Source organism: Candidatus Bartonella washoeensis Sb944nv (genome assembly GCF_000278135.1).
Taxonomy (GTDB): Bacteria; Pseudomonadota; Alphaproteobacteria; order Rhizobiales; family Rhizobiaceae; genus Bartonella; species Bartonella washoeensis.
This window is the reverse complement of record NZ_JH725025.1, coordinates 77,349-135,019: the sequence shown is the minus strand read 5'-3', so window position 1 is coordinate 135,019 and position 57,671 is coordinate 77,349. Positions and strand designations below refer to the sequence as shown.

At 36.6% G+C, this 57,671-nt stretch carries 54 protein-coding genes, 1 tRNA gene and 1 pseudogene; 28 read left to right on the top strand and 28 right to left on the bottom strand.

All coding sequences use genetic code 11. The features are described 5' to 3' along the window. The first annotated feature begins 57 nt into the window (after positions 1-57). The 3 genes from MCQ_RS07205 (at position 58) to prfB (ending at position 5,209) form a co-directional block, all read left to right on the top strand. Complete coding sequence (locus MCQ_RS07205; protein WP_006924484.1) at positions 58-1,275, top strand: N-acetylmuramoyl-L-alanine amidase; 1,218 nt, start codon at positions 58-60, stop codon at positions 1,273-1,275. 162 nt (positions 1,276-1,437) lie between these two features. Continuing rightward, entirely contained in the window at positions 1,438-3,903 is a 2,466-nt protein-coding gene (locus MCQ_RS07200; protein WP_006924483.1) for a penicillin-binding protein 1A, read from the top strand. Positions 3,904-4,080: 177 nt separating this feature from the next. Next, positions 4,081-5,209, top strand: a protein-coding gene (prfB, locus tag MCQ_RS07195; protein WP_108702507.1) for a peptide chain release factor 2 whose coding sequence is annotated in 2 segments (ribosomal slippage) — positions 4,081-4,149 and positions 4,151-5,209 — 1,128 coding nt in all. Because the reading frame shifts where the segments join, the coding sequence is not laid out codon by codon here. A 146-nt stretch (positions 5,210-5,355) separates the two neighbouring features. Here prfB and MCQ_RS07190 read toward each other — a convergent pair. The 3 genes from MCQ_RS07190 to MCQ_RS07180 form a co-directional block, all read right to left on the bottom strand. Next, complete coding sequence (locus MCQ_RS07190) at positions 5,356-5,838, bottom strand: peroxiredoxin (RefSeq protein WP_199805785.1); 483 nt, start codon at positions 5,836-5,838, stop codon at positions 5,356-5,358. A 240-nt stretch (positions 5,839-6,078) separates the two neighbouring features. Then, positions 6,079-7,332 carry a tyrosine--tRNA ligase gene (tyrS, locus tag MCQ_RS07185; protein WP_006924480.1) on the bottom strand — a complete coding sequence of 418 codons (1,254 nt, stop codon included), beginning with the start codon at positions 7,330-7,332 and terminating at the stop codon, positions 6,079-6,081. 290 nt (positions 7,333-7,622) lie between these two features. Then, complete coding sequence (locus MCQ_RS07180; protein WP_006924479.1) at positions 7,623-8,303, bottom strand: alpha/beta hydrolase; 681 nt, start codon at positions 8,301-8,303, stop codon at positions 7,623-7,625. Positions 8,304-8,483: 180 nt separating this feature from the next. Between MCQ_RS07180 and MCQ_RS07175 the strand changes: the two genes are divergently transcribed. The 7 genes from MCQ_RS07175 (at position 8,484) to MCQ_RS07145 (ending at position 16,256) form a co-directional block, all read left to right on the top strand. After that, positions 8,484-9,641 (top strand): cysteine desulfurase family protein, encoded by a 1,158-nt coding sequence (locus MCQ_RS07175; RefSeq protein ID WP_006924478.1) that lies wholly within the window; start codon positions 8,484-8,486, stop codon positions 9,639-9,641. Between the two features lie 157 nt (positions 9,642-9,798). After that, positions 9,799-11,310, top strand: coding sequence for a Fe-S cluster assembly protein SufB (gene sufB / locus MCQ_RS07170; RefSeq protein ID WP_006924477.1), 1,512 nt, complete (start codon positions 9,799-9,801; stop codon positions 11,308-11,310). A gap of 53 nt (positions 11,311-11,363) precedes the next feature. Beyond that, positions 11,364-12,119 (top strand): Fe-S cluster assembly ATPase SufC, encoded by a 756-nt coding sequence (sufC, locus tag MCQ_RS07165; RefSeq protein ID WP_006924476.1) that lies wholly within the window; start codon positions 11,364-11,366, stop codon positions 12,117-12,119. Positions 12,120-12,130: 11 nt separating this feature from the next. Beyond that, a complete protein-coding gene (gene sufD / locus MCQ_RS07160; protein WP_006924475.1) occupies positions 12,131-13,402 on the top strand; it encodes a Fe-S cluster assembly protein SufD in 1,272 nt (423 codons plus the stop codon). Positions 13,403-13,410: 8 nt separating this feature from the next. Beyond that, on the top strand, positions 13,411-14,655 hold the full coding sequence (locus MCQ_RS07155) for a cysteine desulfurase (protein WP_006924474.1): 1,245 nt from the start codon (positions 13,411-13,413) through the stop codon (positions 14,653-14,655). Beyond that, the gene (locus tag MCQ_RS07150; protein WP_006924472.1) at positions 14,648-15,049 is read left to right on the top strand and encodes an SUF system Fe-S cluster assembly protein; all 402 of its coding nucleotides are present in this window, start codon (positions 14,648-14,650) and stop codon (positions 15,047-15,049) included. Before MCQ_RS07155 ends, MCQ_RS07150 begins: the two co-directional genes overlap by 8 nt. A 259-nt stretch (positions 15,050-15,308) precedes the next feature. Continuing rightward, positions 15,309-16,256 (top strand): COG2958 family protein, encoded by a 948-nt coding sequence (locus MCQ_RS07145; protein WP_006924470.1) that lies wholly within the window; start codon positions 15,309-15,311, stop codon positions 16,254-16,256. Positions 16,257-16,758: 502 nt separating this feature from the next. On the opposite strand, the gene MCQ_RS07140 is transcribed toward MCQ_RS07145, so the two are convergent. The 4 genes from MCQ_RS07140 to MCQ_RS07120 all read right to left on the bottom strand — a co-directional run bounded on the left by MCQ_RS07140 (position 16,759) and on the right by MCQ_RS07120 (position 20,250). Next, positions 16,759-17,292, bottom strand: a complete 534-nt coding sequence (locus MCQ_RS07140) for a superoxide dismutase family protein (RefSeq protein WP_006924469.1) — start codon at positions 17,290-17,292, stop codon at positions 16,759-16,761. A 412-nt stretch (positions 17,293-17,704) separates the two neighbouring features. Beyond that, on the bottom strand, positions 17,705-18,031 hold the full coding sequence (locus MCQ_RS07135) for a hypothetical protein (RefSeq protein WP_006924468.1): 327 nt from the start codon (positions 18,029-18,031) through the stop codon (positions 17,705-17,707). Further along, on the bottom strand, positions 18,003-18,353 hold the full coding sequence (locus tag MCQ_RS09725) for a hypothetical protein (protein ID WP_006924466.1): 351 nt from the start codon (positions 18,351-18,353) through the stop codon (positions 18,003-18,005). Before MCQ_RS09725 ends, MCQ_RS07135 begins: the two co-directional genes overlap by 29 nt. Positions 18,354-19,032: 679 nt before the next feature. Beyond that, on the bottom strand, positions 19,033-20,250 hold the full coding sequence (locus MCQ_RS07120; protein WP_006924465.1) for a UbiH/UbiF family hydroxylase: 1,218 nt from the start codon (positions 20,248-20,250) through the stop codon (positions 19,033-19,035). A 178-nt stretch (positions 20,251-20,428) separates the two neighbouring features. Between MCQ_RS07120 and pcsA the strand changes: the two genes are divergently transcribed. Genes pcsA through MCQ_RS07105 form a run of 3 tightly spaced genes read left to right on the top strand, consistent with a single transcriptional unit; the run spans position 20,429 to position 22,698 of the window. Further along, on the top strand, positions 20,429-21,238 hold the full coding sequence (gene pcsA, locus MCQ_RS07115) for a phosphatidylcholine synthase (RefSeq protein WP_006924464.1): 810 nt from the start codon (positions 20,429-20,431) through the stop codon (positions 21,236-21,238). Positions 21,239-21,256: 18 nt separating this feature from the next. Further along, on the top strand, positions 21,257-22,303 hold the full coding sequence (locus tag MCQ_RS07110) for an enoyl-CoA hydratase/isomerase family protein (RefSeq protein ID WP_006924463.1): 1,047 nt from the start codon (positions 21,257-21,259) through the stop codon (positions 22,301-22,303). Beyond that, the gene (locus MCQ_RS07105; RefSeq protein WP_006924461.1) at positions 22,300-22,698 is read left to right on the top strand and encodes a DUF6163 family protein; all 399 of its coding nucleotides are present in this window, start codon (positions 22,300-22,302) and stop codon (positions 22,696-22,698) included. The genes MCQ_RS07110 and MCQ_RS07105 overlap by 4 nt, the downstream gene beginning before the upstream one ends. A 471-nt stretch (positions 22,699-23,169) precedes the next feature. Here MCQ_RS07105 and MCQ_RS09720 read toward each other — a convergent pair. From MCQ_RS09720 to MCQ_RS07060, 9 genes and pseudogenes are all read right to left on the bottom strand, one after another. Continuing rightward, a pseudogene (locus MCQ_RS09720) lies at positions 23,170-23,434 on the bottom strand (hypothetical protein); the annotation flags it as partial. 77 nt (positions 23,435-23,511) lie between these two features. Further along, positions 23,512-24,327, bottom strand: a complete 816-nt coding sequence (locus tag MCQ_RS07095; protein WP_006924458.1) for an MBL fold metallo-hydrolase — start codon at positions 24,325-24,327, stop codon at positions 23,512-23,514. A 10-nt stretch (positions 24,328-24,337) separates the two neighbouring features. After that, positions 24,338-25,111: a TatD family hydrolase gene (locus MCQ_RS07090; RefSeq protein WP_006924457.1), complete on the bottom strand. Its 774-nt coding sequence runs from the start codon at positions 25,109-25,111 to the stop codon at positions 24,338-24,340. Beyond that, positions 25,101-26,660 (bottom strand): methionine--tRNA ligase, encoded by a 1,560-nt coding sequence (metG, locus tag MCQ_RS07085; protein WP_006924456.1) that lies wholly within the window; start codon positions 26,658-26,660, stop codon positions 25,101-25,103. The genes MCQ_RS07090 and metG overlap by 11 nt, the downstream gene beginning before the upstream one ends. A gap of 60 nt (positions 26,661-26,720) precedes the next feature. Beyond that, positions 26,721-27,776 carry a DNA polymerase III subunit delta' gene (locus tag MCQ_RS07080; RefSeq protein ID WP_006924455.1) on the bottom strand — a complete coding sequence of 352 codons (1,056 nt, stop codon included), beginning with the start codon at positions 27,774-27,776 and terminating at the stop codon, positions 26,721-26,723. A gap of 5 nt (positions 27,777-27,781) precedes the next feature. Beyond that, positions 27,782-28,417 carry a dTMP kinase gene (gene tmk, locus MCQ_RS07075; protein ID WP_006924454.1) on the bottom strand — a complete coding sequence of 212 codons (636 nt, stop codon included), beginning with the start codon at positions 28,415-28,417 and terminating at the stop codon, positions 27,782-27,784. 29 nt (positions 28,418-28,446) lie between these two features. Further along, a complete protein-coding gene (locus tag MCQ_RS07070; protein ID WP_006924453.1) occupies positions 28,447-29,610 on the bottom strand; it encodes a D-alanyl-D-alanine carboxypeptidase family protein in 1,164 nt (387 codons plus the stop codon). Between the two features lie 343 nt (positions 29,611-29,953). Continuing rightward, the gene (locus MCQ_RS07065) at positions 29,954-30,823 is read right to left on the bottom strand and encodes a septal ring lytic transglycosylase RlpA family protein (RefSeq protein ID WP_006924452.1); all 870 of its coding nucleotides are present in this window, start codon (positions 30,821-30,823) and stop codon (positions 29,954-29,956) included. A gap of 599 nt (positions 30,824-31,422) precedes the next feature. Then, positions 31,423-31,498 (bottom strand) — tRNA-Lys (locus MCQ_RS07060). 1,015 nt (positions 31,499-32,513) lie between these two features. Here MCQ_RS07060 and lexA point away from each other — a divergent pair. Further along, entirely contained in the window at positions 32,514-33,227 is a 714-nt protein-coding gene (gene lexA / locus MCQ_RS07055) for a transcriptional repressor LexA (protein WP_006924451.1), read from the top strand. 221 nt (positions 33,228-33,448) lie between these two features. Further along, on the top strand, positions 33,449-34,762 hold the full coding sequence (gene rimO, locus MCQ_RS07050) for a 30S ribosomal protein S12 methylthiotransferase RimO (RefSeq protein WP_006924448.1): 1,314 nt from the start codon (positions 33,449-33,451) through the stop codon (positions 34,760-34,762). Positions 34,763-34,792: 30 nt separating this feature from the next. Here rimO and ttcA read toward each other — a convergent pair whose 3' ends face one another. The 4 genes from ttcA to MCQ_RS07030 form a co-directional block, all read right to left on the bottom strand. After that, entirely contained in the window at positions 34,793-35,674 is an 882-nt protein-coding gene (ttcA, locus tag MCQ_RS07045) for a tRNA 2-thiocytidine(32) synthetase TtcA (RefSeq protein ID WP_035008168.1), read from the bottom strand. Between the two features lie 274 nt (positions 35,675-35,948). Beyond that, entirely contained in the window at positions 35,949-36,566 is a 618-nt protein-coding gene (gene rpsD, locus MCQ_RS07040; RefSeq protein ID WP_006924446.1) for a 30S ribosomal protein S4, read from the bottom strand. 185 nt (positions 36,567-36,751) lie between these two features. Beyond that, positions 36,752-37,564 (bottom strand): glutamate racemase, encoded by an 813-nt coding sequence (gene murI / locus MCQ_RS07035; RefSeq protein WP_006924445.1) that lies wholly within the window; start codon positions 37,562-37,564, stop codon positions 36,752-36,754. Continuing rightward, positions 37,557-38,393, bottom strand: a complete 837-nt coding sequence (locus MCQ_RS07030) for an RNA methyltransferase (RefSeq protein WP_006924444.1) — start codon at positions 38,391-38,393, stop codon at positions 37,557-37,559. The genes murI and MCQ_RS07030 overlap by 8 nt, the downstream gene beginning before the upstream one ends. Before the next feature lie 294 nt (positions 38,394-38,687). On the opposite strand from MCQ_RS07030, the gene sfsA reads away from it, so the two are divergent. Genes sfsA through radC form a run of 3 tightly spaced genes read left to right on the top strand, consistent with a single transcriptional unit; the run spans position 38,688 to position 41,030 of the window. Continuing rightward, complete coding sequence (gene sfsA, locus MCQ_RS07025) at positions 38,688-39,395, top strand: DNA/RNA nuclease SfsA (protein WP_006924443.1); 708 nt, start codon at positions 38,688-38,690, stop codon at positions 39,393-39,395. Beyond that, on the top strand, positions 39,388-40,218 hold the full coding sequence (gene map, locus MCQ_RS07020; protein WP_006924442.1) for a type I methionyl aminopeptidase: 831 nt from the start codon (positions 39,388-39,390) through the stop codon (positions 40,216-40,218). The genes sfsA and map overlap by 8 nt, the downstream gene beginning before the upstream one ends. Positions 40,219-40,235: 17 nt before the next feature. Next, positions 40,236-41,030, top strand: a complete 795-nt coding sequence (gene radC, locus MCQ_RS07015) for a RadC family protein (RefSeq protein WP_006924440.1) — start codon at positions 40,236-40,238, stop codon at positions 41,028-41,030. A gap of 45 nt (positions 41,031-41,075) precedes the next feature. Here radC and MCQ_RS07010 read toward each other — a convergent pair whose 3' ends face one another. From MCQ_RS07010 to MCQ_RS06990, 4 genes are all read right to left on the bottom strand, one after another. Then, complete coding sequence (locus tag MCQ_RS07010; RefSeq protein WP_004864024.1) at positions 41,076-41,288, bottom strand: DUF3126 family protein; 213 nt, start codon at positions 41,286-41,288, stop codon at positions 41,076-41,078. A 513-nt stretch (positions 41,289-41,801) separates the two neighbouring features. Then, a complete protein-coding gene (locus MCQ_RS07000) occupies positions 41,802-42,575 on the bottom strand; it encodes an alpha/beta fold hydrolase (protein WP_006924438.1) in 774 nt (257 codons plus the stop codon). After that, positions 42,572-43,090: a DUF192 domain-containing protein gene (locus tag MCQ_RS06995; protein ID WP_035008199.1), complete on the bottom strand. Its 519-nt coding sequence runs from the start codon at positions 43,088-43,090 to the stop codon at positions 42,572-42,574. The genes MCQ_RS07000 and MCQ_RS06995 overlap by 4 nt, the downstream gene beginning before the upstream one ends. A 241-nt stretch (positions 43,091-43,331) precedes the next feature. Further along, positions 43,332-43,907 (bottom strand): cold-shock protein, encoded by a 576-nt coding sequence (locus tag MCQ_RS06990; RefSeq protein WP_006924435.1) that lies wholly within the window; start codon positions 43,905-43,907, stop codon positions 43,332-43,334. Positions 43,908-44,232: 325 nt separating this feature from the next. On the opposite strand from MCQ_RS06990, the gene MCQ_RS06985 reads away from it, so the two are divergent. From MCQ_RS06985 to MCQ_RS06965, 5 genes are all read left to right on the top strand, one after another. Then, the gene (locus MCQ_RS06985; protein WP_006924434.1) at positions 44,233-45,366 is read left to right on the top strand and encodes an ABC transporter substrate-binding protein; all 1,134 of its coding nucleotides are present in this window, start codon (positions 44,233-44,235) and stop codon (positions 45,364-45,366) included. Between the two features lie 114 nt (positions 45,367-45,480). Next, on the top strand, positions 45,481-46,557 hold the full coding sequence (locus tag MCQ_RS06980) for a branched-chain amino acid ABC transporter permease (RefSeq protein WP_006924433.1): 1,077 nt from the start codon (positions 45,481-45,483) through the stop codon (positions 46,555-46,557). Continuing rightward, positions 46,557-47,615, top strand: a complete 1,059-nt coding sequence (locus tag MCQ_RS06975) for a branched-chain amino acid ABC transporter permease (protein ID WP_006924432.1) — start codon at positions 46,557-46,559, stop codon at positions 47,613-47,615. The genes MCQ_RS06980 and MCQ_RS06975 overlap by 1 nt, the downstream gene beginning before the upstream one ends. Next, positions 47,612-48,394: an ABC transporter ATP-binding protein gene (locus MCQ_RS06970; protein WP_006924431.1), complete on the top strand. Its 783-nt coding sequence runs from the start codon at positions 47,612-47,614 to the stop codon at positions 48,392-48,394. Before MCQ_RS06975 ends, MCQ_RS06970 begins: the two co-directional genes overlap by 4 nt. Further along, on the top strand, positions 48,381-49,091 hold the full coding sequence (locus MCQ_RS06965) for an ABC transporter ATP-binding protein (protein ID WP_006924430.1): 711 nt from the start codon (positions 48,381-48,383) through the stop codon (positions 49,089-49,091). Before MCQ_RS06970 ends, MCQ_RS06965 begins: the two co-directional genes overlap by 14 nt. Before the next feature lie 138 nt (positions 49,092-49,229). Here MCQ_RS06965 and gatA read toward each other — a convergent pair whose 3' ends face one another. Together gatA and gatC are read right to left on the bottom strand one after the other, a co-directional pair. Continuing rightward, positions 49,230-50,714, bottom strand: coding sequence for an Asp-tRNA(Asn)/Glu-tRNA(Gln) amidotransferase subunit GatA (gene gatA / locus MCQ_RS06960; protein WP_006924429.1), 1,485 nt, complete (start codon positions 50,712-50,714; stop codon positions 49,230-49,232). A 31-nt stretch (positions 50,715-50,745) separates the two neighbouring features. Continuing rightward, complete coding sequence (gatC, locus tag MCQ_RS06955) at positions 50,746-51,033, bottom strand: Asp-tRNA(Asn)/Glu-tRNA(Gln) amidotransferase subunit GatC (protein ID WP_006924428.1); 288 nt, start codon at positions 51,031-51,033, stop codon at positions 50,746-50,748. Between the two features lie 150 nt (positions 51,034-51,183). On the opposite strand from gatC, the gene ruvX reads away from it, so the two are divergent. Then, positions 51,184-51,663 (top strand): Holliday junction resolvase RuvX, encoded by a 480-nt coding sequence (ruvX, locus tag MCQ_RS06950; RefSeq protein ID WP_006924427.1) that lies wholly within the window; start codon positions 51,184-51,186, stop codon positions 51,661-51,663. Here the strand turns inward: ruvX and MCQ_RS06945 are convergent. Further along, a complete protein-coding gene (locus MCQ_RS06945; protein WP_006924426.1) occupies positions 51,648-53,282 on the bottom strand; it encodes an acyl-CoA dehydrogenase family protein in 1,635 nt (544 codons plus the stop codon). The genes ruvX and MCQ_RS06945 overlap by 16 nt on opposite strands. Before the next feature lie 126 nt (positions 53,283-53,408). Here MCQ_RS06945 and MCQ_RS06940 point away from each other — a divergent pair, with 126 nt between their 5' ends. Genes MCQ_RS06940 through dprA form a run of 4 tightly spaced genes read left to right on the top strand, consistent with a single transcriptional unit; the run spans position 53,409 to position 57,502 of the window. Then, positions 53,409-54,374 (top strand): aspartate carbamoyltransferase catalytic subunit, encoded by a 966-nt coding sequence (locus MCQ_RS06940; protein ID WP_006924425.1) that lies wholly within the window; start codon positions 53,409-53,411, stop codon positions 54,372-54,374. Next, positions 54,371-55,666, top strand: coding sequence for a dihydroorotase (locus MCQ_RS06935; protein ID WP_006924424.1), 1,296 nt, complete (start codon positions 54,371-54,373; stop codon positions 55,664-55,666). The genes MCQ_RS06940 and MCQ_RS06935 overlap by 4 nt, the downstream gene beginning before the upstream one ends. A 17-nt stretch (positions 55,667-55,683) precedes the next feature. Next, on the top strand, positions 55,684-56,319 hold the full coding sequence (gene plsY / locus MCQ_RS06930; protein WP_006924422.1) for a glycerol-3-phosphate 1-O-acyltransferase PlsY: 636 nt from the start codon (positions 55,684-55,686) through the stop codon (positions 56,317-56,319). Further along, complete coding sequence (gene dprA / locus MCQ_RS06925; protein ID WP_006924420.1) at positions 56,294-57,502, top strand: DNA-processing protein DprA; 1,209 nt, start codon at positions 56,294-56,296, stop codon at positions 57,500-57,502. The genes plsY and dprA overlap by 26 nt, the downstream gene beginning before the upstream one ends. Here the strand turns inward: dprA and MCQ_RS09715 are convergent. Beyond that, positions 57,441-57,647 carry a hypothetical protein gene (locus MCQ_RS09715; protein WP_006924418.1) on the bottom strand — a complete coding sequence of 69 codons (207 nt, stop codon included), beginning with the start codon at positions 57,645-57,647 and terminating at the stop codon, positions 57,441-57,443. The two genes, dprA and MCQ_RS09715, sit on opposite strands and share 62 nt — an antisense overlap. Between the last annotated feature and the right edge of the window lie 24 nt (positions 57,648-57,671).

Sequence of the window (57,671 nt, the reverse complement as noted above, 5' to 3'; positions counted from 1 at the left end):
TGCATATTTTTGCGTGAGACGAGTTTTGTCTGAATTTTGGAGTAGAGTATTTTGCTTATGATAAAAGGTTTTTTTACTAAAAAGCCGAAAGCTACCTATTGGGATGCTATTTTGTATCTTACATATTGTTTTTTGTTTTTTTTAGTATTCCAAAACAATATCCAAGCTGCAGATGCCCTGAAACTTATCGATTTGCGGACCATTGGTGATAGTGCGCGCACACGTATTATTGCAGTTTTTAATGCTGAACCAAATGTTCGTTTACAGATTTTGGATAGCCCCGCACGTTTGGTGATTAATTTACCTACAGTTGATTTTTCAGAGCAAAATACGCAAAATACATTATCAAATATGCTCTCAAATGTGCGTTACGGTTTCTCGGATATACGGACTTCACGCATTATTTTGACGAGCAAAACTGCTTTTGTAGTTGAAAAAAGTACAATACAAAAATTAGAAAATGGTTTGTGGCAACTCCTGATTGATATTACTCAAAGCACACAAAAAAAGTTTGAGGAGGTATTGAAAAAACAACAAAGAGCTCTTTCCAATATAAAAACACAGATAAGTCTAACACATAATTTTCGTGTCGTTCTTGATCCTGGGCATGGTGGGATTGATGGTGGTGCGCGCGGGGGGAGTGGAGTTTTAGAAAAAAATGTAACTCTAGCCTTTGCACGTGCACTGCGAGATGAATTAAAAAAAGACTCTCATACCACCGTTCTATTAACGCGCGATACTGATGTCTTTCTAAGATTAAGCGAAAGAATTAAAAAAGCACAGGAATTTGCTGCTGATCTTTTTATCTCCATTCATGCAGACACCATTGATGTACATTCTCTTCGTGGTGCTACAGTATATACAATATCGGACAAGGCATCTGATGCAATTGCAAAATCTTTAGCTGAAAGTGAAAATAAGGTTGATTTGCTTGATGGTTTACCTGCAGAGGAATCGTTTGAAGTGACAGATATTTTGATCGATCTGACCCGACGTGAAACACATACCTTTTCGGTTAATTTTGCTAATAGTATTATTGCAAATTTATCAAAGAATAATATCAATTTGATAAATAACCCTCATCGCTATGCTGATTTTCAGGTTCTAAAAGCTCCAGATATACCCTCTGTCTTGATAGAGATAGGCTATTTATCGAATAAAGAGGATGAAAAATTATTAAATAATCCCGAATGGAGAAAACAAATGGCTGCTTCTATCGCTCATTCTATTCGCCAATTTGCTGATTATAAGCAGAAAATTATGCAGCCTCTTTAAAATTGTGAGGAAATAGAGTATTAATACTAGCTTCTAGTTTTATATATTAAAAGATGGAAAACAATTTTTCTTTGTTTTAATTGAGTGGCGATAATACCCTGTTTCTGGTGAAATAATGTATTTTTCCTTTTACCAATTCTGAAGAAAGCGACAGCCGTTTTGATGATGATTTTTTTTAGATATCTTCTAAGTTTTATTATTGCTATTGGGCTTTGGGGAGCAATATTACAGCGAACAATGGCAAAGGAGCAGGCGAGTGCGCTTCCTGATTATGAGGTCCTTTCACTCTATGAACCACCTGTTATGACTCGCGTCCATGCTTCTGATGGTAGCCTTATGGCAGAATTTGCAACAAAACATCGCCTCTATTTACCAATTCAGTCAATACCAAAGCTTCTTAAAGAAGCTTTTATTTCTGCTGAAGACAAAAATTTTTATCATCATTTTGGTTTAGATCCCGAGGGACTGTCTAGAGCCTTGATTAATAATATCCGTAATATTGGTTCTGGAAAACGTCCTGAAGGGGCATCAACCATTACACAACAAGTCGCTAAAAACTTTCTTTTAAGTTCAGACGTAACATTGGAGCGTAAATTAAAGGAAGCTATTCTAGCGATGCGTATTGAGAAGACCTACTCAAAAGATCATATTCTCGAACTTTATCTTAATGAAATTTATCTTGGTCGTAGTACTTATGGTATCGCAGCAGCATCTTTGACCTATTTCAATAAATCCGTCAATGATCTTACTTTAGAACAATGTGCTTATTTGGCCGCTCTTCCGAAAGGCCCAGCAAATTATGATCCATTCAAAAATACGAAACGCGCTATTAATCGGCGCAATTGGGTTATAGATCGAATGGTTGCAAATGGGTATGTAACGCGTGAACAAGGTGAAAAAGCTAAAGCAAAACCTTTAGGAGCGACAGTGCGTGGTAGCGATAGCTACGTTTTTGCTGCTGACTATTTTACTGAAGAAGTGCGCCGTCGTTTAATGCGTCGCTATGGAGCGAAAACACTCTACGAAGGTGGACTTTCAATTCGTACAACGCTTGATCCGCATTTACAACTTATTGCTCGTCGTGCTTTGCACAGTGGATTAATTAAATTTGATCATTCGCAAGGATGGCGTGGAGCTTATGGACATCTTGATAAAAAAGAGGATTGGGGTATAGAACTTGCAAATATTACAGGGTTGAGTGATGTTCCTGAATGGCGTTTAGCCGTTGTTCTTTCTGCTAATGCCAATAAAATAGAGATTGGGTTACAACCAAAGCGTGAATCTTCGGGTGTATTATCAACAAAACGGGAAATTGCTGTTTTGTCTGAAGCCGATTCAAAATGGGCATTACATATTGTAAAAGAAAATGGCTATAGAAGAACTGTTCAGAATTTATCTCATGTTCTGCAAGTTGGAGATGTCATTTTTGTCGAAAAAATACCAAATACAGACAATGTTTATCGTTTGCAACAAATTCCAAAGATTGAAGGTGCAATTGTTGCCATGGAGCCTCATACAGGCCGTGTTCTTGCAATGGTGGGAGGGTTTTCTTTTGCAGCATCTGAATTTAATCGTGCAACACAAGCCTATCGTCAGCCTGGTTCTGCTTTCAAACCTTTTGTATATGCAGCAGCACTCGATAATGGATATACACCAGCATCGGTTGTTTTAGATGGCCCTATCGAAATTCGCCAATATAACGGTGAGATTTGGCAACCTAAGAATTATGGTGGCACTTTTGCAGGGCCTTCAACGTTGCGTTATGGCATTGAACATTCTCGTAATCTTATGACAATACGACTTGCCAATGATATGGGGATGCCTCTTGTAGCTGAATATGCAGAGCGTTTTGGTGTTGTAGATAAATTGCAACCTTATCTCCCTATGGCCTTAGGAGCTGCCGAAACAACAGTTTTAAGGATGGTTACAGCTTATTCAGTTATTGCCAATGGGGGGCGCTCTATTAATCCTTCTTTGATAGACCGAATTCAAGATCGTTATGGAAAAACAATTTATCGTCATGATGATCGTATCTGTGAAAATTGTAATGCTCAGTCTTGGGATAATCAAAGTGAACCCACCTTGATTGATGAGCGAGATCAAGTTCTTGACCCTATGACAGCTTATCAGATTACATCAATGATGGAGGGGGTTGTTCAGCGTGGTACAGCTGCACGGTTACGTTTCCTCAATCGACATATTGCCGCTAAAACAGGAACAACCAATGATTCTAAAGATGTGTGGTTTATGGGATTTACTCCTGATCTTGTCGTTGGTATTTTCGTTGGTTACGATCAACCAGCTCCGTTAGGATACAACGGAACGGGAAGTTCATTGGCGGCTCCTATTTTTGGTGAATTTATGGCAGCTGCTCTGAAAGGAAAGCCAGATGTACCATTTAAAATGCCCAAAGGTATGATTTTAATGCCGATTAATCGTAAGACAGGTATGCTTGCTGAAGCAGGAGACCATGATGTCATTATAGAAGCATTTAAACCAGGAACTGGACCTGCGGATATATATCAAGTAATTGGTAGCACGGATTCTTTTCAAGAAGGTGTTGCTTTAGGAACGACTTCTCCACAGGTCAACAAGGCTCTTGAAAGTGGTACTGGCGGGTTGTATTAATTGGTAGAATCTCTTTGATATGACTGGTGAAGTGAAAGTGCTATCTGTTTTTTCGCAATACGAATACGGTAAATAGGTAGAAGCTATACCGTCCATTTACTATGCCCCATTGAATTTGTAAAAATGTCAAAAAACATAAAAAAAGAGTGTTAAAAAATAAAAATTACGGTGTAAATTATGCGCGCAGAAATAGAAGCTTTAGTTGATGAAATACAGCAGACAATCAATTTGCTAAGGGGGCATCTTTGACTGGGATCAGTCACTAAAACGTCTTGAATATCTCAATCAAAAAGCAGAAGATCCATCGTTTTGGGATAATGCACAACAAGCGCAAGATATGATGCGTGAACGTCAGCGTCTTGATGATGCAATTGGTGGTATTAAATCATTTACAAAAAAACTTGAAGAGTGCGTTGAGCTAATCGCGATGGGTGAAGAAGAGAGTGACATCGAAATTGTCATTGATGCAGAAAATTCAATACGCGATCTTAAAAATGAGATAGATAAAAGACAAATTGATGTACTTCTTTCAGGAGAAGCAGATCCGAATGATACTTATTTAGAGGTTCATGCTGGCGCAGGTGGTACAGAAAGTCAAGATTGGGCTTCTATGCTTTTACGCATGTATATACGCTGGGCTGAACAGCATAAAATGAAGGTTGAAGTACTAGAAACGCATGATGGAGAAGAAGCAGGAATAAAATCAGCCACTATTCTTATAAAAGGGCATAATGCTTACGGTCTGTTAAAAACAGAATCAGGTGTTCATCGTTTGGTACGCATTTCGCCGTTTGACTCAAATGCAAAACGCCATACCTCTTTTGCAAGCATTTGGGTTTATCCAGTTATTGATGATAATATTGAAGTTGATGTTTCAGAGTCGGATGTTCGTATTGATACATATCGTGCATCGGGAGCAGGGGGTCAACATGTAAATACGACAGATTCCGCAGTTCGTATCACGCATATAAAAACGGGTATTGTTGTCCAATGTCAGAAAGAACGTTCTCAACATAAAAATCGAGCAACTGCTTGGTCTATGTTGCGTGCACGGCTTTATGAAGAAGAATTGAAAAAAAAGGAAGAAGAAACGAATGCTGTTGAATCTTCCAAAACAGAAATTGGGTGGGGACATCAAATTAGATCTTACGTTCTTCAGCCCTATCAGCTTGTCAAAGATTTACGTACAGGCGTTGAAAACACTGATCCGCAATCAGTACTTAATGGTAACTTAGATGCGTTTATAGAAGCAGCACTTGCCCAACGCGTTTATGGAAAAGATCAAGAAATTGAAGATATCGATTGATAACACACAATGTCTCTCAAGTTGTACAACACTTATTTCTTGATTCGTTATTTCTATTTAGCTACACGTAGATTCACAAGTTAGCAAATATAGAGCCAATTGAAGAGGACGGATTCTGCCTTTATAAACTCATTGCGTCAATAAGTTTATGCGCCATTACGATGTAAAAGTGTAGCAGTAGCTAAAACACTTTCAGCGTGTCCAGATACACTAACTTTTCGCCATTCTTCTGCTATTATTCCAGTTGAATCAATCAGAAAAGTGCTTCGTTCAACTCCCATATATTTGCGCCCATACATACTTTTTTCAACCCAAACACCATAAGCTTGAAGAGTCGTTTTTTCTTCATCGGAAACAAGGATAATATCAAGTCCATGTTTCATTTTGAATTTATCATGTTTCTCAACGTTGTCTGGAGATATCCCAATAACAACAACCCCGATCTCTTCAAACTTTTTTTTCAGTCGCGTAAAATCAAGGGCTTCATTCGTGCACCCACTGGTATCATCTTTTGGATAAAAATATAAAACAACCGATTTTCCTTGAAGATCAGAAAGACATAATCTGTCTCCACCATCACGTGGCAAATTAAAATTAGGAGCAGGGGAGCCTTTCATTTGTTTTATCATTTGTTGTATCTTTCTTTTTTGTGTAAGCATTACGTATAAGAGTTAAGAAGAGACATAATTATCGAAAACGATAACAAATCATAAAATAATTCTTCAGCTTTCTAGAATTATAATTATCTCACATTTATCTGTCATACATGGTCCATTGTATCACAAGGATTAAATTGAGAAAGCCAAACTAAGCGTGAAAAACACAAATATTGCATATCAAATTGGAGGTAAAAAAATTATCAATAGATATTATAATGGTTTTATCAAAACATGTTTCTTCTTACCAAAAGAAAGTTTAATCATCCCTGCTGCGTTGACATCTTCCTCAAGAATAAGGCGCGTTTCATTCTTAACAATTTGATCATTGACACGCACCCCACCTCCTTGAACATGTCGACGCGCTTCACTGTTCGATTTGGCTAGTCCTGTTTGTACCAGAAGAGACAGCAATCCAGCGCCCATTTTTAATTCTGTAGTTTTAATTTCAATAGTTGGAAGACCTTCTCCGTGTGCTTTTTCTTCAAAAGTTTTACGAGCGGTTTCTTCTGCTGTATTTGCAAGATCGCGTCCGTGTAACATTGCTGTAATTTCTGTTGCAAGAATTTTCTTCGCTTCATTAATTTCAGTTCCCTGTAATGCAGAAAGTTTAAGAATCTCATCCATTGGCAACGTTGTATAAAGCTTTAAAAATCGTGTAACATCAGCGTCTTCTGTGTTGCGCCAATATTGCCAAAATTGATAAGGTGAAAGCATATCAGCATTAAGCCATACAGCTCCACTCAATGATTTACCCATTTTGGCACCGGAAGATGTTGTAAGCAATGGTGAAGTTAATGCGTACAACTGAGGTGTTCCTAAGCGGTGTCCTAACTCAATTCCATTGATAATATTGCCCCATTGATCAGACCCACCCATTTGCATACGTAGACCATAGCGCTTATACAGTTCAACAAAATCATAAGCTTGCAGGATCATATAATTAAATTCTAGGAATGATAAAGAATGTTCACGTTCAAGTCTGAGCTTAACAGAATCAAACGACAACATACGATTGACGGAAAAATGCTTTCCCACGTCACGCAAAAATTCTAAATAGTTTAACTCGCACAACCATTCGGCATTATTGACGATGCATGCATCGGTTTCTTTATCACCAAATATTAAATAATTAGCAAATACTTTTTTAATACCATCGATATTTGCAGCAATATCATCTTGTGTCAGAAGGCGTCGTGCTTCATCTTTGAAGGAAGGATCACCGATCAATCCTGTCCCTCCACCCATCAAAACAATTGGACGGTGTCCGGTTTTTTGTAACCAATAAAGCATCATAATTTGAAGAAGACTTCCAGCATGCAAACTCGAAGCTGTAGGATCAAATCCAATATAGGCACTTACAACTTCTTTTGAAAAAAGAGCATCTAAGCCTTTTTCATCCGAAATTTGGTGGATAAAACCACGTTCGTTCATAATGTGTAAAAAATCAGATTTAAAGGCAAGCACGGATTTTATTTCCTGATTAATGTTGCATTTTTATATTGGGTGGTTAAAGCGCTCTCTATCATAAATAAAGTATACCTCACAAGTGAATGAAATATATTGGTAGTAAAAGAAACAAAGAGACGGTCTCACTTGTATCCTTCAGAGATAAAGGGGGTTTTATTGATATGAACAGACACATTTTTTATCTTTATACGCAAGTAAGATGAAGAAAACCTAAAGGCGCTGAGAAATAAGCTGCATGTCTGCTATCAAAAGCTCGTTGTTTATTTTTTTATAAATCTTTAGCATTTCTAAGTAAGCGACAATATTTCAGGTGGAGGTGCTAGAAATTCACTTGTAATATGATTGTCCAAATATTGTGCACATCGCTCAATAAGTTCCTGATTACATCCACTGAAAAAATGGTTAGCACCTTCCAGTATTTCTTGTGTAATAGTAATACCTTTTTGCGTTTTTAATTTATCTACGAGTGTTTGAACATCTTTTGGGGGAGCAACCTTATCGATATCACCGTGAATTATAAGTCCAGAAGAAGGGCAGGGAGCAAGAAATGAAAAGTCATAAATATTAGGTTGAGGAGCAACGGATATAAAACTCTCAATTTCCGGTCGGCGCATTAAAAGTTGCATACCAATCCAAGCACCAAATGAATATCCAGCTACCCAGCAATTTTTAGAATCGGGATGCTGTGTTTGTACCCAATCGAGTGCAGCAGCGGCATCTGAAAGTTCTCCTATTCCATAATCAAATTCGCCTTGGCTGCGTCCTATACCACGAAAATTAAAACGCAATGTAGTAAAACCACGCTGTTGAAACATATAGAATAGATCATAAACAATTTTATTGTTCATTGTTCCACCAAACTGGGGGTGAGGATGCAAAATAATCGCAATCGGTGCATTTTTTTGTTGTGAAGGTTGATAACGTCCTTCAAGTCGACCTGCGGGACCGTTAAAAATAATTTCTGGCATTAAATGCTCCTTAAATGCTATAAAGGCTCTCATTGAGCTTGGCTGATTTCTACTATTCGTCTATTTTATATGGTCATCTCATTTTAATGAACTCTTAGATATTCTGTTTTGGGTGCATTTTTCAAGAAAATTGCACTATTTTTTTTAATCAATTTATGGAATTAATGATTGCGATGTAAAATGGTTGTAAAACGGCGATATTTTGATCATAATGCGACAACACCGCTCAAAGAAATGGCGCGGATGGCGTTATTGGAGTCTTTAGAGATATTTGGTAATCCATCATCGGTTCATGCAGAAGGACGTGCTGCTAAAGCTTTATTGCAAAAAGCGCGTCGGCAAATTGCTGAAAGGCTCAATACAAATCCAGATCACGTTGTCTTTACATCTGGTGCGAGTGAAGCAGCAATGACCTTATTAACACCCTTTTATAATATGGGAAGTTCTAAGGTTCGATTTTCTCATCTTTATATTGGTGCTACTGAACATCCATCTGTTGCGGAAGGGGGGCGTTTTTCTAAAGAATGCATCAGCAGAGTTGCTGTTGATCGAGATGGTCTCATTCAAAAAGATAAATTAACATCTCTGTTAACAGCCCATGATAACACAAAAGGCTTACCCCTTGTTGCTATTCAAGCTGCCAATAGTGAAACTGGTGTTATACAACCAATACAAGAAATAGCTGCCATTGTTCATAATGCTGGGGGCGTTTTTATTGTCGATTTGACACAATATGTAGACAAAAATTTTGTTGATGTTAATCAGATGGGTGGAGATTTTTTTATACTGTCTGCGCATAAAATTGGTGGACCTAAAGGGGTTGGTGCTTTTGTTGCAAGTGGTAACCTTCTTATGCCACAGCCTCTTATTTTCGGAGGAGGACAAGAAAAAGGGTTGCGTGGAGGAACAGAAGCGTTACCGCTTATTGCTGCTTTTGGAGCAGCAATGGCTGATTGTTTTACTCAAGAAGAGATAATGCAGTTAATGTGTTTACGTAATAAATTAGAAAATGGACTACAGAAAATAAGTCATGATGTTGAAATTTTTGGCAAGAGAGTTCAACGTTTGCCAAATACCACTTATTTTACTGTACAAAATATAAAAGCTGAAACTATGCAAATTGCTTTTGATTTAGCAGGTTTTTCTGTCTCAGCAGGCTCTGCTTGTTCTTCGGGAAAAGTAAAACAAAGTGGCGTCTTGGAAGCGATGGGGTATCATGTTCCAAATGGTGCAATTCGCATTTCAACAGGACGCTGTACAACTGCTAAAGATATTGATGATTTTTTATTGTTGTTTTCTGAAATTATCAGTAATAAAAAAGCTAAAGTTTATCTTTAAAATTTATGAGAATTAGAATTATTTTAAAAATAAAATAAGCTTGATTGAAATTTTCCCACTTTGCATATAGCCTAGAGAATGAATGGCCTGCTTTAACCTTGTAAAAACAAGGCTTTTAATCACTGGTTCTTGACACCAGAAGGAATGGAGAAAGTTTATGCCGGCAGTACAAGAAACAATACGCCAGGTCCGTGAAATAGATGTTGACCAATATAAATACGGTTTTGAAACCAAAATTAAAACGGATAAAGCTCCAAAAGGTTTAAGTGAAGATATTATCAAATTTATTTCTGCTAAAAAACGTGAACCTGAATGGATGCTAGCATGGCGTTTACAAGCTTTTCGCCGTTGGTTGACAATGCAGGAGCCTAGTTGGGCACGTATTGAATATCCCAAGATTGATTTTCAGGAGCTTTATTATTATGCTGCTCCTAAAAATCATACAGGACCAAAATCTTTGGATGAAGTAGATCCTGAACTGTTAAGAACGTATGAAAAACTTGGCATTCCCCTGAAAGAACAGGAAATTTTAGCAGGGGTGAGAAGACAGTCTGACCCTTCTACTTTTGATGATAGTCTTTATGCATCTGGACAGGTAGCTGTTGACGCGGTTTTTGATTCTGTTTCTGTCGTGACAACATTTAAAAAAGAACTGGCCCGTGCCGGTGTTATTTTCTGTTCTATTTCAGAAGCAATTGTTGAGCATCCAGCTCTTATTAAAGAATATTTAGGAGCAGTTGTGCCAGCAAGTGATAATTATTACGCTGCTTTAAATGCTGCTGTCTTTACAGATGGTTCGTTTGTTTATATTCCCAAAGGGGTTCGTTGTCCTATGGAGCTTTCAACCTATTTTAGAATTAATGAACGCAACACAGGCCAATTTGAGCGAACATTGATTATTGCAGATGAAGATTCTTATGTTTCTTATCTTGAAGGTTGTACTGCGCCGCAACGTGATGAAAACCAACTTCACGCTGCTGTTGTTGAACTTATTGCGCTAAAAAATGCAGAAATTAAATATTCCACAGTACAAAATTGGTATCCTGGTGACAAAGAAGGAAAGGGCGGTATTTATAACTTTGTAACAAAGCGCGGAGATTGCCGAGGCGATAACTCTAAGATTTCATGGACACAAGTGGAAACGGGTTCTGCAATTACTTGGAAATATCCATCTTGCTTATTACGTGGTGATAATTCACGTGGAGAGTTTTATTCCATTGCTGTTGCAAATGGTCATCAACAAATTGATTCCGGTACCAAAATGATTCATTTGGGAAAAAATACATCTAGTCGCATTGTTTCTAAAGGCATTTCCGCTGGTTTTTCAAATAACACTTATCGGGGACAAGTTACAGCACATCGAAAAGCTAAAAATGCCCGTAATTTTACGCAATGTGATAGTTTGTTAATCGGTAATGATTGTGGTGCCCATACAGTACCTTATATTGAAGCGAAAAATGCCACAGCTCAATTTGAACATGAAGCGACAACATCAAAAATTTCTGATGATCAACTTTTTTATGTTATGCAGCGCGGAATTCCTGAAGAAGAAGCTATCGCATTAATTGTAAATGGTTTTGTAAAAGAGGTCATACAAAAGCTTCCAATGGAATTTGCTGTCGAAGCACAGAAGCTGATTGGTATCAGTCTTGAAGGTAGTGTGGGATAACTTTTTTAGTAAAGAGTGCGCTTAACCTAAAATAGCCAGAACAGGATTAAATTATGTTAGAGATAAAAAATTTACGTGCCCGTATTGTTGGGACAGATACAGAAATCATTCGCGGTTTAAATTTGACGGTTCAAGATGGTGAAGTTGCTGCTATTATGGGACAAAATGGCGCTGGAAAATCTACCTTATCTTATTTGCTCGCTGGTCGTGATGATTATGAGGTAATAGAAGGCGATATTCTTTATGATGGGCAGTCACTTTTAGAAATGGATCCTGCAGAGCGTGCCACATGTGGTGTTTTTCTTGCATTTCAATATCCAATGGAAATACCTGGAGTAGCAACCATGGAATTTTTAAAAGTTGCGATGAATTCTCAACGAAAAGCGCGTGGTGATGAGGAACTTAAAATTCCTGAATTTATAAAATATGTTAGAGAAATTTCTTCCAAACTTGAAATAGATATGGACATGCTAAAACGTCCATTAAATGTAGGTTTTTCAGGTGGAGAAAAAAAACGAGCTGAAATTTTGCAAATGGCGCTTCTCGAACCCAAGCTTTGCATTTTAGATGAAACAGACTCTGGTTTAGATATTGATGCGCTCAAAATTGTTGCAGATGGTGTTAATAAACTCCGCAATTTAAAGCGTTCATTTCTTGTTATTACGCATTACCAACGCCTGCTTAACTATATTGTTCCTGATACGGTACATGTTCTTTATAAAGGGCGTATTATTAAAAGCGGAGATAAATCATTAGCGCTTTATTTAGAAAAAAATGGATATGCTGATATTATCCGTGAAGCGGCTTGAGGTCATTGAATATGAATGTGAACGCACAGAAAGAACTGTTAGCGGTTGAAGAGGATATACTCAATAATTTCAATCAATATATGAGCAATTTACCTGGCGATAGCTCCGTACAGGAAATCCGCAAAAAAGCTATTGAATTATTTCAAACTACACGACTTCCTTCGCGTAAAATCGAAAGTTGGCACTATACTAATCTGCGCACATTACTGAAATCTGTTAGTGATTTTTCAGAAGTAGGTGATAAGAAATTAGTTGCCCCATTATTCTCGGAAAGTCAGGTATTTTCCATTGAAAACGGCAAAACGCTTACACAATCGAGAATACCAGGTATTAGGACCAAACGTCTTGCAGATGTACTGGAAAAAAATTGTGCCAAGGTAATCAGCGAAATTACTGCTATTGAAGATTTTATTGGACAATTAAATACAGCTTTTGTTACCGATGGCTGGATTTTTCATATTCCTGAAAATACAAAATTAAATGCGCCTATTGAATTGCAAAATATTCAAATGGGGGGACAATCTCATACTTTTTCAGACATAAAAATTGATAATAATAGTCAAGCTTTATTTGTTGAACATCAGATTGGCAATAATAAAGATACCTTTGTAAGTTCGATATTTTCATTACATATTGCGGCTTATAGTGATGTTACATGGATTCTTATTCGAGATCGTGGTTTTGATTCTAAACAATTTAGTCAGTTTCGTGCTGTTCTTGGCCAAAGTGCTAAATTGTCACTTTATGTGATTAATATAGGCAGTCAACTTAATCGTCAGGAAATTGATGTTGAATTACAGGGCGAAGAGGCTGATTTTCAATTACGGGTCATAAATTTGCTCTCTGGACAAACGCATAGCGATCTTACGATGAGTGTTCATCACGTTGAAGAAAAATCGACCTCAACCGAAATTATACGCAATGTGGTCACAGATAAAGCAGTCGGTGTATTTCAAGGAATAATACGTGTTGCTCAGAAAGCACAAAAAACAGATGCTCGCATGGCCTGTAATAGTCTTATTCTTTCAGATGATGCGGAATTTAATGCAAAACCTGAACTAGAAATTTTTGCTGATGATGTTGCCTGTGGGCATGGTGCGACAGTTGCCAATATTAATCATGACCATCTTTTTTATCTCATGGCGCGTGGTATCCCTTTTAAAACTGCTCGTGCACTTTTGATTAAAGGATTTGTCTTCGAGCTTATTGAAGACATCAAACAAGATAATATTCAAACTGTTTTGAAAAGTATCATTGGCAAATGGTTAGAAAAAAATGTTTAAGGAAAAAAATGGAAAATGACGTATCAACATTAAGTTATAATGTAGAAGAAATTCGCCGTGATTTTCCTATTTTACAATATAATGTTTATGGTAAACGGTTAGCTTATCTTGATAGTAGTGCCTCTGCTCAAAAACCACAATCTGTGCTTGATGCGATGGATAATTTTTATCAGTTTCGTTATGCAAATGTGCATCGAGGAATGCATTTTTTATCGAATGCGGCTACACAATCTTATGAAGATGCTCGCGAAAAAGTTCGTTCTTTTTTAAATGCTCAAACAGCACAGGAAATTGTTTTTACGAAAAGTGCAACAGAAGCTATTAATACCGTTGCTTATGGTTGGGCAATGTCTAAATTGAATAAAGGTGATGAAATTGTTCTCACCATTATGGAGCATCACTCAAATATTATTCCTTGGCATTTTATTCGTGAACAGAAAAACGTTAAACTCGTTTTCGTGCCAGTTGATGAGAATGGTATTTTACATATTGAAGATTTTAAAAAGGCTTTAAATGATAGAACAAAGCTTGTTGCTATGACGCATATGTCTAATGTATTGGGAACTGTACCTCCTATTAAAGAGATTGTTAAATTAGCCCATCAAAATGCTATTCCTGTTCTTGTTGATGGTTCTCAAGGCGCTGTCCATTTAACAGTTGATGTGCAAGACCTTGATTGTGACTGGTATGTATTTACGGGGCATAAGCTTTATGGACCAACAGGTATTGGTGTTCTTTATGGTAAACAATATAGGCTAGAAGAAATGCGTCCTTTTCAAGGGGGAGGAGAAATGATTGAGGATGTAACGATCGATAAAGTTTCTTATAATGCGCCCCCTTATCGCTTTGAAGCAGGAACTCCTCCCATAGTTGAAGCTGTTGGATTGGCGGCTGCTATTGATTATATGCAGAAAAAAGATAGAAATGCTATTCATGCACATGAAAATGCACTTTTAACTTATGCGCATAAAAGGCTTGAAACGGTTAAATCATTGCGTATCTATGGCTGTTCTCCTCATAAAGGTGCTATTATAGCTTTTGAAATGAGAGGCATTCACGCACACGATGTCGCTATGTTTATTGATCGGCAAGGCGTTGCTATACGGGCAGGAACGCATTGTGCACAACCTTTATTACAACATTTTGGTTTAACATCTGCTTGTCGTGCATCATTAGCCATGTATAGTAATCATGAAGACATTGATCAGTTAGTGGAAGCATTAGAAAAAGCAAGGACATTTTTTAATGGCTAAATCAATTAAAGAGCATCATTCTACAGAACCTGTTAAAATTGTAAGTGAAAATGAAAAATCTTACATATCAGCGATTCCAGAAGACGAAATTGATCGTATGACGAATGATATTATTGCTGCTCTCAAAACAGTTTATGATCCGGAAATTCCTGCTGATATTTATGAGCTAGGATTGATTTATCGTATTGATATTGAAGATGATCGCTCAGTAAAAATCGAAATGACGCTTACGGCACCGGGATGTCCTGTTGCCGGTGAAATGCCGGGGTGGGTAGAAAATGCGGTAAGTGCAGTCGAAGGTGTTTTACACGTTGAAGTTACTATGACTTTTGATCCACCATGGACACCTGATTGTATGTCAGAAGAAGCGCAAATTGCTGTTGGATGGTACTAAAAGTACTGCGCGTGAATGACTTCTTTGCTTTTCATAAGCAATTGGATTTAAGAATGGCCATAGGAGTTATAATATACAAAAAATAGAACTCACTTGGATTGAAAAACAGAAACACCCAAAACCTAAACTCCATGTTTTATTGGAAGGTCTTTGAAAATCTCTTCTTAAAAAAGCTTAAACTGTTTATTTTTTCTTCTCTTGTAAAATCTAAATGGAATGGAATAAATAGAATAGAGGACGAAAATGGATAATTTTACGAATGACTCTGGATTTAACAAACACTATTTTTAGTTTTTTAAAGCAAAACTCGACAAAGAAATTTACAGCTCGAGAAATTGCTCAATGGATATTCAAAAATTACCCAGAAGCATGCCGTAAAAAGCAAATGCATTCAACCGCGCGAGTTACTCCTCTGAATACGGATGCGGCTCTTATTCAGCAAATTGTTGCTGAAATAGGATCTAAGCGTCCTAAACTGCAACAACGCCATCCAGAAATTAAAACTACGGAAGGACGACCGCGGCAATATTATTTTACACGATTAACCGATAGTGCTGAAATTAATGAAGTAGAAAATAATGCGATTTCTCCAGCATCTAGGATAGGTAATTATTCTGTTAAAGAGCGTGATCTTTATCCGTTTTTATCTAGGTTTTTATGGTCAGAGCTTGAAGTTTATAGCAAACGTATTGATGAAAAACGTTCTCGTAATAAGAACGGTGCTGGCGCAAATAAATGGCTTTATCCAGATCTTGTAGGAATGCAAGATTTGAGTAACGAATGGCATCTTGAAATCAAAGACTGTGTTGTGCAATATTTTGATAAAAAGACAAAACTATGGTCTTTTGAGGTGAAAAATTTCATAAATCGTTCAAATTTACGGCAAGTATTTTTCCAAACGGTTAGCAATTCCTCATGGGCTAATTTTAGTTATTTAGTCGCTAGTGAAATTGAAGGCGTTGATACGTTAAAAGAGCTCCGGATGCTTTCAAGCTTACATGGAATCGGATTTATAAGACTTGATAGGGAAAACTGTTTCGAAAGTCAGATTATGATTCCTGCTAAAGAGCGTAGTGAAATTGATTGGGATACTGCTAATAGGTTGGTAGAGGAAAACAAAGACTTTCTTCATTATATTAAAAGCGTTCGTCAATTCTATCAAACTGGCGAGATTCATCCGTCTGATTGGGATCACTTGTGTCTATAATATTTATTTTTAAGGAAATCTATTATTTCAAATGTTTTATTATCATTATTTATCTTTATTATTCAGGATTATTTAAAATAATTATTTTAGTATTTGTAAAATATTATTGAGATATTATACTTAAGAATTATTATTTATTATAAAGTGGTTATATAGCACAGATTACTACTGCATCAAAAGAGAGAAGCTTTTTTGCACCATTAGATATATTTTGGCAGGACGAGAAGAGTGATTAAAACTCATGCTAGCCAATCTTTTTATGACAGAGGGATTGCGAAAAATAATAAAGAATGGAAAAATGTTTAAACAGAGGATAACAGTACTTGCACATCTATTACATAGGAAAGACATCTCAGAAAGGGAAGGGTTCTTTTTGAATGCCTTTTACGAAAATGTTATCAAGATTTAAATTACTTTTGAAATGGATTAAAAAACTTTTAAACTCTCCGAAAAAACAATTATTATGAAGCCCTATGGATAAATTAGACAACAATCGTAACAATTAGAATTGTTTTTTTATAATACCACATGCTAAACGTGCGCCACCTCCACCGTGCGGTAATGGGCTATCTGATTGATTATCTCCTCCTTCATGGATTATCAACGAACGACCTTCGATTTCAGAAAGTTTCTTTAGACGTGGAGCGATGACGCTCATCGTTGCTCGCCCTTGCTTATCAACATAAAGTGCTGGTAGGTCACCAAGATGACCATTAATATTATAAGGTCCAAGATGTTTGTTGGTATGATCGGGATCATAGTGTCTACCTGCAGCACCACCAATTACACCATCATTCGTATCACATGAAGGATTTTCGTGCACATGAAAACCATGCAAACCTTTCGATAAGCTAAACAAACTTGGCGTAAAAATCAAACCGTATGTATTTTCTCCAATTTCAATGATACCAATATTTTTTTTTGTATTGTTTTCTTCTAACTTATAAATTTTTACTTGTAACGAGGATGCTAATATTGTGGAAATAAAATTTAAAAACACTAGTGGCGCTAAGATGGCAAAGTAATTTTTATTCATATAGCACCTTTTTATAATTTTATAAATAATACTTTATTTTAATTGGAACATTTTTCTTAGAGGAAAGAGACTAAAAAACTTCATAAGCTCAAAATGCCTCTTTTTTATACATTTTTAAGCATATCTAGAATGATTTCTTCTCTCTATCAAACAATGCAGCTTTTATAGATACAATAGTTATAGTTTACTTACATTTCTTCAAGAGATGCTTTTTAAAAAAGGTGGAGTAAGAAATAAGGGAGGAAATTTGCTAACTTAGCTAGTGCTTCCCATAATAAGACGCGAACTTTATCAAAAATTAGAAAATATGACTTGTTGATTATCTTTATTTTTATAAAATTTTCCTGTTTGTGGGTGAGGAAAACAAATGATGCAAACTATCTCCTCATTACGAAATTTATAAGAAAAACAACTATCGTGATGTATATAAGTCTCCCATAAAGACACTAAATGTGCCAAAAAAAATACCTATTATTGATCCTATTATCGCACCAATTATCGTTCCAGCGAAAAGTGCTAGGCCTATCCCCATTGCGATAATTGGACCAAATCCTGGAAGAGAAATATAACCATAAGTTGCAAGAATTGTGGCGATTGCTCCTGATACACTCCCATTTAGACTTCCAATAAAAGCCGGTTCTTTAATAAAATGACAGATCTTTTTTAAATTTTTTTTTTCAAAATTATTAGGATTAACATTGCTATCAGTTTTAAAAACAATCATGTTTTCTTCTTTCATTTTGAATACTAACTGCTCCAGAATAATCGACTGATATGAGAAAATGGCATTTTTCAAATTCTACTAAAGCGCGCCAAATACCTTTGTCATCTAAACGCAATCGTTTAATATTCCTAAAACCATTTTGCATGAGACAGTTTTTAATTTGTGACGTAGTAAATGAATTTTGTCCTGGTTTAGCAATATCTTGGGTGGAAACATAGATAGGGGAATGACAATAAGGGACATGGAAAACCTTACTTATTGAAACTGTGACAAGAGACAAGATACATAGAATCATCATAAAAAAAATAATTGATTTTACATTTTTACTTAATCTCATCTTATCACCATCTATTAAAACGATGCTTTATTAACCTTTTTATTACAAACAGGTTCCAAGAAATATTTTATTTTCAATGTTATATTTAATGACGAAAACTTTTAAAAATTACGTTCATTAACTAAAGACGTTTTTTCTTCTTTATTCTCTTTTGAGTAAAAGTGATGTGAGCATCTGTTCTTAACAGTCCGATATTTCTTCTTGGCTTCTTCAAACATGTAGTTCTATAGAATTCATATCTTCGAGTGAGTGATATAAAGGTGTGTATTATGATACATTTTTTTGTGTTCTTATGTGATTTATGATGCTGTTTATCAAAAGATTTTACCACCGCTGACGCCCCCTCTTATATAGGAGCTAGCTTTGTTCATGATCCTTGTTTTTCTTGATGAAAATGAATATAGATACAAAAAATTACTATTTTTCTGGTATACAAATCCGACTTTCCATACTTGTTTTTTCAAAAGCTTTCTACAGCACAGTTTGTGAAAAAGATTTTTTAGAACAATCCCCCTTTAATATAATTCTATTGATCAGTGTCTTGATAGGTCACATGAAAGAAACATAAAATTTTCATTTTTTCTTGATCAAGCACTGCACTAATTTACAAAAAACATACATTACCCAGCATAACATATTTAGTTCCTAAGCTAGAATAGTGCTTATAATATCAATGCAGTTATCTCGGCAGTTTAGTTGGAAATATTGGCATAATTTTTTTTAATCCGTATCCAGGATACATTCCTTCTTGCATAAATAAATGACGCAATGGTGAACAATTCCGTAATAACCCAAGCCCCACACTTCGTATGATATGAACTGGCAACATATGAGAAAGCAAAGCGGAGTTTAGGGTATGAACAGATCCACTCCGGATCAATATATCAGGTTTTCGGCATCGGTTATAATGTGTAACGATCATCTGAGAGTTAAAATCAGATATTTGGTTGGGTAAAATATTGATCAAAGATTGAACATCACGAAACCCTAGATTCAATCCTTGCGCTCCAATAGGAGGGAAAACATGAGCTGCTTCACCTACCAAAATTGTTCGATTGGCAGCAAAACGATGAGAAATAAGTCCTGAAAGCGGCCATGCTTGAATTGGTGTTTCTAATGTCAGCTTTCCAAGCATTGACTGCATCTGGTCTTCAATCACTTTTGCAATTGCTTTTGATTCTAAATTTAATAATTCTTCAGCACGAGAAGGCTTAACAGCCCATACAAGACTGGATCTGTATCCTGGTAGTGGGACTTGTGTAAATGGACCATTTTCTGTATGAAACTCAGTCGATGTATTCTGATGGGGAAACTCATGAGAAAAATTGAGAACGAGTGCTGTTTGCGGATAATTCCATTGTTTAACACCTATACCCGCTGCCGTTCGTGTTAGAGAGTGACGTCCATCAGCTGCTACAACAAGCGATGCTTCAATAACTCTATCATCTTCAAGAGTAACGCGTATATGATTTCTTTGGTAATCAAAAGATTTTGCCGAAGAAAAAAATCTGATGACATTAGGCGTATGCGTAACGCTATCATCTAAAGCGTTATTTAACTCTACATTCGGTATGTTATAACCAAAAGCCTCTTCACCAATTTCAGTGGAAGAAAAATTCACAGTAGGAGCATGCACAATCCTAGAGGTTATATCTATGATTCTAATAAAAGATAAAGCTGCTGCATGACGTTTAAGAATATTCCAAATATTAAGTTTTTGAAGCATACGGATCGCTGGCATCATAAGAGCAGTTGTTCGTAATTCATCTGCATGGAAAGGAGGACCAATAAGAAAAACAGAGTATCCCTTACGCGCAAGACTCAGTGCTGCTAACATACCAATTGGACCTGCACCAATGACAGCAATATCTTTATGCTCGTTTCTTTCAAATGTCACAACAACTTAAGCCTTTCACCATTTATCAAATATTTTAATGTTTCTAAATGAATAATCTCTTTTTATTGTATAAAGTCCTTCTATTATATTATGTAATAAATAATGCGGTATAAAAAAGTAACGTTTTTATGCTTTTTTACACTGAATCGTACTATGGGAAAAAATGGCGTGTTAATAGATGGTTGAAAATTTTAGAAACGAGGATAAGAAAACCTTGAAACGCAAATTAACAAAAAGAATTAAAACGAATGCTGATCTATTGCGCCATAAAAAAGTAACAATGCCACAAGCAAAGGCTTTTTCTGTTCATTTGCTAACAGCTTCTGGTTCATTTTTAGCATTTCTTTCTCTTATATCGGCTTCTCAAAAGGAATGGACTGCTATGTTTTGTTGGCTCGGACTTGCACTTTTCGTTGATGGTATCGATGGGCCAATTGCGCGCAAACTTGATGTTAAATATGTACTTCCAACATGGTCTGGAGAACTCTTAGATAATATCATTGATTACGTGACTTATGTTTTAATTCCAGCTTTTGCGCTTTATCAAAGCGGTTTTATGGGTTCAGGATTATCATTTGTATTAAGTGCTATCATTGTCATTTCATCGGCTATTTATTATGCAGATACTGGCATGAAAACTAAAGAAAACTTCTTTAAAGGATTTCCTGTAGTTTGGAACATGATGGTTTTCGTACTTTTTGTAGTAAGACCAGGGGAGTGGGTCGCTTTTACCATTATTGCATTATCGGCAATCATATCTTTTTTACCAATTTACTTTATCCATCCAGTAAGAGTCATTCGTTTGCGAAGGCTTAATTTTCCAATTTTTCTCTTATGGTGCTTCTTTGGTGTTGCTGCATTCTTTTACAAACTGAATGCTCCATATTGGGTTAAGATAGGAATTTCAGTAACAGGGATTTATATCTATTGTATTGGTGCTATCATGCAATTGTTTCCGAAGTTGGGTGCAAAAAAAACAATAAGATAAGTATTTAAAGGGGATGAGATGCAAATTGATTTTGGAGCAGGTGATGATATTTCTTTTACAAAAGAAGGGCGTGCTGGTATTATAAAACTTACACGTCCATCAGCATTAAATGCCCTTAATCAGCGAATGGTTTTTGCTTTTAAAAAAGCTTTGAGTAGTTGGGAAACAGATGATGATATTTCTTGCGTCTTAATTGAAGGAGAGGGACGTGCTTTCTGTGCAGGTGGTGATGTTATAGAAATCTACCATATGGGAAAAACAGCTTCTTCTTATCAATATTTTAGCGATCAATACCGTTTAAATGTTGATATTAGACGTTTCCCAAAACCTTATGTTTCTTTCTTGAATGGTATTTGTATGGGAGGAGGGGTGGGAATTTCTATACACGGTTCATACCGGATTGTTACAGAAAACACACTCTTTGCTATGCCAGAAGCTTCTATTGGATTTTTTTCAGATGTTGGTGCAAGCTTTTTTCTGCCTCCTCTTCCTGATTATTTTGGCGTTTATCTTGCGTTGACTGGCGCACGCATAAAATGGGGAGATTGTTTGAATTTAGGATTAGCAACTCATGCAGTTCCTGAAGCAGAATTAGAGTATGTTAGAAAAGCTATTATTGAGCAGGGAAGCCCTATATCAGCTTTAAATGAGCGAGCAACCATAAGAGACTATGAGACAAGTCATAAAATACGCTGTGTTATCAGTGCTTGTTTTGGTACATATACGTTAGAAGAATGTATGGAACTTCTTTATAAAAAGAGTAATGAAGGAATTTTGTTTGCTAAAGAATGTTATGATATTTTGCAATCACACTCTCCGACAAGTTTAAGAGTTATCTGGAAACAAATGAAACAAAATCCATCTCAGACTTTGGAAGATTGTATGAAAATTGAAAACCGTATTGCACATCATATGATTAATTCACATAATTTCCGTGAAGGTGTACGTGCAATGTTAATTGATAAGGATAAAACACCTAAATGGCAGCCAGATAAACTGCAAAATGTAACAGATGAAATGATAGATTCTTACTTCCAACCTGTTGAACGGGAATTATTATTTTGATACACGATCCTCGAAAAAAAAAATCAAAAATCAGTTTAATTTACAGCTGTTATTTGCGATTTTTGGCACTTATTTGCTTAGGTTTAGGTGTTTTTTATTGGATGCGTCTTATCGGTGTATTTCCAGGAGTTCTGTGGCGTTTTGATCTTATGCCATGGCAGTGGCAATTTTTGTCAACTACATTAGCTATTATTTATCCTATCGCATTAATCGGACTCTGGATGTATTCACTGTGGGGAATTGTTTTATGGTGCATTGCAGCATTGACCGAAATACTAGCATTTTATTGTTTTGATTTTATATATCAGCCGTTTATGCCGTTATTTCATGGAATATTATTCGTAGCTTTTATAATACTGCAAATTACAAAGATTTTTTTAAGTCGATACAATTAACATTAAAGATTACTAATTTTTTAGGGCTTTCGGGCCAGAATTATTTAGCCCGATCCCATTTAAATATTTTTTTAAGAAAAAGGCACCCACCATAAATCCCAAGTACTCGTCGCTTTTGAGTACACTATCCATAGTAATGACGCTATCGCTCCCCAAAATGATGCTATTAACATTGTATATATATATCCTTTCTATCCATCTATCCATAAAAAGTTCCATAATATATATTATGCGATAATACGATGTAGAAAAAAATAAAAGTCTACAATCACGATTTAGACGCATTAATCATATTTATGCCTTTAAGTTCACCTTTAAAACACAATTATGTCAAAAATAAGATAAGAAAAAGTATATCTCTTTTTTTAATGATTTTTTTAATAAATTTAAGTAATATTACTTAAAGTAAAAAGTTTTTAATAAATATATGTAAAAAATACTGTGGTAATTTGCAACGTCAATTAAATATTAAATTTCATTACTTTCACTTGACTTGACATCGAGAAAAAATAATGCTGGCGTAAATATAATACCCACTACTTTTAAATTTGCATTTTTACTTCTTGCTTTAGAACGCTCTATAATTGTGTTGTTAATCTGACACTTGTTCGCGAGAAATTCCCCCTAAATATTAGCGCAACTCATTGGTCCATCGTTTAATGTTATAGCTGAAAATATCCTTTTCTAAACGCCCCCCACATGCCGACAAAGAAACCGCTAAAACAGAAATACATATCGTCTATTTAAAACATAAAGGTAAAAATAAAGTTGAAACTTTAAAGAATGTTTTAATTAACAGAAAATATTTAATTTTTAGACTTGTGCATTTGTTTCAAAAACAAGCCCTTGGTGTGCAGGTTTAACATATGATGGGACATAATTTACAATCTCATTGTAATCAAGTGACCTATCCATATGTGTGAGTATAGCTTGTTTTGGCTTTAAATATTTTATCCATTGTAATGCTTGATCAACGGAAAGATGACTTGGATGAGATTTAAACTGAAGAGCTTCAATAATCAAAACATCCAAATTCATCAATTTTTGTAAGGTTTTCTCGGGAAATTTACTAACATCTGTACAATAAGCAACATTGCCAATACGGAAACCTAAAGAATGGATAGTCCCGTGAAATTGTAAATGCGTATTGACAGTTATTACGCCTCCCTGCCCCTGAATTATAAATTGGCTATCTTCATTGATAGTATGCGCTTTTAAAATGGGTGAATAAGATGAATTTTTGGGCTTTTGAAAACAATAACCGAAAGCATTTTTCAAATGCTCTAGTGTAAATGCATCTGCATAAATATCTATCAAACATTCTTGTGCAAGTGCATAGCTGCGTAAATCATCAATACCGTGAATATGATCCGCGTGAAAATGCGTATAAAGTGCAGCATCAAGATGATTCACGTGTGCATCAATCATTTGTGATCGAAAATCTGGACCAGTATCAATGACAATTGTTGTTTTTTTTCCTGATGCATGAATACGTTCGACTAATAAAGAACTTCTATAGCGTTTATTTTTCGGGTTATTGGGATCACAAGCTCCCCAATCACCATTAGGGCGTGGAACTCCTGGAGAGGAACCACAGCCTAATATTGTAAATCGGTAACGATCAAACATGACTTTTACCTTATTTCATTTTTCCAAATAAACGAAAAGCATTTTGCGTTGTTATCTGAGCTGTTTCTTCAATGCTTAAGTCAATTGTTTCAGCTAAAATAGCAGCTGTATAGCGCACAAAAGATGGCTCATTTGTTTTTCCTCGATGAGGAACAGGTGCTAAAAATGGTGCATCCGTTTCAACCAATAAATGCTTATGAGGCACAATTTTTGCTATTTCACGGATTACAAGTGCATTTTTGAAAGTAAGAATACCTGAAAAAGAAATATAACCACCCATTTCAAGCCCAGCACGAGCAAGTCGCATTCCAGACGAATAACAGTGAAGTACAAATGGAAAAGCTCCTTCTTTTATCTGTTCGCGTAATATTTTTTCCATATCTTCATCAGCATTGCGGGAATGTATAATAAGAGGAAGCTGTGTTTCTCGAGAAGCGATAATATGTTCTTGAAAAACTTTCTTTTGCTCTTTTGGTGAAGAATAATCATAATGATAATCAAGACCAGCTTCTCCAAACGCAACAATTTTAGGATTCTTCGATAGCTTGATAAGGCTTTCAGCTGTAATGTTTTGTTCTTCTTGGGCATTATTTGGATGTGTGCCAACGGAACAAAATACTTGATCATAAGCTTGTGTAATTGCTAAAAGCTTATCCAATTTACGAACATGTGTTGAAATCGTTATCATGCGTTTCACATTAGCGTCTAAAGCCCGTTGGATAACATCATCCAAATCTTGCGCAAAATCTTCAAAATCAAGATGACAATGTGTATCAATCAACATGATGAATATCGTCTTTCTTCAAGATATAACGGGGAAAGATTGGCTCTGGTGGTGGAAGATCAAGACCTTCTTGAATTTTTGAATTGGTAATATGACATAATAATCGGTTGTCTTCAGCGATTGCAAGACTATCAAGGAGCTTGGCAGCTGATTGTGGTATGAAAGGCAAAAGCATAATTCCTATTCGCCGCAAAATTTCTACAGTTATGTAAAGAACTGTAGAAAATCTTTCTGGATTATTTTTCCGTAAACTCCAAGGTTGTTCGCTGGCAAAATAACGATTAGCATCTGCTACGACTGAAAAAATAGCTGAAAGTGCTAAATGCATCCCATGAGAAGACATAGCTTGGCGTATAATCTCAAGTGCTTGAAGAGATTGTGTTAAAAGCTGTTCATCTTGAACTAAAAATGCAGCTGGTATAGGAACTTTTGCATCGCAATTTTTTGCAATCATAGACAAAGAGCGTTGTGCTAAATTACCAAGATCATTAGCAAGATCCGCATTAACGCGATTCACAAAACTATCATGGCTATAACTACCATCCTGTCCAAATGGAACTTCACGAAGAAGGAAATAACGTACCTGATCAAGACCATACTGATCGACTATTTCAAAAGGATCAACGACATTTCCAATGGATTTTGACATTTTTGCCCCGCGATTGAGTAAAAAACCATGAGCAAAAATATATTGAGGCAGCTCTATTCCAGCAGACATTAAAAATGCTGGCCAATAGATTGCATGAAACCGGGTAATATCTTTACCAATGATATGAACATTCGCAGGCCAAAAATCACGTTTTTTTGAATTTTCATTAAAAAAACCAATTGCTGAAAGATAATTTGTGAGCGCATCAACCCAGACGTACATCACGTGCTTTGGATTGCTTGGAACAGGAACTCCCCAATCAAAATTCGTTCGTGAAATAGAAATATCTTTTAAACCTGATTTGACAAAACTTATAATTTCGTTACGTCGTTCAAGTGGAGCAATAAAACTGGGATGCTTTTCATAATATTCAAGAAGAGCTTTTTCATAACGGGAAAGTCTAAAAAAATAACTTTCTTCTTCGTTCCATTCAACTGGAGAGCCTAGTTCCTTTTCGCGACGGATATTATCTTCTCCAACTACAGTATCTTTTTCTTCATAATAAGCTTCCTGACGAACCGAATACCAACCCGTATAACGGCTAAGATAAATATCACCATTTGCTTCCATCTTTTTCCAAATTTCTTGACAAGCTTGATAATGGCGCTCTTCTGTTGTACGGATAAAATCGTCATTCGAGCAATTTAATACTGCAAGCATTTTTTGAAATGCTGCGCTGTTGCGGTCTGCAAGCTGTTTAGGCGTTATGCCTAATGCTGCTGCTGTTTGTTGCATCTTTAAACCGTGTTCATCTGTACCAGAGAGAAAAAATACATTTTTCCCGTTTAATCGTTGAAAACGGGCCAACACATCGCTTGCAATTGCACTATAGGCATGCCCAATATGTGGAGTGCCATTAGGATAAAAAATTGGAGTTGTTATGTAGTATGTATCACGCATGTCAGACTCGTTGTAAATACAATAAAAGATACAATGACATAACGTCTGTTAATCACATTGTCACGGAAAAAGCTCAGTCTCACGAATGATCTTATGAACTCTAAAAAGCAGATTAATAATGAATTGCTTTTTATCAAGATTGAATGATTGTATTTCCTCTACTTCTTGATGAATTTCCTGCCAGGCCTGCGCACATTTTTTTGAAAGAGCCAAATCTCCCCTTTCAACGAGCATGATAGCTCTTTTTTCAATCTTATCAAGAATTTCATCACAAAATTGTTGAAATTGAATCCCTGAAGAAAGAGACGAAACTGTTTGTGCAAAAGTGTGTACAACAGCCAAATTGCAAACAGATTGCTCTAAGAGAATATTAATGGTTTTAATAATTTCAAGTCCGCCGTGGAAAAGAAGCAAAGCTGCTTTTCGAGGATTTCCTTTAGATTTTTGAACAATCATCTCAACAATTTCTTTATCAGGTAAATTCTGATTGGAAAAAACATGTGTAATAACTTTTTTCATCTCATCATCACACAATGGTCGTAAAGAGATCTGTTGGCACCGTGAGCGAATTGTTGGGAGTAATTTTCCTGAAGAGTGTGTGATAATAATGAATAACGTCTTCTCAGGAGGTTCTTCAAGTGTTTTGAGAACTGCATTGGCTGCGCTTTTATTCATGTCATCCGCAGGATCAATGATAACAATGCGCCACCCATTATCTTGCGATGTTTGATTTAAAAAATGCATAACATCGCGGATATCATCAATGAGTATACCTGTTTTGAACTTTTGCGTTTTTATATCCAAGCGACGTGAAACGTGCAAAAGACCAGGATGACTTCTCTGCGTCATTTGGCGCCATATGATAGAATTATGTTCCGGTTGCAGGAAATCACCTTTTTGAGAGCTTAGAATATTCCAAGCAAGGTGAAATGCCAATGTGGCCTTTCCAATTCCGTGCTCTCCTTCAAATAACAATGCATGATGTAAACGCTCCTCCTTACGCATTTGTGCCAAAAAATGACGAGCAGCCTCATGCCCAAAGATCATATTATTCTGTGAAGGGGATAAAACTGTATCGATATCATCATATTGGCGCAAAAAATTTACATCACTCATGGAAACTAATCCAAAATTGCCTGATAACAAATATCTTTTATTTGGTGTGCAATGACTTCTACTGTACCTGTCGCATCAATCACACGAAAACGATGAGGTTCCTGTTTTGCCAATTGAAGAAAAGCTTGTCGCCTTTGTTCTTGTATCTCTAAATTATCTTTTTCAAAATAATCTATCATTGTTGTTTTTTTTCTTCGCAAATTTGCGCGCTCCATACCACACATTGCTGGTATATCTAACAAAAACGTTAGATTAGGCATTATTCCATTGAGTGCAATGTGTTCTAAAGTAGAAAGAGTAGAGGAACTCATTGTATCATTGAGGCCTTGATAAACACGTGTAGAATCAATAAAGCGATCACATAAAACAATTTTGCCTTTTTTCAAAGAAGGGACAATGACTTCGGTAACATGATCAATGCGTGCTGCTGTAAGCAAAACCGCTTCAATCAAAGATCCATAATGCTGTACCTGACCAGACAACAAAATATGGCGGATTGCCTCAGCACCTGGCGTTCCTCCTGGCTCTCGTGTTGTAACAACATCATAACCTTTGCTACAAAGATACTGACCAAGTAAAGAAATTTGTGTTGTTTTTCCTACTCCCTCCCCTCCTTCGAATGTGATAAAATAGCCTGACACGTATGAACCTTAATCCTTATTAACACGCACTACAAATATTTGCGTAACCATCCGATTGTTATTTCATAGAATGCATTTTTTACTTTTGTAAAAAAACTGCCTTCTTGAATATCAGTTCCAGCCCAAACTGGTTTTGCGAGAAGAATTCTTTTACCTTCTAAAATTTGAATAACACCAACTTTTTGTCCTAAAGTGATAGGAGCTTTCAATGGACCACGATATTTAATTTTTACTTTAACATTCACTTTTTTTTCATTCGAAAGCATAAAAATTATTGGTTCTTTAACAATGAGTGGAACAAAGTTTTGTGCTCCACCATAAACAGAAGCTCGGCCAACAGTCTCTCCATTTTTGAAAATCATTTTCAGATCAAAAGCCGTCATTCCCCACTGAAGAATGCGTTCTACTTCTTTTGTATACCCTTTATCATCTTGCAAACCATTTATTGCTAAAAAAAGACGGCGATGATTTTTAGAGGTGGTAACAACCATAGAAAAACCTTCTTCTTCATTGTAGCCGAAACCAAATCCTTCTACACCAATTCCTTTAGAAATAAGAGGATTTTTGTTACGTTGAAAAATATTGTTCCAAGTAAAGTGAGGTTCACAGTAAAGCACGTAATAATCAGGATATTCATGAACAATGTGACGTGCTAATGCGACCATATCGCGTACTGTCACAAACTGCCCCTCTTCGGGAAGTCCCGTTGCATTAACAAAATGGCTATGCGATAATCCGATTGTTGTGGCTCGCTGATTCATCAGTTTTGCGAAATCGGATTCACTGCCCGATATTCCTTCAGCAAGCGTAATAGCAGCATCATTTCCATTGACAACAATTAAACCATGCAAAAGATCAGAGACACTAATTTCTGACTTCACTTTTGCAAACATAGTGGTTGTACCAGAAGGCGCTCCCCCCTTTCGCCAAGCATTTTCACTTACTTTGAATGTTTGTGTTTTACTTAAAAATCCTTGTTTTAATTGATGAAATATGACTTCAGCTGTCATCAATTTTGCTAATGAAGCAGGGGGAAAAGTAATATCACTCTGCTTTTCAAAAAGTATTGTTTCGGTGTCATTATCTAATAAGAATAATTGCGATGCAGAAGTTTGAAAATCTTGCGCTCTTCCTCCCCCATTCAATGTCAACATCCAAAATAAGGTAAACAAAATCCTTAATGACGTATGCATAACCGACTCTCCCATATCTAAAGAATCAGCATAAAAGATACTCTTATACAAGGAAAGATTTGTTTATATTTCGTAGACTAAGAATTAATTACAACTCAGACGCAGATTTTTATTTTTGCCCAAGGTCAAAATAAGACATATGATACACGATTTTATTTCTCGTGTAACTTAATTTTTAACGTTGCAAATACCTAGAAAGCACGAGGAAACTTTTAATTCGTTTTTATCTTTTATAAATAACGCGCAACTTAACTCTCTTAATAAGAATCCTCATACAATCCAGCCTTTTTACCATTTTCTATTTAGAAATTTTGGATGATCTGCAAACGAACGCACATTCTTCTTAGAACAGTTGCAACCAGTTTACCTTTGTCTTTCTGTTTGGCTTATTTATAGAGTTTATAGAGGCTATCTGATCGAACGACAGCGGCTTATCAACCAGAACAGGACCAATCTCTGGCAATTTTATTGAAACAGTTTTCTGTTGCTTCCGTTCAACACTAGCTTTAACTGACCGTTCTTTGCTGCCTATATTTTTCACCCTTAACAGGATGTTTTCTGTCTTTTTCGGAATATCTGCCAATGCTAATGAATAGGAAGGCGAATTACCTGGCATATAAGAGGCCATTAAATAAGCAGCATCATAATAACCAACAGGCGCTTCAGCAATATATTCCACTTGGACATCTGTTACACCAGCATTTTGATAACCAAGTATTTCCGCGGCTTTTTTTGATAAATCAATGATTCTATTCTTCATAAAAGGACCACGATCATTCACTCTAACAATGAGTGAAGCCCCATTTTTTAGATTAGTGACACGAGCATAACTGGGTAAAGACATTGTGGGGTGAGCGGCAGTCAAGAGATTCATGTCGTAGATTTCACCATTTGCTGTTAAACGCCCATGAAAATCTGAACCATACCATGATGCTTCTCCAATACGTTTATAATCTGGATCATGTTGAGGATAATACCATTTTCCTTTTATTTGGTAAGGTTTGCCGACGACAGCTCGCTTACTCCTCTTTCCTTTGGATTGATTTGTTCCACTTGAAACTTTTTTAGACAGAACAACAGCCTCTGCATCAACTGTATGTGGTGTTTGGCTTGCACAGCAAGATACCAATAACTGGGAAATAGCTAACACGGAAACAAATTGAAATGTTGATTTAACAATGGGAGTAAATTTTTTTTCGCTGTTTGAAAGCATCTGTCAGCCCGCTTATTTCTATTGAGTACTTACCGCAAAAAAACACGCAGCACTAATCTGTACGCGATAGGAAAACTCATATTTCAAGATGATTCCCCTCGCGCAGCTATGATATGCTTAAGATTTATTTTTTATCAAGAAATTAATATATTATTAACTATTTTTTGTTAGCTGCCACAAAATAAAGTTATTCTAATTAAGAGTTAGAATAAATAAAAAATAAAAAAAATCAATATATTAACCAAAACTGTAATTCCATAATGTGAACTGTGAATAAGTAGGGTTACTCTGTATAAGAAGCAGTAAATCACTTTAATGATGTAGAAAAACTGTCATTTAATGAATCAGCCCATGGCTTGAGAAAGTCAGTAGAAACATATGCTACCAAGGCAGAAGACACACTTAATTGCAACTTAAAATTCTCTTACGGATAGATCAAGAACAGTAGAATACCTAAATTTATAGCAAAACAGCTGATAGAAGATGAGTAGTAATAGAATCAATAAAAAAGCTACAAAAGGGTTCAGGATAAGTAAAAAATAAATCTATAAAATCAAAGGATTTAAGGTTCCAATACTTTATTTTATTTCACTTAAAAGTGGTGAGCGCGCAGGGATTCGAACCCTGGACCTACTGATTAAAAGTCAGTTGCTCTACCAGCTGAGCTACGCGCTCCCAAACAAGTCATTTTGCTTGTAGAAAGTCAGTGGAACATACGGTTGACTTTTCATTTGGTCAACACCTTTCGAAAAAAAAAATATTCTTCGTTTTAGTTATCAATATTTTTCTGCTTTTTTTTCCTTTTTGAGCTTGGACAAAAGGAAAAATTTAAACACAAAAATGCCTCATAGTTTCTAAATATGAAAGAGTGAATATTTCGAATTACGGGAAAAGCGGAAATGCATGTAAGCACGATAAACAGAATTTAAATAAATAACCAAAGAAAATAAGCCATAAACCAAAAGTACGCATTATTTTTTGAATATAACTGATAGAGAAAGAGAAAAAACACATTTATCAGAAAGCATCCGAGAATCATATCATGAAATATAATTATCCATTTTGCCTCTCTAAAGTTTTTGCTCTCGTTCCCATATGTGGCATGATTTTTATAATACACCATGCAAATCTAGTGGAATCTCGGGAAATAAAGCAGATATGAATGAAAAATCTAGCATAGTTGAAATGATATTGAAAATATTACCAATGAAGATAATGCACTCGCCATATTTCAACTGCAGAGAGTTTTACTGAAAATAAAGAAGCAAAAATAATATGTAAAATGATTCCAAATGCGCGTTGAATTATCATCCATGTTAAATTGGAAAAAAAACTTTTAATCGTCTTCTTTACGATAGAAATTGCAAGATACGCAGATAGCTTCTAGAAGAGACAGATATGTCTTCTCAAAAACTGATTTCAGAATTTCGCTGAGGATGATTCGTCTCGTTTGAGATGAAAAATAATTTATATTAAAAATCATTGTTTTATATAAATATTATTCACATAAAAATATAATATAGTAAAAAATATTTTAATATTATTATAATTTTATTAAATATTATTTTAACCTATAATTTAAAAAATGAATAATTTTGATTTATCTTAAAACAAATTATAGAATAGATGCGAATACATATATTTTATTTTCTATTTGTCTCCTTTTCGATTCTTTTAATTGGAACATTGAATGCTGACATGTAAACAATATGAGCTCCTCTTGTTTATTCATAATCATATGAAAGAAACTGGTGTTCCCCCCTCCTTTGATGAAATGAAAATTGCATTGGAGCTTACTTCAAAATCTGGCATTCATAGACTTATTACAGCTCTAGAAGAACGAAGCTTTATACGTCGTCTGCCAAACCGTGCCCGTGCAGTAGAAGTCATTCGACTTCCTGAGAAAATAACATTTAATCTTTCTTCAGCTCGCAAAATTTCCCCTAGTGTAATAAAGGATAATAAAAGAAAAACATCAAGAAATTTCGATGATCTTGATAATTTTAATGAGAAGGATACAAAAAATGCCACTATTCCCATTATGGGACGCATTGCTGCTGGTGTGCCTATTTCGGCTATACAACAAAAAATAAATACGCTTTGTTTACCATCAGATATGCTTAGTTTGGGGGAACATTATGCCTTAGAAGTCAAAGATGATTCTATGATTGAAGCAGGCATTCTTAATAAAGATACTATAATTATTAGACGTCAAAATACAGCAACATCAGGTGAGATTATTGTTGCACTTATTGATAAAGAAGAAGCAACCTTAAAACGTTATCGACGTAAAGGGGCTTCTATTGCATTGGAAGCTGCAAATCCGCACTATGAAACACGCATATACAGACCTGAGCATATACAGATACAAGGTAAGCTTATTGGACTTATTCGCAAATATTAAAAAAATTATCCAGCATGCTCCGTATATTCAATAAATGATTATGCTGATACTTTTTCCCCATGTTATGCAACACATATGTATAAAATTTTGTAGAAAAAAATCAAATAACTTTATAAAGGAGAAAGTTTCGTATGTAAAAAGCTAAAGAAAGTCTTTTATTCTTAATAAATTAGAATTAGCAAATAAAATTCGATTGTCATCATAAATTTGCAAGGATTATTATGGCAGCACCTCGTATTAGTTTTGTTTCTCTTGGATGCCCAAAAGCACTCGTAGATTCTGAACGAATCATTACAAGCCTTCGTTCCGAAGGCTATGAAATTTCACGTCAGCATCAAGGTGCTGATCTTGTTATTGTTAATACCTGTGGTTTTCTTGATTCTGCCCGAAACGAATCACTTGCCAATATTGATGAAGCTCTCAAAAAAAATGGAAAAGTTATTGTAACGGGATGTCTTGGTGCTGACCCTGATGTTATTCGCCAGGCACATCCTAATGTATTGGCTATTACAGGACCACAAGCCTATGAAAGTGTGATACAAGCAGTTCATACAGCGATTCCTCCCGTTCATGATCCTTTTGTTGATTTAGTTCCCCCACAAGGTATTCGCTTAACACCGCGCCATTATGCTTATTTAAAAATTTCTGAAGGATGCTCTAATCGGTGTAGTTTTTGCATTATTCCTACTCTGCGTGGTAATCTTACTTCACGCCCTATTAGTGATGTTCTTCGTGAAGCTGAAAAACTTGTACAAGCAGGTGTAAAAGAGCTTTTGGTTATTTCACAAGATACAAGTGCCTATGGCATGGATGTTAAATATCTGGAAACTCCTTGGAAAGATCGCACAATAAAAACCAAATTTTTCGATCTTTGTCGCGAATTAGGCAATATGGGTATTTGGGTGCGTATGCATTATGTTTATCCTTATCCTCATGTTGATGAAGTTATTGAATTTATGGCTGAAAGAAAAATTCTTCCTTATCTGGATATTCCTTTTCAGCACGCATCACCTGCCGTTTTACGCAATATGAAACGTCCTGCTCTTATGGAAAAAACAAACCGTAGGATTGAAAAATGGCGATCAGTTTGTCCAGATCTTACTTTACGGTCAACGTTTATTGTGGGTTTTCCAGGTGAAACAAATGAAGATTTTAATATACTCCTCGAATGGTTAGAGGAAGTAAAAATTGAACGTGCTGGCTGTTTTAAATATGAAGAAGTAAAAGGTGCTGTTGCAAATGATTTGGGATTAGAAAATATTGCTGAAGAGGTGAAAGAAAATCGCTGGCATCGCTTTATGGCAAAACAACAAAAAATTTCCATGCACCTTTTAAAGAAAAAAGTTGGAAAAAGACTCCAAGTTCTTATCGATGAAAGTCAAGGCAAAATTGCTAAAGGTCGTAGTCAATATGATGCTCCAGAAATAGATGGTATTGTGCATATATCATCAAGACGACCATTACGTGTCGGTGAGTTTGTTACGGTTAAAATTGAGCAATCAGATGCCTACGATCTTTATGGTGCCGCAGTTTGAAGTTATAAAAACGATGAGATTTACTTTACATTAGCGTTTAATATTTTTGAAATCAAAAATTTTTTTATCAAGCAAATGGCTTGGACGCACATTGGTCAAAGCGCGGATCATAGTGTCTTTACGTCCCGGCATCTTTTTTTCGATATCATTTAGCATTTCCTTCATTGCATTGCGTTGTAAACCATCTTGGCTACCACAAAGATTGCAAGGAATAATAGGAAATTGCATTGCTTGAGAAAATTTTTCCATATCTTCCTCGGCAGCATAAATAAGAGGGCGCAAAACAAAAAGATCTCCTTCATCGTTTATCAGCTTTCCAGGCATAGCTGCCAATCGACCACCATGAAATAAATTCATAAAAAATGTCTCCAGAACATCATCACGGTGATGTCCCAAAACTAATGCAGAACATTTTTCTTCACGTGCAATACGGTAGAGATTGCCACGTCGCAACCGAGAACAAAGAGAACAATATGTTTGCGTATGTGCTAATTTATCTGTAACAACTGAATAAGTATCCTGATATTCAATGCGATATGGAATTTGATAAGAGTTTAAAAAATTTGGAAGAATATGTTTTGGGAATCCTGGTTGTCCTTGATCAAGATTACAGGCCAAAATTTCAACAGGCAAAAGACCGCGCCACTTTAAATCCAGAAGAAGCGCAAGTAAACCATAAGAATCTTTTCCACCCGATAACGCAACAAGCCATTTTTTTCCTGAAGAGAGCATAGAGAAATCATCAAATGCCTGCCGCATATGGCGCAAAAGCCGTTTTCGTAATTTATTAAACTCTACAGTTGAAGGAGCAATTCGAAATATTGGATGACAGTCATCAGATTCCTGCACCAAAAGATCATTTTTCTCTACATTCTCTTCCATTTCATGATATTCAACTGAAATATTATCCATGATACCATAATTCTGCACAATAAACATCTCGTTTTGAAGGAGTGACAGAGATAAAAAAAGATGTAATGCAGCGTAAACTTATACTCATTTGCTCTATAAAATGAAATATGCAAAAAAGAAATGGAGCTATACAAGTATACTGCTAAAAAACATAACAACAAACTTGATATAGCACCACTAAAAAACTTCTTTTGAGCTTCAAATACTATAAAACAACGCAATATTGTTGAGCATATAATAAAATAGAAAGAGAGTAATACTCTCTTCTTAGCAATTATCGAGAATAAAACTCAACAACCAAATTGGGCTCCATTTGCACAGCATAAGGAACATCTGCAAAAGCAGGAATACGCGTAAAAGTTGCTTTCATATGATTATGATCTGCTTCAATATATTCAGGCACATCACGTTCTGCCAATTGCACAGATTCCAAAACCAAAACAAGCTGCTTTGATTTTTCACGAACCTCAATAACATCACCTGGCTTACAGCGATATGATTGAATATTTGTCCGCCGACCATTTACATTAACATGACCATGATTGATAAATTGGCGAGAAGCAAAAATTGTAGGCACAAACTTTGCACGATAGACCACAGCATCCAAACGTGATTCCAAAAGGCCAATAAGATTTTCACCAGTATCACCACGTCGACGAGCAGCTTCTTCATAAGTTTTACGAAACTGCTTTTCTGAAATATCACCGTAAAACCCTTTTAATTTCTGCTTAGCACGCAATTGTACACCATAATCAGAGAGCTTTCCTTTACGGCGTTGACCATGCTGACCTGGACCATAATCACGGCGATTAACAGGAGATTTTGGTCGCCCCCAAATATTTTCTCCCATACGGCGGTCAATTTTATACTTTGTTGTTTCGCGTTTACTCATCGCATTTCCTTTAAAAATAAAATAGGAGATCTTATAGTAAGATCTCAAGGAAACGCGCCCTCCTCTGCCTTTACTTTTGCAAAAAAGACTGACAGGATATTTTACACATTGTATGCAAAGTTATCCACGGGACACGTCAATTAGCACCATTTTCTCAAAAAAACGGTAAAGAAACTTTATTGCTCTCACACCAAAAAGTCAACTCCTTTCACGATATTTAAGCCAAACCGTTTTAACAAATGCTTTGTTGAAGAAGTTATATTTTGCGATGTAAACAATGCAAAATCTTTCTGTCTCTTTCTGTTTTGGTGATGCATTTTTTCTGGCAATAATGATCGTGTGTGTTTAGCTATAGCTTTTGCCGGATCAATCCATTCAACGGGCCATAAAGCTTGTTCACGAAATAAGTTAATTAAAAAAGGATAATGTGTACAAGCTAACACAATAATATCAGTATATTTGCCATTTTTCTCAACAAAACATGGAAGGATTTCATTACGTAATTCTCTCAAATCGACAGATTTTCCACGTAAATAATCTTCAGCAAAGCCCGCTAGCTTTTCACTGCCAACAAGTTGAACATGACACTGATCAGCAAAAGATTTGATTAATTCATGTGTATACGCACGTTTAACTGTCCCTGGAGTTGCCAACACCGAAATAAAACCAGATTTTGTTTGTTCAGCCGCTAATTTAATCGCAGGAACCGTTCCTACAAAAAGAATATGAGGAAATTTTTTTCGCAAATCTGCCATCATCAATGTAGAAACAGTATTGCAAGCAATCACACATAGAGCAGGATTGTAAAGTGTTAAAAGATTTGTAAAAACCTTTAAAATGCGGTCTTTTAAAACATTTTCCTCCCAACTTCCATAAGGAAATCCCGCATCATCAGCAATATAAATAAATTGCGTTTCAGGGATAAGAACCCGCACTTCCCTCAATACTGTTAAACCGCCAATGCCACTATCAAAAAAAAGAATAGGCCGTTCATCCATCAGTTTTCACACTTGTGTTTAATTTTTTACGATCACGATCTGCCGGTGCACCGCTTCCCCGTGGAAACTTAGGCGAGAAATGTTCCAGTGAAGATATAATCCCCCGTAGCAAACGAACTTCAGATTCACTAAAATTAGCACGCGTAAAAACGGAACGCAGATTTGCAAGCATAACTTCTTTACGTTCTCTGGGTCTAAAATATCCACGGATATCCAAAGCACCTTCTAACTGAGATAAAAAGCCATGAAACGTCGCTTTACTAGCGGGTTCCATCTCTACTGCACGAAAAGCTGTATCATTTGCATTTTCTAAACCTGATTTCATCCATTCGTAAGACATAAGCAAAACCGCTTGCGCAATATTAAGTGAGGCAAATGCAGGATTCACCGGAAAAGTTATGATTTCATCAACAAGACTAATTTCATCATTTATAAGTCCCCACTTCTCTCTTCCAAATACAATACCTGTCCTCTGCCCAAAATTTTCACGTTGACGTAATATACTTGCTGCTTCAACAGCACTTTTGACAGTTTTAAAACCACATCTTTCACGTGCTGTTGTGGCAAAAACGTAGTGCAAATCAGCAATGGCGTTACGCAATGTATTAAAAATCACTGCCTCATTAATGACATGGTCTGCTTTACTAGCCGCAGCTATGGCTTTTTCACTTGGAAACTCTTCTCGAGGTTTGACTAAGCGAAGCTTAGAGAGCCCAAAATTCGCCATTGCTCTTGCTACCATACCAATATTTTCAGGCAGTTGCGGCTCAACTAAAATAATAATTGGACCATTTGTTAAATTTTTACGATTCTTATTGGTTCCAGCCATTAATCCCTACCCAATCTTCACTTAAATTATGCTCATATCACGAATTTTTTAACGTAACCTTGTTAATAAAACAGTTCGCGAAATAACCTTTTTAACAACAAATTATAGTCAATGTCATTTTGTGATTTAGAGACAGCCAATTGAAATCAAGGATTTTAAAATAACAATAAAACGTAGCGCTTATAGCAAGTCTATGGGTTTATTCTAACATTTTTTGCACCTAAATTTCCTTGTTTAACATACTATAACTTTTAAAATAGTTGTATTGTGAAATCATGCATTTTAAAAAGACATATGCTTTTCATTCCCAAACTTTTTCCTGCGAAGCTTATCCGTCGTTACAAACGTTTTCTTGCTGATGTTAAACAAGATGATCATCACATCTTCACTGTGTCGGTTCCGAACACAGGATCGATGCTTGGCTTGACAACTCCCAACTCCAATATCTGGCTTTCATATAACAACAACTCCAAACGAAAATACGCATATCAATTAGAAATTGTCGAAGCAAATAATACTTTAGTTGGCATCAATACGACTTTGCCTAACAAACTTGCATTAGAAGCAATTCAAAATGGATTACTACCAGAATTAAGCGGATACAAAAGAATCTTGAAGGAACAAAGCTACGGTATGCAATCTCGCATTGATTTTCTTCTGCATGATGACATTCTTCCGGACTGTTATTTAGAAGTCAAAAATGTCCATTTTATCCGCCAAAAAGGACTAGCAGAATTTCCTGATACGGAGACAAAACGTGGCACACGTCATCTTGAAGAGCTCATAAGAATTGTGCAACAAGGAAAACGGGCCGTTATGCTTTATATGATTCAACGGGAAGATTGTTCAGCGTTTACAATCTGCCGTGATCTTGATCCAACCTATGGACGTAAATTTGATTTAGCATTAGAATCGGGGGTAGAATTTTATGCTATAAAATGTCACGTAAGTATCGAGGGCATTGTTCCGATTCATAGAGTGAAAATAAAAAAAAATGATTGATTATATTGAATATAATAAAATACCCTTAAAATTTAACGGACAAATCCGTATTTTTGATGACTACGCTTTTGCTAAAATGCGCGAAGTTGGTCGTATTGCTGCGGAATGTCTCGATGCACTTACGGATATTATTAAACCTGGCGTCACTACGCAAGAAATTGATGATTTTGTCTTTACTTTTGGTGCTAAGCGAGGAGCTCTCCCTGCTGACCTGAATTATCATGGATATAGCCATTCATGCTGTACATCTATCAATCACGTTGTTTGTCATGGCATCCCAAATAAAAGACCTTTGCAAGAAGGCGATATTGTTAATGTTGATGTAACCTTTATTCTCGATAGTTGGCACGGAGATTCAAGCCGTATGTACCCTGTTGGAAAAATCAGACGTGCTGCGGAACGCCTGTTAAAAATAACGCATGAAAGTCTTATGAGAGGAATTTCCGTAGTCAAACCCGGAGCAACTACAGGTGATATTGGTGCAGCAATTCAGCACTATGCAGAATCTGAACGATGCTCAATTGTAAGAGACTTTTGTGGACATGGAATCGGTCAACTTTTCCATGATGCACCAAATATTTTACATTATGGAAATCCTGGAGAAGGAATAGAACTAAAACAAGGTATGATATTTACAATTGAACCTATGATTAATCTTGGTAAACCACAAGTTAAGATCTTATCTGATGGCTGGACCGCTGTTACGCGTGATCGGTCTCTTACTGCACAGTACGAACATACAATTGGTGTAACAAATGATGGGTGCGAAATATTTACGCAATCTCCTAAAAACATTTTTTATATTCCCGATTCATATGCCTAAATAAATGTAGAAATGCCATGGCTAAAAAATTAAATAACAAAGGAAATAGCCAAAGCAATCATTTTGCATTAACATCAAGTTCCCCACTTGATCCAATACCCAAAACAAAAAATGAAGACATTCAGAGAAATTCAAAAGTACATAAGCATTATCAAGGGCATCGCGAACGTCTCCGTAAACGTTATTTAAAATCAAAGGGGAATGCAATTGAAGATTATGAATATCTTGAATTATTGCTTTTTCGCACAATTCCCCGAGCAAATACAAAACCAATAGCGAAAAGCTTAATAGAACATTTTGGCTCATTAGCCGACGTATTGGGCGCCGATATTCACCGACTTCAAGAAGTTCAAGGATGTGGTCCTGCAACTGCGATCGACTTAAAAATTATTTCAGATGTTGCTGGACGTCTTGCTCGCGCACAATTATTTAAACGTGACATCTTTTCGTCATGGGATAAAGTATTAGCATATTGTAAAGCTGTCATGGCTCACGAAACACGCGAACAATTTCGTGTTTTATTTCTTGATAAAAAACATGGTTTATTAGCTGATGAAGTGCAACAAACTGGAACCATTGATCACACCCCTGTCTATCCTCGTGAAGTAATTTCTCGAGCTTTGCAATTGTCTGCATCAGGACTTATTTTAGTTCACAATCACCCTTCCGGTGATACCAAACCTTCTCAAGCAGATATAACAATGACACATAGATTAAAAGATGCAGCAAATGCTTTAGGAATCATTATTCATGACCATCTTATTATAGGTCGTAACGGCCATACAAGCTTTAAAGCACAAAAACTCATATAAACCTTTTTGGATGAAGAAAAATTCCATCCAATTCTTCATAATAAATCAATTTTCTAAATCGATATCTAATATAGCCATTGAAAAATTATATGATAACTCATCCTCATCTTCATCTCGATAAATAACACCTAAAAATTCATCCCCGATATAAACTTCACAAGAATCATCCTTTTTAGGCCGTGCTCTCACCTGCAATGCTGAATTTTGGAATGTATTTTTTAAATAACTGTCAAGTTTTTTTATTTCATCAGCATTCACTATGCTCTCCTGTCTTTTGAGATTATTAATTAATTCTTTATCGGCCAATAAGGCACTCCTAGAATCCTGTAAAGATAATAAAAAAATCTTACTCCTAATCTTTGGTTAATCCCACATCTAAAGCACAATTATTTGCAACTTTTTTTGAATATCCTTATATTAAAAGGATATATCCTTGTTAAATGATACGCGTATAGATTACAAAAGTAAAAAAAACGGGTAGAAAACCGTACATTTTTAATGATTTTTACTTTATCCCCAATTTATTACCTGCGCTTATAAGCATATTAAAAAAACAGCAATCAACTACTATAATTTTCGCCTCTTCCATCCAAAATAGAGCTCTATAAAATAAAAAAAAATAAGCTAACCAGAGAATTTTTACCGCTATTTTCTTCACCTTTACAGGAATAAAGTACACCACAACAGCTGGCATTTTGAGCAAGTTTTTTTATCTTACCCAAGATAAAAATATCGGCTGACTTTGTGAACTCTAAAAACTGTAAACAATCCTCATACGATAGGATAACGAGAAAGAAAATCGATAACGCCTTTTTTATAGACTTTATCTCCCACAGCAAGCATATGATCTCGACCAAGAATTGTTAGCGCTTGACCATGAGGCAACAAAGCCGCTAACGGTTCTGCCTCACCACCAATCTCATCTAATGAACCAACGGCAACAAGTGCAGGTTGCTTAATTTTGTAAACCTCAGATGCTGTTAACTCCTGCTTTGATGTTATAACACAAGCAGCGAGCGCGCGTCTATCGCTTTTAGTTTGATCTGCAAATTTACGAAACATTAAACCACGTGGATTGGTAATGGTAGAAATATCTTCTGCTAAAAGAGCTTCAGCAACAGGTCTCCAATTTCCTGCTCCCGTTACCATACCAATACCTAAGCCACCAAAAATCACACTGTGCACATATTTTGGGTACAAAAGAGCCATAAAAGCACTAATTCGAGCACCCATAGAATATCCCATAACATGCGCTTTAGATAATTCTAAGTGCTGCAACAATCTCATCGCATCGTTAGCCATAGCTTGAGGCGTATAAAAAGAAGGGTCATAACTTTTGACTGAATCTCCATGTCCACGATTATCAAGAGCAATAACCCGATATCCCGCTTCAGTAAGGGTACGAAACCAACCTGTTGCATACCAATTTACACGTGCAGAAGATCCAAAACCATGAATTAACAAAATAGGCTCTCCTTGCCCTTCTTCTCGATAAGCAAATCGCAAATTATCATATTCAAAAAAACGAGTATCTTCAGCTGTCATTTTTCATTACCTTTGCACTCTCCGCAAAGTGCGGGATGAATAACACGTTGTCCTTTTTGTATTTTCTTTTCAGAAACTTCACCAGCATTAACCTCAAGTGCAAAAGTTGCGGGAACTTCTGATGAAATCGTATCCGTTGAAAAGGGAGAAGTTTTTTCGACAATCGACACAATAATTCCTTCAGCATTTAAAAAAATCATATCTAAGGGTAAAGGTGTATTTGCCATCCACATAAAAAATTTCTGCTTATCTTTTAATTCATTACTTCCCTGCTGTCTAAAAAGCATTGCGCGATCACGTGGAAAATCAGTGCGATACATCAAACCAGCTTTCGCTTGGGATGGCGTAAAAGCAATCTCCACTTTGTAAAAAATTGCACCTTCTTCTGTTTGTATCTTTAAAGGAACCAGATCAACAGGAAGCTCTAAGGGCTTCTTTGCCACAGCTAGAGTCAATACCCACATAAAAAACAGCGCTAACGCAATGATACAGCCTCTTATAAAGAACTTTAATATTTTTATCTCCACACCAAACAACTCTCTAACTTTATTGCATAAAATAAAAAACAGAAACGAAATAAGAGTGTAACTCTCTCATCACTTATAAAGTGATATTGCATTGCTTCATTTGATTTACGGTTTCACAGGTGCATTCCCTCTTGCACATACCGGCTTTATGGCTATCTGTGCTTAATGTAAAAACACTAATCGCCTTTTTCCTAAACAAAGATAGGTGATATAGCTTCCATAGTGAAATTCAATGCGTAGCAAACGGAATGGCTATATCCGGATAAATTTCCGCTGTCATCAAGCCTTTTTCTCCTTTACCAAAACGTACAAGAACGACTTGACCAGAACGAAGTTCTGCTAAACCAAAACGGCGCAAAGTTTCCATATGAACAAAAATATCCTCAGTTCCCTCTCCGCGGCTAAGAAAACCGAATCCTTTATCACGATTAAACCACTTTACAATTGCGCGTTCTAAACCACTTTCTGGAGTAACAACGACATGTGTACGAGCTGGAGTTTCTGACGGATGAATTGCGGATGAGCAATCTATAGATTTCACTTGGACGCACTTCAATCCTCGTTCAGTTTTTTCTACAGCACAAACAATTTTAGCACCTTCCAAAATTGTTTGAAAGCCATCCCTTCGCATCACCGTAACATGCAATAATATATCTGGAAAACCAGGCAAATCAGGTACAATAAACCCGTACCCCTTGCTCCCATCAAACCACTTAATGACACCACTGATTTCAATAATCTCACTACAAGCACCTCTATTGTCCTCAGACAGGGAATAATCCTTTAATGTATCCTTACTTGTCATAATAAAACGTGATCCTGTAGGTCTAAATTGTATGATATTGATTCTCTACACCAAGTAAACATTGCTCTTGCATCAACACGCAAGTCCTAAGATAAGATTTCCCCATATTGTCATTAATCTTCTATGCTCATATTCAATCTACAAATTTAAATTTTACATAAAATGTTTGATCATACGCTTCACATATCTTACTAAAAAGGGATGATAGAATAGATGAAGTGTTTTCACACAATTTGTAACGATATTTTCGTTAATGTGTAACTTGCATGATAAAGAAGTTCCATATAGAGTGCGGAAACTACAACTAAATTGAGGAAGGTGCACAATGCAATTGAAGAAAATCCTTACTACAATCGCAGCTTTAATGGTATTTGTAGCAAATGTCTATGCCAGTGAACCCATTAAGATTGGTGTTTACCTTCCGTTAAGTGGTCAAAATGCATTTGGAGGACAACTTGAGATTAAAGGCATACAGTTAGCGCATAAAAAGATCCCAGAAATACTAGGACGTAAAGTGGAACTTATTGTTATTGATAATAAATCCGATAAAGTGGAAGCTGCTAATGCTGTTATGCGTTTAACTGCTAGTGAAAAAGTGAGCGGAATCATCGGTAGTTATGGCTCTTCACTCTCATTAGCTGGTGGAGAAATATCTGAAAAAGCCAAAACTCCAGCTATTGCAACCTCCTCAACAAATCCACTTGTTACACAGGGCAAAAAATATTATTTCCGCGCTTGCTTTATTGATTCTTACCAAGGTATAGGAATCGCGACTTACGCAATTCAAACTTTACACGCAAAAAAAGCTGCAATACTCAAAGATATATCAAACGATTACGCTATCGGTCTTGCGAGTTATTTTATGCGCTCTTTTAAAAAACTCGGTGGTGAAGTTATCTCAAATTTAAACTATAATTCCGGAGATCAGGATTTTTCAGCTGTTCTGACACAGATTATAGCACAGAAACCCGATATCTTATTTATCCCATCCTATTTTTCTGAAGGCGCTATCATTATGAAGCAAGCGCGTGAGTTAGGTGCGAAATTTCGAATTATGGGTGGTGATGCTATGGATAATCCCGAAACCATTACAATTGCAGGAAAAGCTGCAGAAGGATTCTTACATACAACGCTTCCTTATAGTAAGGACATGCCCAACATGTCAGCAGCTGCACAAGAATTCACAAACGAATGGAAAGACACTTATCCTGATCAAGAACCAAATATCAATTCTGTTTTAGGATATACGAGTTACATGATGTTCGTGAAAGCTATTGAAAATGCTGGCAGTGCTGATCGTGAAAAAATTATGATAGAGCTCAGCAAATTAAAAGATTTTCCAACACCCTTTGGTAATATGTCTATGGATGAAAATCATAATCCTCAAATTCCTATCGGTGTAATTGAAATAAAGAATGGGAAGCGTGTCTATTTAGATGAAGTCAAACCTGCTTTTTAAAGCAAAAAATTCTTGCTAATCAAAAGGCAAGAATTGGGTGAAGACCATTTTATCAAATAAAATATAAGAATTCTTACTTTAATCCTATAATTAACAAATGTGGAAGGACGAGAGATGAGCACTGAAATGTTCATCCAGTATTTTTTTAATGCACTGGCATTGGGGTCGCTTTATGGACTTATAGCGATTGGTTATACCATGGTCTATGGTATCTTAAGACTCATTAATTTCGCTCACGGCGACATCTTTATGCTAGGAGCATATTTTGTTTTCTTTTCTACAATTAGCTTTATGCCTGCTTGGGTTGCTGTTCTCCTTGTTTTACTGGCTTTTCTTGTTTATTATTCAGTATTTATAGGGTTCAAAAAACGCCCTCCAATTTATTGGATTGCTGTCTTTTCTATCCTTGTTCTAGGATTTATTTATTATTTTAAAATTGCACCGCAAGATTTTACACCAATTTGGATCTTAGCTATCTGTTTTTCAATTTTTATCACAAGTGCAGTGGGTATTACTGTTGATCAGTTTGCTTATCGACCTCTACGCCACGCACCGCGTATTTCAGCACTTATAGGTGCAATAGGAGTTTCCTTTTTTATTGAAAATCTTGCTACTGTACTCTTTAGCGGCGTCCCTAAAGGAGTGAAACAGCCAGATTTTCTTGTAAAACCGATTCTATGGCATCTAGGACAAGGCTCAGATGGAATTATTAGAATTGCTCCCATGTCTCTGATCGTTCCTACTGTTTCGTTTATTCTTATTTTGTTATTACTGTGGATTATCCATAAAACAAAACCTGGTCTTGCTATGCGTGCAATCTCACACGATATCGAAACAACCCGTTTGATGGGTGTTTCTGTCAATAAAGTCATTGCATTCACATTTGGGATAGGCTCAGCACTTGCTGCTATTGCAGGCATCATGTGGTCTCTGCGCTATCCTCAAATTCAACCTTATATGGGAGTTCTTCCAGGGCTCAAAGCATTTATTGCAGCCGTTATCGGAGGTATTGGCTCAATTCCAGGAGCAATGTTGGGTGGATTGTTATTAGGGTTTATTGAAATTATGATTATTGCATTCTTTCCTGCTTTATCTGGATACCGAGATGCTTTCGCCTTTATTTTATTAATTCTGATTTTATTGGTAATGCCCACCGGTTTAATGGGTAAAAAAAGTCAGGAGAAAATCTAATGGCAAAATCAACAACAACTTTTCTATCGTGTGTCAGTCTTTTGATTTTTATTGGTTTTTTATTTTATGCAAACAACCATTTTAACGACTATACACTTCGTGTTATTAATCTTATTGCCATTAATGCAATATTAGCAATTTCGCTTAATTTAATTTACGGTTTCACAGGTATGTTTTCTCTTGGGCATGCTGGCTTCATGGCCATTGGTGCTTATGTATGCGCAATTTTACTTCTTTCTCCTGAACAGAAAGAAATGATGTGGCTTCTTGAGCCCATAGCTGAACCCCTACATTATTTGCAATTACCTTTTTTTGTGGCTGTTGTTATAAGTGGTCTATGCGCTGCAATCGCAGGTTTATTAATCGCTCTTCCAGTGTTACGTCTCGGTGGAGATTATCTTGGAATTGCAACATTGGGCTTTGCAGAAATTATTCGTATTGTCATTACGAACACTACATCTCTAACAAATGGTTCACTTGGAATCAAAGGAATTCCTCAAAATGCAACATTATGGTGGAACTATGGTTGGCTAGCATTTACAATTATCTTCACTATTCTTTTATTGCGAAGCAATACTGGTAATGTACTACGCGCTATTCGTGATGATGAAATTGCCGCCAAAACAATGGGTATTAACGCTTTTTTCTACCGTAGCTTTTCCTTTACTATTGGTGCATTTTTTGCAGGTATTGGAGGGGCATTGATGGCTGCTCTTATTTCAACTATCGATCCCAAAATGTTCAACTTTCTCCTAACCTTTAATATTTTGATGATTGTTGTTGCTGGTGGTCTTGGTTCAATTACAGGCAGCATTATTGGCAGTATTATCATTACAGTTATGCTTGAATGGCTTCGTATTATTGAAAGTCCGTTTGACTTAGGTTTTATACATGTTCCAGAGATACCAGGACTCCGTATGGTTGTTTTTTCTCTTTTATTGTTAATGATTATCTTATTTTGGCGAAAAGGATTGTTAGGACAACGTGAATTCTCATGGAATGGAATTTATTGCTTTTTGACGCGTAAAAAGTTCTCTAATAATGAAGGAAAGCTATGAACAACACCATCCTTTCACTCAATGATATTGTCATGCGTTTTGGCGGATTGATTGCTGTAAATAACATTAATATGACTATTAAACGAGGAACGATTACTGGATTAATTGGTCCGAATGGTGCTGGAAAAACAACAGTTTTTAATATGATTTCGGGGTTTTATGCTCCTACAAGTGGAACAATTCTTTTTAATAAACAAAAAGTTTCTGGGGCTCCTCCTTATATTATCTGTAGACGCCATATTGCAAGGACATTTCAAAATATTCGCCTTTTTTCAGGGTTAACAGTTTTGCAAAATGTTATGGTGGGAGCTCATGTCCGCCAAAAATATCCATGGTTTTCTTCAGCCTTGTTTTTACCAAAAGCAATGAAAGAAAAAAACGAGATTCATGAAAATTCAATGGAACTTCTTGAACGGTTACAGCTTGATCACCTTGCCAATCAATCTGCAATGACTCTGCCCTATGGTGTGCAAAGACGTCTAGAAATTGCACGCGCTTTAGCAACAAAGCCAAAATTACTTCTTCTTGATGAACCAGCTGCTGGAATGAATCCACAAGAAAGCGAAGAGCTTAAAAAATTCATAGCAAAAGTGCAAAAAGATTTTGATCTTACAATTCTGCTTATCGAACACGATATGAAAGTTGTTATGGGGCTTTGCCAATATATTTGGGTAATGGAATATGGCTGTTGCATTGCTAATGGCACACCAGATGAAATTCGTAACGACCCTAAAGTCATTGAAGCTTATCTTGGCGGAGATTTCTATGAATATTCTTAAAATTAAAAATCTTCACGTTCGTTATGGCGCCATTCAAGCCATCCAAAATCTTTCTATGTCTATAAAAAAGGGAAGCATAGTAACTTTAATTGGTGCCAATGGAGCAGGGAAAACGAGCATTGTACGGTCTATCACAGGACTTAATCGATCAGTCTGTGGGGAGATTACATACAAAGGCGAATCAATCATTAAAAAATCACCAGAAAAAATTTTGCGATTAGGTATTGCGCTAAGTCCTGAAGGACGGCGTATTATGCCTCATTTTACTGTTTTAGAGAATCTACATTTAGGTGCCTATACTCGTCATGATAAATCAGGGATTGCTCGTGATATAGAATGGATATTTGATCTTTTTCCGCGCCTCCGTGAAAGAGCAAAGCAATTTGCAGGAACAATGTCAGGTGGTGAACAACAAATGCTCGCTGTAGGTCGCGCACTCATGAGTAACCCTGACATGGTTATATTAGATGAACCTTCTCTGGGACTAGCACCACTTCTTGTACGGGAAATTTTTTCGATTATTCGAAAAATTAACGATATGGGAAAAACTATTCTTCTTATTGAACAAAACGCATTTGCAGCACTCTCCATTGCCGATTATGCTTATATTCTGGAAGTAGGACATGTTTTATTTCACGGTGAAGGTAAAGCCATGCTTTCTGATCCACGTGTTAAAGAAGCATATCTCGGTGGCTAAGAACGATACTGAAATAACGAAGAAGCAAAATCCCCCCCCCTCTAACCAAGCATTGCTTTATGTTAAGAGAGTATGCCTTTTAAAAGTATGGCTTTTTTATAAAAAAAGCCAAGCTTTAAAACCACACTGTTTTCATTATTATGTCCACCATTTCTCTGCGCTAAATACTCCCGCTGCTTGTTCTATAATGTGCGCTATCTGAAAAATGACTTCTTCAGCAAAAGGCTTACCAATTAATTGCAACCCTAGCGGTAAACCATTTTCTGAAAGACCAGCAGGAACAGAGATTCCTGGTAAACCAGCCATATTCACTGGAACAGTAAAAATATCATTGAGGTACATGGATACGGCATCACTTTTTATTTTCTCATCAGCAATGCTAAAAGCTGGTGTTGGTGTTGCAGGTGTGAGAATAGCATCAATACCGGAAGAAAAACATTGATCAAAATCATTCTTGACCAATGTCCGTACTTTTTGGGCTCTCAAATAATAGGCATTATAGTAACCTGATGAAAGAACATATGTGCCAATCAAAATACGCCGTTTCACTTCATCACCAAAACCAACTGATCGGGTATTTTCATACATTTCAATGACGTCTTTTCCCGGTATACGAAGACCAAAACGGACACCATCATAGCGGGCTAAATTGGAAGATGCTTCTGCAGGAGCGACAATATAGTAAGCAGGCAAAGCATATTTTGTATGGGGTAATGAAATATCACTAATTTCTGCACCTGCTTCTTTTAGCCAATTTATTCCTTTTTGCCAGAGCTCGATAATTTCAGAAGACATTCCTTTCATATGGTACTCTTTCGGAATACCAATCTTCATTCCTTTGATTGATTGACCAAGATATCTCTCATAATCAGGCACTGGTATATTCACGGAAGTAGAATCTTTTTCATCAAAGGAAGCCATTGATTTAAGCAAAATAGCACAATCACGAACATCTCTAGCAATAGGTCCTGCTTGATCAAGTGATGAAGCAAAAGCTATAACACCCCACCGTGAACAACGTCCATAAGTTGGTTTAATTCCTACTGTACCAGTAAATGCAGCTGGCTGACGTATTGAGCCGCCTGTATCCGTTGCCGTTGCACCAGCACAAATCCGTGCTGCAACAGCAGCTGCAGAACCACCTGAAGAACCACCTGGAACAAGTTTTTCATTGGAGCCTTTTTTTTGCCATGGACTAATAACTGGACCATAATATGATGTTTCGTTAGAGGATCCCATTGCAAACTCATCCATGTTAAGTTTACCTAACATAACAGCCCCATCTTGCCATAAATTAGCGGTCACTGTTGATTCATAATGCGGCTTAAAACCATCAAGGATATGCGAACAGGCTTGAGTATGAACACCTTGTGTTGCAAAAAGATCTTTAATTCCTAATGGAATTCCCTCTAAAATACCCGCCTGCCCTCTAGCTAAGCGGTTATCTGATTCAGCAGCCATTTTTCTTGCTTGTTCTGCTGTTATTGCTACATAAGCATTTAAGGTTGGATTTGCTGATTCAATCGCTTTTAAATAAGCTTCTGTTAATTCAGTTGCTTTAAACTCTCTCTTTATAAGAGAATCACGGGCTTGTGCAATTGTGAGGGTTGTTAAATCGGTCATATTGGTACTCAAATTTTAAAAATATAAAAATTTACTCAACAACTTTTGAGATAAGAAAAAAATTTTCTTCCGTAACAGGCGCATTTGCTACGATATCTGCCACTTTATTACCATCTGTGACGCTATCTTCTCGCATTCGTAAAGTCATTGGCGTCACTGATGTTAATGGATCAACGCCACTCACATCAACTTCATTCAACTGTTCCACAAAACCTAAAATGACATTGAGCTCTTTTGTCATACGTTCTGCTTCATCTTCTTGGACAGCAATGCGCGCTAAATGTGCCACCCGCTTGACTGTTTCTTGATCAACAGACATACTATGCCTTTCTGTTTTTTTATTTTGATATTCATTTATTTATCTTCTGGCTATACAAGGCTAAGTTTACAAGCGCAAGAATATTGATAACGCGAATATAAAATATCAAAGGTATAGACCTGAAATATTAAAAAGCTTAATCATAGACACATGGCCGTTATTGACATCGATACAGTTACTGCACATCTTTTACCTGGACAAACAATAGCAGGTTTGGATTTGGGCACAAAAACTATCGGAATTGCAGTTTCTGATAGAGGATTATTTCTTTCAAACCCACGTTCTGTACTTCAGCGAAAAAAATTTATGTTAGATGCTCGCACACTTATACAAATTTTTGATCGCGAAAACGTAGGGGTTGTTATCATTGGCTTACCTCTTAACATGAATGGAAGCAGCGGCCCTCGTGCTCAAGCAACCAGAACTTTTGTCAGCAATATGGAGGCATATACAGAAATTCCATTTGTTTTTTGGGACGAACGCTTATCAACAATTGCCGCAGAACGCTCTCTTTTAGAAATGAACATATCGCGGGCTAAAAGAGCAAATCGGATTGATTCTGCTGCTGCTGCATTCATATTGCAAGGTGCTCTCAATAGAATCCAAAGTCTTCATCATATTGAAGGATAAAGAACATTTAACAAATGTCCTGCATTATATCGTGCAATCAGCATACCATAGGAAGATCTCCATTGTCCTCCAAGACGGCTTTCCATATAAGCATTTGCAACATACTCTATATTCGTTGAACGTAAAGCTGCAGCTGCAGCTGCGTATGCGACTTGTTCAACAAAAAATCTTCCCGCCCCCTCGTTTGCCGATGCCATCTCTACAGCAGACTTAATAATCTCAATTGCCCGTGGACCAGCAGGACCAATATCAAGTGCAATTTTTTCTAACAATTTCTGGAACAATCCCGGTGCTTTTTCAGCTATGAGAATTGCATCTTTTACCAATTGATTAGCAGAATTATTTCTCACAATCCGCGCAGGCCCATTACACAACATTTGCGATAATGGATTGCCCTCTACAAAGCTTTCAATGCCAAGCTGTGCAATAATTTCACCAATAATAGGAACAACTAATTGGCTCACATGATAAGCAATAATAGGTGTCATAATTCGCGCAAAAGCTGCTTCAGAACGATCATTTGCAGCATTGTCAAATGCTCGTGCTAAACGCAAAACCAATGCTTGTGAAGCAGCAATATCCAATGCAATATCTGCAAAAATCCTTTCTGTTAGTGGTGGTAAAGGCTGGTTCGGCATTTTTTGCCGAAAAAAATCTATGCCAAATTGAAGCGCAGCTCGCAAAACACCTGCCGATATTACAGATTGATCAAAACGCATCATCGTTTCGATATCTTTAATGACCTTAAGTCCCTCTCCAGCATTTCCCAAAAGCCAACCATAACTACCTTGAAAATCAATAACGCCCTCTGGCGTAGAAGATTCTCCAGAACGCTGCACTAAATGACGAATTGATATAGCGCCATTTAATGCGCCATTTTCTTGCATGCGTGGCACTAAAAAGCAGCTTAAATGACCATCTAACTCTGCACTAACAAGATATCCATCAACTATAGGATTAATAACATTGGTTTTTATAACATTTAAACGATACAGATCGCGCCCCATTCTTTCATCAAAAGAAACTTTCTTAACACTTGGACAATTGAAAGAATATTTCTCACCTTTCTCATTCTCAACATCGTCAAAAGCACAAGTCAACGAAGCCGCCTTTTTATTATTAATAGGCTGGAATGATAAATCATATTGACGTGACAAGAGGACATTTTGCCATTTTTTGAAGAGCTCAAGATCACTAATTAAAACTGCAATAGTAGCACTTGTTATAATAACTTCATTCAAATGCCCTGTTTCTAGACTAGCAGATAAAGCTAAGCGAATAGCACGCGCTTGATAACGTACTCCATTTTCTGATGTTGTATTCTCCCAAAGTGAAGTGACCAAACCAGCTTGCCTAGAATATTGCTGGAGAGCTTGGTAAGAAGAGTGTATCTCTAATTTTTCTATTGTCCGCCCCCATTCGTTATTATAACGCAAGATTGGACGATAACGATTCGCCAAATAAGAAAGCTCCCATGCTTCCCGACTCGCTACAAACCCCCCTATTTCCTCAAAACTTGCTAATAAAAATGTAGGCAATGTAGAAGCAATGCGAAACATAAGCGTATCACTGAGAAAAGCATTTTTTCGGCGGGCATTTTGCGCAGACACAGCACTCATAGGCATATTCCTATTATTCAAATCATTCACATCATAGACTATTTGTTTTTTTGCAGTTAAAAAATATTTATCACATCAGAACAAATGCTTGTTTAATCTCTTTAGAGAGAGATAGAAGAGAATGCTATGACTCAAAACACTTTTTTTCCCATTTTCCCCCACCAACATCTGTTAGGTATTAAAGATCTGAGTGTACAAGACCTTACCCTATTACTTGATCGTGCAAATGCGAATGTTCCCTTTTTTAAAAAAAATGATAGAAAACAATCTATTTTATGTGGACGCACTCAAATTAATCTTTTCTTTGAAGCTTCCACACGAACACAATCTTCGTTTGAATTAGCCGGAAAACGGTTAGGAGCAGACGTGATGAGTATGGCTATTAACAATTCATCTGTAAAAAAAGGAGAAACACTGATTGATACAGCCACAACACTCAATGCAATGAAACCAGATATACTTGTTGTTCGCCATAGTTGTGCTGGAGCAGCTGCTTTGTTAGCTAAAAAAGTTGATTGTTGTGTTATTAATGCAGGTGATGGTGCGCATGAACATCCAACACAAGCTTTAATAGATTCTCTAACCATTAAAAGAACAAAGGGGCGTATTGAAGGATTAACTGTTGCAATTTGTGGAGATATTTTGCATTCACGTGTTGCACGTTCCAATATCCTCATTCTCAACGCTTTAGGAGCACGTGTTCGTGTTGTCGCTCCCTCAACACTCTTACCCGCAGCAATCGAAGATATGAGCGTCGAAGTTTTTAACACAATGAAAAAAGGCCTAAAAGGTGCTGATGTCATTATGATGCTGCGCTTACAACATGAACGTATGACAGGTTCTTTTATTCCTTCTATTCGTGAATATTTTCACTATTTTGCCTTACATAAAGAACATTTAAGTTACGCCAAAAGCGATTGCATTATTCTGCATCCTGGTCCAATAAACCGTGGTATAGAAATAGCATCTGACATAGCAGATGGACCACAAAGTATGATTCATACACAAGTAGAAATGGGAATCGCTGTGCGTATGGCTGTCATGGAGGCTTTGTTAGATTCACGCCTTAAAGCAAGTGGAGAGAAAAAATGATAAAGCCAATTGTTTTTCAAAATGCCCGTATTATTGATCCTTCACGTGTAATTGATGAAATTGGCACAGTTATTGTTGAAAATGGATTGATTTCAGCGGCTGGAAAAGAAGCCCTGAATCAGGGAATCCCTGAAGGAGCAGAAATTATTAATGCGCAAAACAAAGCAATTCTTCCTGGACTTGTTGATGCTCGCGTCTTTGTTGGGGAACCAGGAAATGAATACCGTGAAACAATTGCATCAGCAAGTCAATCTGCAGCAGCAGGTGGTATTACTTCCTTTCTTATGATGCCGGATACGAATCCAGTTATCGATAATGTAGCACTTGTTAAATTCATTACGCATACAGCGCAGGAAATCTCATCTGTCAATATTTATCCCGTTGCTGCAATCACTCAAGGTTTTCATGGACAAGAAATAACCGAATTTGGTTTGCTAAAGGATGCAGGAGTAATTGCCTTCAGTGAAGGAAAAAAAACACTTCAAAGTTCTTCTGTTATGCGGCGTGCAATGACTTATGCGCGCGATTTCAACGTCACATTAATGCATGAAACACAAGATGCAGATCTTACAGGACAAGGCGTTATGAACGAAGGTCTGTTGGCAAGTTGGCTTGGACTTTCTGGAATACCTCGTGAAGCAGAGGTCATCCCACTCGAAAGAGATTTACGATTGGCAGCATTAACAAAAACCCGCTATCATGCGGCACAAATATCGACAGCACTGTCTGCTGATGCACTTCGTCTAGGCAAGCAAAGGAATGCAAACATTTCAGCTGGTGTATCGATTAATCACTTATCTTTTAATGAAAATGATATTGGTGAATATCGTACCTCTTTCCGTCTCATGCCCCCATTGCGTACAGAAGAAGATCGTACAGCAATGATTGAAGCAATAAAAGATGGAACAGTGGATATTATCGTTTCTTCCCATGATCCTCAGAGCACAGATAGAAAGCATTTACCATTTAATGATGCAGCTGCAGGTGCTATTGGCATGGAAACTTTATTGAGTGCTGCTTTACGCCTTTATCACAATGAAAGCATATCTCTTCTAAGGTTAACTGAACTTTTATCAACGGCACCTGCAAAAATTTTTGGAATCGATGCAGGAACGCTCAGAAAAGGTGCTTATGCAGACCTTATTTTGATTGATCTTGATGAGCCATGGGTAGTTTCTACAGAGAAGCTGTATTCACGTTCAAAAAACACTCCTTTTGAGAATGCACGCTTCCAAGGACGTGTTCTGCAAACCTTTGTTAAAGGACAATCAATTTTTAAACTTGATCAATAAGCTCAACGAGATTCTTAATGAATGAATTAGAAACACTTTCTCAGTCCACACCATGGTTTATTTTCCTGATATCTTATCTCATTGGATCTATCCCATTTGGACTACTTTTTACAAAATTAGCCAAACTTGGTGATGTAAGAACAATTGGCTCTGGAAATATTGGAGCTACAAATGTTTTACGAACAGGAAATAAAAAAGTTGCTGCTCTTACGCTTCTTTGCGATATATTGAAGGGAACTGTTGTTGTTTTTGTTATAAAACTTTTAAGTGATCCGATAGAAAATAACCTCATTGTTTTTCTAGCTGGTTTTTTCACTTTCTTGGGGCATCTTTTCCCCATATGGCTTAAATTTAAAGGTGGCAAGGGAGTTGCGACTTATCTAGGTGTGTGTTTAGGATTCTATTGGCCAGCAGCAATTGTTTTCATTATTGTGTGGATGCTCTTTTTTCTGCTTACACGCTACTCTTCATTATCTGCACTCATTGCTGTTATTGTCACTCCAATATTTGTTTATTTTTCCTATCCTTATTTTTACGCTCATTGTATGCTGGTCGCGATGAGTATATTCGTGGTTATAAAACATTACGCAAATATCGGTAGATTATTAGTTGGGAAAGAAAGCAAGATTGGTATTCAAAACGGGGATAAATAAAGGCATCCTGCTCACTGATCGTCAACGTCTAAACTGGTTACGGTTGTTGCGTAGCGAAAATATTGGAGCAGTTAGTTTTCGCAATCTTATTGATCATTATAAAACAGCAGAAAATGCTCTGGCTGCACTTTCTGAGCTTAGCAGAAAGGATGGTCTTTGTACGCCTATCAAAATAGCAACATTAGAAGATGCAGAAAAAGAAATGCAAGAGGCCGAAAGATTAGGTGTTCGGTTGATTGGTATAGGAGAACCAGATTATCCAACCTTTCTTAAAGTTACAGAAGCATCACCGCCACTTATTGCCGTAAAAGGCAATGTTTCGATTTTTCAAAAAACTTCTGTTGGAATTGTGGGATCTCGAAATGCCTCGGCAGCGGGCAAAAAACTGGCCGCTCAATTTGCTCGTTTTCTTGGGGATGCTGGTTTTACAATTATTTCAGGATTAGCCCGTGGAATTGATAGCATTGCACATCAAGCAAGTTTGTTAACAGGTACAGTCGCAGTGATGGCTGGTGGAATTGATCACATCTATCCTCCTGAAAACAAAAAACTTTATGAGGATATTATCGCCAACGGTGGAGCAATTATCAGTGAAATGCCCATTGCATGGAAGCCACGAGCTATTGATTTTCCAAGAAGAAACCGCATTATTTCAGGCTTATCACTCGGAATCTTGGTTGTAGAAGCTGCACTGCGATCAGGATCTCTCATTACTGCACGTCAAGCTGCCGAAATGGGGCGATTGATTTTTGCCATTCCTGGGTCTCCACTTGACCCAAGGTCCGTTGGTACAAACAATCTCATCAAGGATGGTGCCCTACTAACCACGCATCCCTCTGACATCGTAGAAACGCTTGCACCATTAACCCCGAGGGACATTAATTCTCAACTTAATTTCTTTGAAGAACCTGTCACTCTTCAACTTGAAAAAGAAAGTTTTAGTTCACATAATAAAGAAACCAATAGTCACCCTTCAATTGGAGATGACGCAGAAGAACGTAGAGCCATCCTCTCCGCCCTCTCAATAACTCCAATTGATATAGACACACTGAGCACCCACTCAGGTGTTTCACTACAAAACCTTTACCTTTTTTTGGTTGAACTCGAGCTTTCTGGAAAGCTTATTCGACACTCTGGTGGTTATGTCTCATTGTCGAATTTGGATCTTCTCCAAGAGGCTTAGCACTATTAATAATACTTTGCCCCTCTTTAGCCACCATATCCAAGAGTAAAGCTAAAAGGGGGCTCCGAGCTTGACGCGCCATCTGGTTCATCTGTTTTGACATATCTGTAATATATTGGATAACTTTTAAATGATTTATAAACATAATCTTCTATCCTTGAGCATTTCC

Bases quoted from the DNA above. Each gene is read 5' to 3' on its own strand.
- MCQ_RS06980 (WP_006924433.1), top strand. From the start codon at position 45,481: ATGAGCACTGAAATGTTCATCCAGTATTTTTTTAATGCACTGGCATTG.
- MCQ_RS07070 (WP_006924453.1), bottom strand. From the start codon at position 29,610: ATGCATACGTCATTAAGGATTTTGTTTACCTTATTTTGGATGTTGACA.
- MCQ_RS07030 (WP_006924444.1), bottom strand. From the start codon at position 38,393: ATGGCTGGAACCAATAAGAATCGTAAAAATTTAACAAATGGTCCAATT.
- sufD (WP_006924475.1), top strand. From the start codon at position 12,131: ATGAATGTGAACGCACAGAAAGAACTGTTAGCGGTTGAAGAGGATATA.
- MCQ_RS06970 (WP_006924431.1), top strand. From the start codon at position 47,612: ATGAACAACACCATCCTTTCACTCAATGATATTGTCATGCGTTTTGGC.
- gatA (WP_006924429.1), bottom strand. From the start codon at position 50,714: ATGACCGATTTAACAACCCTCACAATTGCACAAGCCCGTGATTCTCTT.
- murI (WP_006924445.1), bottom strand. From the start codon at position 37,564: ATGGATGAACGGCCTATTCTTTTTTTTGATAGTGGCATTGGCGGTTTA.
- MCQ_RS07090 (WP_006924457.1), bottom strand. From the start codon at position 25,111: ATGTTGATTGATACACATTGTCATCTTGATTTTGAAGATTTTGCGCAA.
- MCQ_RS07180 (WP_006924479.1), bottom strand. From the start codon at position 8,303: ATGCCAGAAATTATTTTTAACGGTCCCGCAGGTCGACTTGAAGGACGT.
- MCQ_RS07205 (WP_006924484.1), top strand. From the start codon at position 58: ATGATAAAAGGTTTTTTTACTAAAAAGCCGAAAGCTACCTATTGGGAT.
- rpsD (WP_006924446.1), bottom strand. From the start codon at position 36,566: ATGAGTAAACGCGAAACAACAAAGTATAAAATTGACCGCCGTATGGGA.
- MCQ_RS07110 (WP_006924463.1), top strand. From the start codon at position 21,257: ATGCAAATTGATTTTGGAGCAGGTGATGATATTTCTTTTACAAAAGAA.
- MCQ_RS06985 (WP_006924434.1), top strand. From the start codon at position 44,233: ATGCAATTGAAGAAAATCCTTACTACAATCGCAGCTTTAATGGTATTT.
- MCQ_RS07080 (WP_006924455.1), bottom strand. From the start codon at position 27,776: ATGAGTGATGTAAATTTTTTGCGCCAATATGATGATATCGATACAGTT.
- MCQ_RS07135 (WP_006924468.1), bottom strand. From the start codon at position 18,031: ATGAAAGAAGAAAACATGATTGTTTTTAAAACTGATAGCAATGTTAAT.
- MCQ_RS07175 (WP_006924478.1), top strand. From the start codon at position 8,484: ATGGTTGTAAAACGGCGATATTTTGATCATAATGCGACAACACCGCTC.
- metG (WP_006924456.1), bottom strand. From the start codon at position 26,660: ATGCGTGATACATACTACATAACAACTCCAATTTTTTATCCTAATGGC.
- MCQ_RS06935 (WP_006924424.1), top strand. From the start codon at position 54,371: ATGATAAAGCCAATTGTTTTTCAAAATGCCCGTATTATTGATCCTTCA.
- lexA (WP_006924451.1), top strand. From the start codon at position 32,514: ATGCTGACATGTAAACAATATGAGCTCCTCTTGTTTATTCATAATCAT.
- ruvX (WP_006924427.1), top strand. From the start codon at position 51,184: ATGGCCGTTATTGACATCGATACAGTTACTGCACATCTTTTACCTGGA.
- MCQ_RS07200 (WP_006924483.1), top strand. From the start codon at position 1,438: ATGATGATTTTTTTTAGATATCTTCTAAGTTTTATTATTGCTATTGGG.
- MCQ_RS07095 (WP_006924458.1), bottom strand. From the start codon at position 24,327: ATGTTTGATCGTTACCGATTTACAATATTAGGCTGTGGTTCCTCTCCA.
- MCQ_RS07150 (WP_006924472.1), top strand. From the start codon at position 14,648: ATGGCTAAATCAATTAAAGAGCATCATTCTACAGAACCTGTTAAAATT.
- pcsA (WP_006924464.1), top strand. From the start codon at position 20,429: ATGGTTGAAAATTTTAGAAACGAGGATAAGAAAACCTTGAAACGCAAA.
- MCQ_RS06940 (WP_006924425.1), top strand. From the start codon at position 53,409: ATGACTCAAAACACTTTTTTTCCCATTTTCCCCCACCAACATCTGTTA.
- MCQ_RS07190 (WP_199805785.1), bottom strand. From the start codon at position 5,838: ATGATAAAACAAATGAAAGGCTCCCCTGCTCCTAATTTTAATTTGCCA.
- MCQ_RS06975 (WP_006924432.1), top strand. From the start codon at position 46,557: ATGGCAAAATCAACAACAACTTTTCTATCGTGTGTCAGTCTTTTGATT.
- MCQ_RS06990 (WP_006924435.1), bottom strand. From the start codon at position 43,907: ATGACAAGTAAGGATACATTAAAGGATTATTCCCTGTCTGAGGACAAT.
- rimO (WP_006924448.1), top strand. From the start codon at position 33,449: ATGGCAGCACCTCGTATTAGTTTTGTTTCTCTTGGATGCCCAAAAGCA.
- sufB (WP_006924477.1), top strand. From the start codon at position 9,799: ATGCCGGCAGTACAAGAAACAATACGCCAGGTCCGTGAAATAGATGTT.
- MCQ_RS07140 (WP_006924469.1), bottom strand. From the start codon at position 17,292: ATGAATAAAAATTACTTTGCCATCTTAGCGCCACTAGTGTTTTTAAAT.
- MCQ_RS07000 (WP_006924438.1), bottom strand. From the start codon at position 42,575: ATGACAGCTGAAGATACTCGTTTTTTTGAATATGATAATTTGCGATTT.
- MCQ_RS06965 (WP_006924430.1), top strand. From the start codon at position 48,381: ATGAATATTCTTAAAATTAAAAATCTTCACGTTCGTTATGGCGCCATT.
- gatC (WP_006924428.1), bottom strand. From the start codon at position 51,033: ATGTCTGTTGATCAAGAAACAGTCAAGCGGGTGGCACATTTAGCGCGC.
- MCQ_RS09715 (WP_006924418.1), bottom strand. From the start codon at position 57,647: ATGTTTATAAATCATTTAAAAGTTATCCAATATATTACAGATATGTCA.
- MCQ_RS09725 (WP_006924466.1), bottom strand. From the start codon at position 18,353: ATGAGATTAAGTAAAAATGTAAAATCAATTATTTTTTTTATGATGATT.
- sfsA (WP_006924443.1), top strand. From the start codon at position 38,688: ATGCTTTTCATTCCCAAACTTTTTCCTGCGAAGCTTATCCGTCGTTAC.
- ttcA (WP_035008168.1), bottom strand. From the start codon at position 35,674: ATGGATAATATTTCAGTTGAATATCATGAAATGGAAGAGAATGTAGAG.
- MCQ_RS07155 (WP_006924474.1), top strand. From the start codon at position 13,411: ATGGAAAATGACGTATCAACATTAAGTTATAATGTAGAAGAAATTCGC.
- MCQ_RS06945 (WP_006924426.1), bottom strand. From the start codon at position 53,282: ATGAGTGCTGTGTCTGCGCAAAATGCCCGCCGAAAAAATGCTTTTCTC.
- radC (WP_006924440.1), top strand. From the start codon at position 40,236: ATGGCTAAAAAATTAAATAACAAAGGAAATAGCCAAAGCAATCATTTT.
- MCQ_RS07145 (WP_006924470.1), top strand. From the start codon at position 15,309: ATGACTCTGGATTTAACAAACACTATTTTTAGTTTTTTAAAGCAAAAC.
- sufC (WP_006924476.1), top strand. From the start codon at position 11,364: ATGTTAGAGATAAAAAATTTACGTGCCCGTATTGTTGGGACAGATACA.
- map (WP_006924442.1), top strand. From the start codon at position 39,388: ATGATTGATTATATTGAATATAATAAAATACCCTTAAAATTTAACGGA.
- MCQ_RS07065 (WP_006924452.1), bottom strand. From the start codon at position 30,823: ATGCTTTCAAACAGCGAAAAAAAATTTACTCCCATTGTTAAATCAACA.
- plsY (WP_006924422.1), top strand. From the start codon at position 55,684: ATGAATGAATTAGAAACACTTTCTCAGTCCACACCATGGTTTATTTTC.